Genomic DNA, 55,527 nt, shown 5'->3' on the forward strand with positions numbered 1-55,527 from the left:
TTTTAGTTTTAGTGATGTTTTCATTAATGGTTTTAGCCATAGCACCAAGTTCATCATTGCTTTTTACATCAATCATAGCTGAATCTTTAGTTTTATGATTGATAAAATCAAAGAAAGAGTTAAGGCCTCTTTGAATGGTTTGGAGTGGTGATAAATAATAAGAAATGATAAAGTAAATCAAGATGGTACTTAATATAATCATTACTACAACAGCTATTGTTTGAATTGAAGCTATTTTGAAAATAGGTTCATTGATCACATCGGCACTTTCTGTACTACAAACAAGATATGAAGAAATTTGAGCACAAATTCCTAGTCTTTCTTTACCTTTTAAACCGTATTCAAAAAAAGTATAATCTCCATTTTTTTTATATGCGCTTAATACAGGAGTGTGATCTATAGAAGGGTCAAGTAGTTGTTTGTTTTTAGCAACAAATACTTTTCCATTTTGATCAAACAAAAAGCTATTTCCAGGCATGACTTCAAAATCTTTTTGAAGAGTATCAATTGGAATATCAATTCCAATAACTCCTATAAAATTATTATTTTTGTAGACCGCTTTGGTGTAAGTTATAACATATTGATTGGTTGCTTTATCTACATAAGGAGAGGTGATGAATACATCGTTTGTTTTTTTAGCTTCTATAAACCAAGATCTTGTTCTGGTATCATAATTTATAGCTTTACCATAAATTTCAATATTTTTATTTTTTTGATCACTAATATTGTTACTTACAATATTTTCACCATTATCTAAACCTATAAAAACAGCTAAAACTCTAGAAGCTTTTCTATAAGATTTTAATGTTGAACCAATATTTTCAATTAAAGCCTCTTCAGAGCTTAAATTTTCATATGGGTGCTCTAAAATACTTTTTTCCAAATTTATAATTAAATTTGTATTAATACCTCTAAAAGCTTCTAAAGAAATTTTAGCAACTTGTAAAATATCGTTTTGTCTTTTTAGTTCATTAGAATATAGAAAATTTTTAGTAAAATAAAAACTTAATATACCTAAAATTACTAAGCATAGAATTGCAAATAAATTTGCCACCAAAGATAATTTGATTTTTAAACTACTAAACATTAATATCTCCACACATTTCAAATGTTTTATAAAATTTTATAATTTAAAATTAAATTTTTTTTTAATAATTTTTTACTTTTTATTATATGTTTTATACCTAAGTCTTTTGTATTATTTTTATCTATAGCTCTTGTATTTGGAGATTGCTAGTTTTTCAAGCTCATTAAGTTCTTTAGCTAAAAGATTGATTTTGCTTTGTGCGAGTTTGCTAAAATCATCAATTTTTGGATTTTGTTTTAGTTCATTGATTTTGATTAAAATTTGCTCTCTGCTTTCTTGAATAAGACGTTTAAATTTAGCAAATAAGGTATCAAATTTATTTTCTAATAAATCTTTTAATATATCTTTAACTGGACTATTTAATTCTAAGGAGGTTTTTTTAAGAATTTGGATTAATTCTTGTTCGATATCGATGAGCTGTTTTTCCTTGTCTTTTAGATCATGCTCTAAAGCACTATAAGCAAAGCTTGCTTTAAATTTTTCAATCGCCAAAGAAATACCATCTTGCACCCCATAAATCGCTCCTATGCACAAATCATAAGCAAAAACTTTTGATTCGTTGGCGAGTTCAAATGCTGCATTTAAAACAACTTGAGAAATTTTTAAAATTCTTTCTTTTTCAAAACTACCTTCACAGATCGCATTAAAAACTAAATTTTTTGCTATTTCACATGAGGTAAGTTCGATGTTCTCGCCTTTTTCCAAAGTAGTGATAAAAGCACTTTCAGCAGTTTCTTTTAAAAGTCCTAAAATTTCAATATCATAAAGCATGGCATCGTTAATGCTGATATTAAATTCATTTAAATTTAAATCTTTTAAGGTTTTTTCTAAATCAAAAAAGTTATCACAAATTTTATGCTTGATAGTGTTTTTTTGTTCTTCTATTTTTGCTTTTAGTTTACCATATTCGTTGATATAAGCAAAAAAACTTTTTTTATCTTTTCAACCCTAGCTTTGATAATACCTTGAATAATTTTTGGAAATATTTTCTTCATTAACAAGTTCTAGTTTTTCAAGTACTTTGGAAAAACTAGCAAATAATTCTTTATTAATGGTGTTTTCATAGCAAATTTTTTTATAGCTTAGGTTAAATACAAGTTCGCTGATTAAGCTTGGAATTTCATTTTTTTCGCAAGCAAGAAGAGAGTTTTCAAAAATAATGGCTAAATTTTTCATAGTTTTTCCTTTTTTATAGTACAAATTTGGCTTTGCTTTTTAATTGATTAAAAATATTTAATCGATCCTCTTTGCTATCCACATAAACACTTAAAAGATAACTTTTGTATATTCCTTGTTTGCTTGTGTTAGAAATTTGATATTTAAAATCTCTTTGATTTAAAATTTGATTAAAAATTTCTAGTGCATTTGTATTTGCTTCAAATACAACCTTATAATCCCAAAAAGTAGGATAATCAATAATAGGCTCTTTTTTAAGATCGCATATATTTACCACTTTTACCTCCTTCTTTGCTTTCTAAAACAATATCTGTAATTTGCATACTTTTGTCAATGGCTTTGATCATATCATAAATGGTTAAAAGTCCTACGCTAACTGCTGTTAAGCTTTCCATTTCAACACCGGTTTTGCCTTCGCATTTTACGGTGACAAAAAGTTTAAAAGAGCATTCTTTAGCGTTTTCCTCTATATGGGTTTGTATTTTTGAAATCATTAGCGGATGGCACATTGGAATGAGATTGGAGGTTTGTTTTGCGCCCATGATAGCTGCTGTAATGGCAGTTTGTAAAACAGGCCCTTTTTTTGCTTTATTTTCAATGATAGCATTAAATGCTTCTTGGCTCATGTAAATTTTACCACTAGCACAAGCCTCTCTCTGAGTGATATCTTTTTGGCTTACATCTACCATTTTGGGATGATTTTTTTCATCTAGATGTGTTAAATTCATATTTTTCCTTAATGTGTTTTTAGAAAATTATACCAAAATGTGTATTTTTATATTAAAATACTACTAAAAAATATTAAAGGATAAAAATGGCTTACGATGATGAAGAATTTGAAAATTATGAAGATGAGTTGTATGATGCTGATGATGACACCTATGCGAGTAATCAAAGATCATATAATTATGATGAAGATGATTATGAATATGAAGATGATTATGGCGATGATGATACTTATGAAATGGATTGATTTCTAAGTTTTATATAGATTTTAATAATACCCTACGCACATGCTTTCAGTGATTTTGATACGTTTTTCTAAGGGCGTAGGGCTAAAAAAATGACATTTTTCAATGTAGATATTACAGGTGTAGTCAAGTTTTAAAAAATCGTAAAAAGCTTTTAAATTTACAAACTTTACCCCGCAAACTTCTTTGATGTCTAAGATTTTATAAATTTGAGAATGGTTTTTTTCTACTAGATGTGAAGGTGCCAAAGTAGTAAAAGAGCAAAAAGCACTCGCAAGAACAAAACCGCTTAAATCTTCACACTCTTTAACAAAGTGCTGGTGTTTTTTAAGTATACTTTTTTTATGTAAAAAAACTACTCTTGTACCTTGATAGCGTGCAGCTTGAGCATTTTTCCAAAACTTATAAGCATTTTTAGAAATACCAGCAAGTTGATGTAATTGGACATTTAAAACATAATCATCTAAAAATTGATTAGGAGGTAAAATCGTATAAGTCATGCTTTTTCTTTTTATTGTTAAGTATTTTTAAAATTATACTAAAAATTGACTTTTGTTTATATTTTTAGCACGTATTTTTAATACAATTGTTTGAATTTATTATCTTAAGGAAAATTATGAAATTAAGTAGTATTGATCATGATGGCATTAAAAAACTTATGGATATTTTTTATGCAAAAATAAGAGTTCACAAAGATTTGGGTCCTATTTTTAATGATAAAATAGGTACAGATGATGAGAGTTGGAAAAAACATAAAGAAAAAATCGCAAGCTTTTGGGCGGGAATGTTTTTAGGCGATCCAAGTTATAGCGGATCTCCTTTGAGGGCTCATCATGAGTTGCCTCCATTTCCAAGAGAATTTTTTGATATTTGGCTTGAATTATTTGATGAAAGTTTACAAGAAGTTTTCGAAGATGAACCAAGGAGTATGATGATGGAAAGAGCTAGAATGATAGCTCAAAGATTTCAAATGATTATTTATGATCATCGTTTCGCTTAAGAGTTTTAACTCTTAGCGATAACTAAAGGTGTGTAGGTTTTCACTATGAGAATAATCATAGCTATATTTTCCATCTAGATAGATTACTAAACGGTAATACTCTTTATGTGATCCAAAAACAACTTTTTTAACTCTAGCGGTGTTTACTTGCAGTGTTTTGGTGTTAAAATTTTGTTTTTTAGCAAAATCGATAATGATTTTAGTAGGATCGCCAATGGATAAATTTCTTAGCATTTTATCTTCGGTTTTGATATTGATTTTGTTATTGTAAAAACTTAAAGAGATAAAGTTGTATATACTGCCACTAAATAGCGGTGTTTCTATATTGATAGTGGTGTTGTTTTCTTCGGTTTTGCTGTTTTTGGTTGCTTGCTTTTGTGGCACTGTCACAGAGACATCAAGAATGGGCGTTGCGTTAGGACTTTTGGTTTTTATAAAAGAGTAGGTATCGTGCCAATTAATACTTTTACCAATATCAAATGTTGTTTGTTCTTCTGAGCCATCAAGGTTGATATAATTTATAGTAATACTTTTTAAAATTCTCGCATCAGAATTAAAATTAAAATCTTGTCTTTGAAAGGGACTTAGTTTTATAAATTCAGGATCTTTTTGCTGCATATCGTTGTCGAAAGGATTGTCTTTTGCATTTAAGTATATACAGGAAAGTACAAACAATACCAAAAACTTAATTCTCATGCGAAGTTTCTCCTTTAAGTCTTAAAAGTTGTAAATATTCTTTTTGCGCTTGGGCATTTTTTGCTTTTAAGGTCATTATGTTTTTTTCTAAAATTTTTTGTTCTTCTTTTAGTGATAGTAAAACATCTAAAGAAGATTTTCCAAAAAACATATTTCCAAAATACATAGCAACAATAATCGCCACAAACGATAAGGCAATGGTTTTTATTAAATGGCGACGAGCTTCCTTTTTTTTGGAATGCTCATCGTATTCTTTTAGTAAATCACTCAGAGTTTATCTCCTAGGTATTCATCGTTGTCTAGTTCGATTTCTAATAAGCGATTGTATTTAGCTGTTCTTTCTCCTCTTGCTAAGGCGCCGGTTTTAATTTGTCCTGTATTGAGTGCTACTGCAAAGTCAGCTATAAAAGCATCTTCACTCTCACCACTTCTATGACTCATGATACATCTATAATTATTTCTATGGGCTAATCTTACTGTTCTCATGGTTTGGGTGATTGTTCCGATTTGGTTAGGTTTAATTAATACAGCATTTGCCATATTTTTCATGATACCTTCTCTTAAGATATCTTCGTTGGTTACAAATAAATCATCACCCACAAGCTGAACTTTGCTACCAAGTTTTTGAGTGAGTTTAATCCAACCTTCATAATCATCTTCAGCTAAGCCATCTTCTATGCTAAAAATAGGATATTTAGCGCATAATTCTTCATAACGAGCGATTAAGTCTTCGCTTGAGAAAACTTTACCTTCTAGGTGGTATTTACCATCTTTATACAGTTCGCTACTTGCTACATCTAGCGCTAGTTTGATTTTGTTTTCATAACCTGCTTTTTTGATACAAGTCATTAAAAGATCAAGTGGTTCGGTATTATTTGCTAAATTTGGAGCAAAACCACCCTCATCACCCAAAGCGGTAGAATGACCTAAACTAGCTAGCTCTTTTTTTAATACTGCATAAATTTCGCAAACTGATCTTAGTCCTTCTTTGAAAGATGAAAAACCAAAAGGCATAATCATAAATTCTTGAAAATCTACGCTATTGTTTGCATGAGCACCACCATTGATGATGTTGCACATTGGTACAGGCAATACACTTGCGTTTGCTCCACCTAAGTAACGGTATAAAGGCACACCTAAGGCGTTAGCAGCTGCACGTGCTGTTGCCATAGAAATTCCTAAGGTTGCATTTGCTCCTAGGTTGGAGTAGTTTTTTGTTCCATCAAGTTCTAAAAGAGTGTTATCTAGTTGGGTCTGATTAAATGCATCAAGTCCTATGATGTTTTCAGCTATTGTGCCATTGATGTTTTCAATCGCTTTTAAAACACCTTTTCCGCCAAATCTCTCATCGTTATCTCTTAACTCCAAGGCTTCTTTTTTTCCCGTACTTGCTCCACTTGGAACGATAGCACTACCCACGCTACCATCGCTTAACATGATTTCAGCTTTAATGGTAGGATTACCTCTACTATCTAAAACCTCAAAAGCTCTTAAATCTTCAATCATTAACATTACTCTTCTCCTTCCTCATCTTCTTTTGCACCTAAAATCATACTATCTATACCGATGGAATTTTGTATAGCTTGTGTGATTTCATCTGCAATAGCTGGGTTTTCTTTTAAAAAGGCTTTGGCATTTTCTCTACCTTGACCAAGTTTAGAAGCTTTGTAAGAAAACCATGCACCACTTTTATCAATGATGTCAAGTTTTACACCATAGTCTATTAACTCGCCTTCACGACTTACGCCCTCGCCAAACATCACATCAAATTCAGCTTGTTTAAAAGGTGGGGCGACTTTGTTTTTAGCTACTTTTACTTTAACACGGTTTCCAATAGGCTCATCATTTTGTTTTAAGGTAGCTGTTTTTCTTACATCTAAACGCACCGAAGCATAAAATTTTAATGCATTTCCACCGGTGGTTGTTTCAGGTGTACCATAACCCATCATACCTATTTTCATACGAATTTGGTTGATGAAAATTACAGTGGTGTTCATTTTGTGTACAATACCAGTGAGTTTTCTTAAAGCTTGACTCATTAATCTTGCTTGAAGTCCTACGTGTTGATCTCCCATATCGCCTTCGATTTCTGCTTTTGGAGTTAGTGCAGCAACGCTATCTACCACTATTAGATCAATAGCTCCACTTCTTGCTATGGTTTCAACGATTTCTAAAGCTTGTTCTCCAAAATCTGGCTGAGAGATGTAAAGATTTTCTGTATCAACACCTAAATTTTTTGCATATCTTACATCTAGCGCGTGTTCAGCATCGATAAATGCGCAAACTCCGCCTTTTTTTTGGCATTCTGCTATGATGTGCAAAGTAAGTGTTGTTTTGCCTGAACTTTCAGGCCCATAAATTTCTATAATTCTTCCTTTGGGTACTCCGCCTATACCTAGAGCTAAATCTAGCCCAACTGAACCTGTAGGAATAGAATCAATTTTTTCAACTTCTTTATCGCCAAGTCTTAAGATAGTACCTTTTCCAAAGGTTTTATCAAGACTTTTTAAGGCTGCATCAAGTGATTTTCTTTTATTATCATCCATGCTTATTAATCCTTTTATAATATGTTTAAAATTGTATCAAAAAGAAATTTAATATAAGTTTTTATTTTGAATTTTGCTAAAATACTTTTTTAAATTTTTAAGGAAAAAAATGAATAAAAAAATTAGCGTAGTACACTCTCCTGATGCTGATGATATTTTTATGTATATGGCGATTAAATTTGGTTGGGTGGGAAATGCCTATGAGTATGAAAATACAGCCTTAGATATACAAACTTTAAATGAGTTAGCATTGCAAAATATATACGATGTTAGTGCAATATCTTTTGCGCTTTATCCTTTGATAGCTAGTGAATATGCTTTATTGAAAACTGCTGTAAGTTTTGGCGAAGGTTATGGACCAAAACTCATTAAGAAAAAAGATAAAAGATTAAAGCCAAATTTTAAGGTTGCTTTAAGTGGTGCACACACTACTAATGCTTTGATTTTTCGTATAAAATACCCACAAGCTAGGATAATCTATAAGAATTTTTTAGAAATTGAAAAAGCAGTTTTAGAAGGTGAGGTAGATGCTGGAGTGCTGATACATGAAAGTATTTTAGAGTTTGATTCTAGCTTATGTGTAGAGGCTGAACTTTGGGATATTTGGCAAGAGCTAGCTAAAGATGATTTGCCTTTGCCTTTGGGTGGAATGGCACTTAGAAGATCTTTGCCGATAAGTGATGCTATAGCGGTTGAAAAAGATTTAATCAAAGCAGTAGAAGTAGCTGATCATAATAGAAAAATTTTAGTTTCTATGCTTTTAGAGCGTGATTTAATACGCGTAGATGCGCAAAAACTTGATGTATATTTAAATCTATATGCAAATAAAAACTCTATTAACATGAATGATAAGCAGTATAATGCTATAGATAAACTTTTTGAGCTTGGATTTAATCATGGATTTTATGAGAAAACGATAAAGAGCAAAGATTATCTTATGCCTAGCGAATATGAAGAATTTAGAAATTCTTGATAGAATTTCAATTTTTAAGGAGAAACAATGGAAAGTGCTTTGGTGGCTTTGGGTGTTCAAACTTTTAAAATTACTCTCATGCTTTCTTTACCTATGCTTTTAGCGGGTCTTATCGCAGGTCTTATTATAAGTATTTTTCAAGCTGTAACACAAATTAATGAAGCTACGCTTTCTTTTGTGCCAAAAATTTTACTTGTTGTTGTAGTGATAGTATTTTTGATGCCTTGGATGATAAGTTCTATGATTGATTTTACAACAAATATCTTAAATCAAATTCCAAGTTTTATTCGATGATTATTGACTTTGCTAAGTATTCTTCTGTGCGTATAGGCGAGAGCTTTGAAGTGCAAGTGCTTGAAGAGCTTTGTGAGTTTGATGGTTTTTTGATAGGTGGGGCTAATAATTTACTTGTTTCGCCAAGACCTAAAAAACTTGGAATTTTAGGGAAAAGTTTTGATTATATTACAATTTTAGAGCAAAATGAAAAAGGTATGTTTGTAGAGATAGGTTCTAGTGTGAAATCTTTTAAGATGTATCAATTTGCTAAAGAAAATAATCTAAAAGGCTTTGAATTTTTAAGAAATATCCCAGGTACTTTGGGTGGAATTTTAAAAATGAATGCGGGTTTAAAAGATGAGGACATTAGTAAAAACTTAATGAGCGTTTGTACTTTTAACCAAGAAATTTTAAAACAAGATATTGCTTTTGCTTATAGATTTAACCCTATTAAAGAAGTGATGTTTAGTGCAAAGTTTTTTTTAAAATATGGATTTGATATAAACAAAGATGAGCTTTTAAAGAATGCAAGAAAAAACCAACCCAAAGGTGCTAGCTTTGGGTCTATTTTTAAAAATCCCAAAAACGATCATGCAGGGAGATTGATAGAAGCAGTTGATCTTAAAGGTTTTAGTAAAAATGATGCGATGTTTAGCAATGAACATGCAAATTTTTTGATCAATAAAAAACATGCTAGCTTTGATGATGCGATGTTTTTAATAGAGCTAGCTAAAAAAAGAGTATCGGAAGAATTTGGTATTTTTTTAGAAGAAGAAGTGGTGATTATATAGTATTTTTAATATCTTCATAAAGAATTTTAGCTATTTCTTGGACTAACTCTTCGTAAGATTTGCTTTTATCGCTAGTGTTAAATCGAGTATCAATGGTAAGTAGTTTATGGTCTTTTAATTTATTGGTTTTTGTAAGAAAAACTTTATATTCTAAGTCAATTTTTACATCAAAATTAGAGAAAAATAAAAAATTATGTTGACTTGCTTGGACTTTTTTTAGATCTAGTAAAATCACAAAATCAGCTTTTTTAAAACGGTTAAATTCTAAAAAATCATCTGCATTGATAAAGTGTTTGTTTGCTTGTAAAATATTTTGACTATTGATATAAACTTGATTTTCTTTTTGGCTTAGTAAGGCAAGATGATTTTCTTTGTTAAATAAGGTATTTAAAGCATTTAAGGTGTCTTTTGCCATGGTTTTAGCATCAATTTTTAAATTTGAAAAATAAAAATTATATTCTTTTTCATAGCTTGGCACCAAAGCCAAAACATCAATCTGCGATAATTTATCGTAGTTGACATTTTGGTTTAGTTTGATGATGTTAAAATCATCGTTGTTTTGGAGTTTGATGATTTTTTTATTTGCAAAAGAATTGGCGTAAATGGTGCCAAAAAGACATAAAAATACTAAAAGTATTCTCATTAAAAACCTTGTAATTTAAAATCAGTTTTGGCAAAAGCTATAAAACTTGGAAGTTTAAAGTCAGGACGGTTATAGTCCAAAGCTTTTTTATCAAAATCATATAAAATACCACCATTTTGTTTGACTAAAAAATCTCCCGCGGCGATATCCCAAGCTTTTGGACCACCAAAACGTGGGTAAATTCCCGCTTTTGCTTCAAGCAAATACACAAATTTTAAAGCAGAAGAAACCTTAATACCTTCAAGTTGGTTTTGTATGAAAAAGTCTTCGTTATTGTCATGATTTTTAGAGTATAAAGCGATGTTTTTAACTTTTTCATATTGCTTTAATTCATGAGATAAAATAGTGTCATTTTTGTAAACTTTTGTGTGAGTGTGCGCATAATAGAATGCATTATTCTCCACATCGCCTATGAGTGAAAGCACGGGAGTATTTTTATGGATCAATGCGATTAAAACACAGTATTCCTTGTCTTTTTTAGCATAAGATTTGGTGCCATCAAGTGGATCTATTAGCCAAAAATATTCTAATTTTTTTCTTTCTTCATAAGAGAGTATATTTTCTTCAGAGCATATGGCTATATCACTTGATGCTAAAATTTCACTAATAGCTTCATTGGACTTGATATCAGCTAAGCCAACTGGAGATTCGTCTTCTTTAAGCCATAAGGTATTTTTGTCTTTGTATTCAAGTAATACTTTAGAAGCTTCTTTACCTGCCCTTAGAGCTAATTCTAAAAGTGTGTCTAAATTTTTCATAAAAAAAGTATAGCAGTTTAAGATAAATACTTAGTAGAATTATTTTCTACTAAGATTATTGATAAATTTAATCAAGCTAATAGCTAAAATCGCTTCAAGCAAGGCAGTAAGCACTAATCCTGAGTATATATCTTGTGTGATGATATTGGTTTGATAAGAAAGAGTGGCTATGGCAATAAGCAAGGTTAATGGCATTGAGTGGCTTAGGCCAAATAAAAAAGTATGTTTTAAGCCTAAATTTTTGAAAAAAACCATAGCGCAAAGTATTCTTAAGGCTATCATAAAAAGTGTAAGAGAAAAAGCAATAATTAAAACTTGCGTATTTAAAAGCATTTGAAGTTTAAAACTTGATCCTATATAAATGAAAAATATAGGGATTAAAAAGCCATAACCAAAACTAGAAAGCTTGTGCTCTAGATCTTTTTTGTGATCAAAAAAAGTAGCTATAAATGAACCTGCGATAAAAGCTCCCAGTGCAACTTCAAGTTTAAAATAAATCATGATCGCAACTATGGCTATAAAAATAGCCATGCAAAATCTTATATCCTTTTCGTTTTGATCTTGCCAAGGCATGAGTATGGTTTTAAGTTGTGGATACCACCAAAATAACACTTCTAGAAATTTAAAGCCAAAAATACAAAGAGCCAAAAAACCCACCAAGTACAATAAATTTTGAGTAAGCGAGAAAAGATCAGCTCCTTTTCCTAAAAACGCAGCTGCTATGGTAAGTAAAACTATGCTCACAACTTCAGCCAAAGTAGCTACCACCATAGATACATTAAGCCACTCACAATTTTTCCCAAAATCCCTATAAAGTGTTGAGAGTAATCCCACACTCATTACAGGTATGATAATGACAAAAATATAAGAAATATCCACGCTTTCAACCGCTAAAACACTAAAAGCATATAAAAGTATAATGTATATAAAAGCTTTATTAAGTAAGCTTCTTTCAGTGTTTAAAAAGGTTTTGAGGTTAATCTCCATGCCTGCTATAAACATAAGGTAATAAAACCCTGCATTGGCTAAAAGCTTAAAATTTTCACTCTCGCCAATAAAACCTAAAAACCCTATAAAAGAGCCAAGCATAATTTCAGTGGCCGAAAGTGGGAGTTTTAAAAAATTAGCAATATAAGGTGAGGTTAGCAAGCACCCTGCTACGACTAATAAAATTTTTAAATCCGTAGCAGCTTGAGCATCAATGACACCCGCTAGCAAAGCTAAACCCCATTTGTTTTAGTTTTTGTATATCTTTGCTTGGTTCTTCGCCTTTGGTTGTAAGATAATCTCCTACTACTATGGCACTAGCTCCTGCATCAAAAATTTCATACTGTCTTTCTTTTAACACTACCTCTCTACCACCTGCTACCATAATGTGGGCATTAGGTAGATCTTTTTTAGTGTCTTTGATGATGTTTAATGCTTCATCAGGATCAAGCAAGGCTTGTTTAAGTTTTAAATTTTCATTTGGTATAAAAAAATTAATAGGCGAAGAAAAAGGATCAAGTTCTTTTAAACTAGCTCGAAAACTTTTTCTATCAGCTTCACTTTCCCCAAGACCATAAATTCCACCACAGCAAAGCATTAAGCCAGCTTCTTTGGCATAAAGATTGGTTTGAAATCTTTGCTCCCAAGTATGTGTAGAGCAAATATTTGGGAAAAATTCTTTAGAAGTTTCTAAGTTATGGTTGTATGAAAAAATTCCTGCTTTTTTTAATTCTTTGAGTTGATCCAAATTGGCTATACCATTACAAGCTATAAGCAAAAGCCCTTCTACTTCTTTTTGTACTGCATGAGCCACTTTACACACATATTCAAGTTTTTCATCATCAAGCCCAGCACCAGCTGTAACTAAACAAAAACCTAAAGCCTCGTTTTTTTTAGCCATTTTAGCTTCTAAAACAATTTGATCTATATCTTTTCTTTTGTATTTGTTGATATTTGTTTTTACATGAGCACTTTGGGTGCAGTACTTGCAGTCCTCTCCGCACCCTCCACTTGCTATATTAGATATAGCACAAAGCATGATTTGCATTAAATTTCCTTTTTGATTTTACATTTTAAGCACTCTAAAAATGTGCCTTTTTTAAGTTCTTTAATGATCAAAGTTTCACCGCATTCACTGCATTTTTCTTCGCTTGGTTTGTATTTGCTTATATAATTACATTTTGGGTAAGCACTACAACCATAAAATTTACCGCGCTTAGAAAAACGCTCTACGATCTCGCCTTCTTGACAGCTTGGACATTTTACGCCTATGGTGTTGAGTTTTTTCTCGCTTTTTTCTTCATTTTGTGTTTCTTGTTTTAAATTTCTTGAATATTTACATTTTGGAAAATTTAAACAAGCTACAAATTCCCCATATCTTCCTTTTCTTATGGCGAGTTCTCCGCCGCAATCAGGACAAGTTTCATCTAGCTTGGTGACAGTTTTTTGGCTTTTGATGTTTTTCTTGCCCTCATCAATTTTTCTCATAAAAGGAAAATAAAACTCTCGTAAAACTTCTTGCCAATCCATCTTGCCTTCTGCGATGACATCAAGCGTATCTTCCATTTTGGAAGTAAAATCACTATCTACGATATCGCTAAAGTTTTGTTCTAAAACCTCTGTTACGACAAAGGCTATTTCATTAGGAATGATTTGCTTTTTATCTATACGCACATACTCTCTTGCGCTTAGCAAAGAGATGGTAGGAGCGTAAGTAGAAGGGCGCCCTATGCCAAGATTTTCTAGCTTTTTAACAAGCCCAGCTTCAGAGTATCTTGAAGGTGGTTCGGTAAAATGTGAGTTAAGTTCTATGTTTTGGATGTTTAGTGTATCTTCTAGTTTTAAATTAGGTAAGATTTTGTCTTTATCCATATCTCCATAAATTTTATAATGACCATCAAATAAAATTTTTCTACCACTTATTTTAAAACTTGCTTCGTTTGATTTTACATATACATTTTGAGTTTGAGAGATGGCGGGATTCATTTGCGAAGCTAAGAAACGGTTATAGATTAAAGTATATAATCTTGCTTCATCTTTTTCTAAAAACTCACTTGCAAGCTTTGGGGTAAAGCTAAGGTTGGTTGGTCTTATGGCTTCGTGGGCCTCTTGGGCACCTTTGCTTTTGGTGGTATAGATATTTGCTTTGCTTGGTAGGTATTCTTTACCAAAATCACTTTTAATGAGTTTTCTTACTTCTTCTAAGGCTTCTTTTGCGATATTTAAGCTATCAGTTCTCATGTAGGTGATCACACCCATGATACCTTGATGTGTTTTAACACCCTCATAAAGTTTTTGAGCGATCATCATGGTTTTTTTAGGGTTAAATCCTAGGCGATTGCTCGCGCTTTGCTGTAAGGTTGAGGTCATAAAAGGTGCTTGTGGGGCTATTTTTCTATCTTTGCTTTCTATGTCTTTGACTTTAAAATTTGCATTTTTACAAGCATTAAAGATTAATTTTGCTCTATCTTCATTAGTTAGACTTAGCTTTTCTATTTTTTGGTTTTGAAATTCAACTAGTTCTGCTTGTAAGTCTTTTTCAAAAACCATATCGATACTAAAGTATTTTAAAGGAACAAAAGCCTTAATCTCTCTTTCTCTATCGACGATGATTTTTAAAGCCGCACTTTGCACACGTCCTGCGCTTAGGCCTTTTTGAATTTTTTGATTGAGTAAGGGGCTAAGTTTGTAGCCTACGATACGATCAAGCAAGCGTCTAGTTTGCTGGGCGTTGACGCTGTTTATGTTTAAAGATCTTGGGTTTTTTAAAGCGTTTTCGATAGCACTTTTGGTGATTTCATGAAAAACTATGCGTGGCAAAGTGCTTTCATCCTTATTAATAGCTTTGGCTATATGATAAGCTATGGCTTCTCCCTCGCGGTCCTCATCGGTTGCAAGGTAGATGGTTTTAGCTTTTTTAGCTTTTTCTTTGAGTTCTTTTACTAAGCTTGAGTGGTCATTGGAAATTCTATATTCGGGTTTGAAGTTTTCATCTTCTATTTTTATACCAAAGCTAGTTTTAGGTAGATCTCTAATGTGCCCTTTGGAGGCGATGACTTCGTAGTCTTTACCTAAAAAATTACCTATGGTTTTAGCTTTGGCAGGTGATTCTACTATGATTAAATTTTTCATTATTTTCCTTATATAGGATTAAATTAGTAAAAGTTTATAAAAAAAAGTTAAATTTTTTGCTTAGAAGGGTTTTTAAAATAATTTTTAAAACTATAAATTTTTTAAAGATTTGCCGATTTAGTAAAAACAACTGCATGGAAGCGGTTGAATTTATTTAAAAGGATTTAAAATGGGATTTCGTATAAATACTAACGTAGCATCTTTAAATGCTCAAGCTAATGCTAACTTAAACTCAAGAGCATTAGAAAACTCTTTAGGTAGACTTAGCTCAGGTCTTAGAATCAACTCTGCAGCTGATGATGCTTCAGGGATGGCGATTGCTGATAGCTTAAGATCACAAGCAAACACACTAGGTCAAGCAATTAGCAATGGTAATGATGCTTTAGGTATTTTACAAACAGCTGATAAAGCTATGGATGAACAGCTTAAGATCTTAGATACCATCAAAGTAAAAGCAACACAAGCAGCTCAAGATGGTCAAACTACTAAAACAAGAAACATGCTTCAAGCTGACATCAACCGTTTGATGGAAGAGCTTGACAACATCGCAAATACTACTTCATTTAACGGTAAACAACTTTTAAGTGGTGGTTTTGTGAATCAAGAATTTCAAATCGGTGCTCAATCAAACCAAACCATTCAAACTAGTATCGGTGCAACCCAATCAAGTAAAATCGGTGTAACAAGATTTGAAACAGGTTCACAGTCTCATAGTAGTGGCGTAGCTCAACTTACCATTAAAAACTACAATGGTATTGATGATTTTAAATTCCAACCGGTAGTGATTTCTACTTCAGTAGGTACTGGTATGGGTGCTTTAGCTGAAGAGATCAACAGAGTATCTGACATCACAGGTGTAAGAGCAAATTTCTTGGTAGAAACAACGGGTGCAGGAACTATAAAAGCAGGTAAAACAGACTCTAACTTTAGTATCAATGGAGTAAAAATCGGTGAAGTTGAGTATAAAGATGGAGATGAAAATGGAGCTTTGATCTCAGCGATCAACTCAGTGAAAGATACAACCGGTGTAGAAGCTTCTAAAGATGCCAATGGTAGATTAGTGCTAAACTCAAGAGATGGTAGAGGGATTAAAATCGAAGGAAATATGGGAGTTGGTTCAGGTATCTTAAAAGATGATTATGAAAACTATGGTCGTTTGTCTTTAGTAAAAAATGATGGTAAAGACATTTTGATCTCAGGTTCTAATCTTTCTACTATAGGTATGGGTGCCACAGATATGATCTCTCAAGCTTCTGTATCACTAAGAGAATCAAAAGGAAACATCGACACCAATGTAGCTGATGCTATGGGCTTTAATGCTTATAAGGGTGGCGGTAAAATGATCGTAACATTTGCTAATATCAATGAATTTATGAGTGCAAATGGTATGAGTGGTGGCTCAGGGTTTTCTATAGGCAGTGGTAAGGATTATTCTCAAATTTATGAAAATAATCTAGCGTTTGTAACCGCTTTTTCTATCGCTTTTGGTATAAGTGCACCTAGTGATGGCTCTTCTCAATTTGTTAATTTTAAAGTTTCTATGAATATTGCAGCTAAAGATCAACAAGCCGGTGTTACCACGCTTAAAGGTGCGATGGCGGTGATGGATATCGCTGAAACAGCTATTACGAATTTAGACTCTATTAGAGCAGATTTGGGTGCGGTGCAAAATCAAATCACAGCTACACTTAATAACATCAGCGTAACCCAAGTAAACATCAAATCAGCTGAATCTAACATCAGAGATGTGGACTTTGCAGCAGAAAGTGCAAACTTTGCTAAACACAACATCCTAGCTCAAAGTGGATCTTATGCGATGAGTCAAGCTAATGCAATGCAACAAAATGTAATGAGATTATTGCAATAGTAAAGAAATCCAAAACACCTTGAAACTTTTCAAGGTGTTTGTGGTGTAAAAATATCCTTTTGTAAAAATATCCTTTTGTAAAAATATCCTTTTGTAAAAATATCCTTTTGTAAAAATATCCTTTTGTAAAAATATCCTTTTGTAAAAATATCCTTTTGTAAAAATATCCTTTTGTAAAAATATCCTTTTGTAAAAATTGGAACATTTATTGCTTTTGCTGTTGAAAGCAATATTTTGAAAGGATTTAAAATGGGTTTTAGAATAAACACCAACATAGGTGCAATGAATGCACACGCAAATTCAACAATCACAGCAAGAGAGTTGGATAAATCTTTAGGTAGACTGAGTTCAGGTCTTAGAATCAATTCTGCGGCTGATGATGCTTCAGGGATGGCGATTGCTGATAGCTTAAGATCACAAGCTGCGACTTTAGGCCAAGCGATTAACAATGGTAACGATGCGATAGGTATTTTACAAACAGCTGACAAAGCTATGGATGAGCAGCTTAAGATCTTAGATACCATCAAAGTAAAAGCAACACAAGCAGCACAAGATGGTCAAAGTGCTAAAACAAGAAACATGCTTCAAGCTGACATCAACCGTTTGATGGAAGAGCTAGATAACATCGCAAATACTACGGCATTTAATGGTAAACAACTCCTAAGTGGAAATTTTGTGAATCAAGAATTTCAAATTGGCGCACAATCAAACCAAACAGTAAAAGCAAGCATAGGCCCAACCCAATCAAGCAAAATCGGTGTAACAAGATTTGAAACAGGTTCACAGTCTCATTCTAGTGGTATAGCTCAACTTACCATTAAAAACTATAATGGTGTGGATGATTTTAAATTTCAACCGGTAGTGATTTCTACTTCAGTAGGTACGGGGCTTGGTGCTTTGGCTGAAGAGATCAACAGGGTAGCAGATGTAACCGGCGTAAGAGCAAATTTCTTAGTAGAAACAACGGGTGTAGGTCCTATCAAAGGTGGGGTCACAAGCGATAACTTTTCAATTAATGGTGTAACCATAGGCAGAATCGAGTATCAAGATAGTGATCAAAATGGAGCTTTAGTTGCAGCGATTAACTCAGTAAAAGATAGTACCGGAGTAGAGGCTTCAAGAGATGCTAATGGTAGATTAGTGCTAAACTCAAGAGATGGTAGAGGGATTAAAATAGAAGGAGATATGGGAGTTGGTTCAGGTATCTTAAAAGATGATTATGAGAACTATGGTCGTTTGTCTTTAGTAAAAAATGATGGTAAAGACATTTTGATCTCAGGTTCTAATCTTTCTACTATAGGTATGGGTGCCACAGATATGATCTCTCAAGCTTCTGTATCACTAAGAGAATCAAAAGGAAGAATCGACACCAATGTAGCTGATGCTATGGGCTTTAATGCTTATAAGGGTGGCGGTAAAATGATCGTAACATTTGCTAATATCAATGAATTTATGAGTGCAAATGGTATGAGTGGTGGCTCAGGGTTTTCTATAGGCAGTGGTAAGGATTATTCTCAAATTTATGAAAATAATCTAGCGTTTGTAACCGCTTTTTCTATCGCTTTTGGTATAAGTGCACCTAGTGATGGCTCTTCTCAATTTGTTAATTTTAAAGTTTCTATGAATATTGCGGGTAAAGATCAGACTCCTGGGGTTACTACGCTCAAAGGTGCGATGGCGGTGATGGATGTGGTAGAAACTGCAACGGCAAATCTAGATGCCATTAGAGCAGATATCGGTGCGGTGCAAAATCAAATCACAGCTACGCTTAATAACATCAGCGTAACCCAAGTAAACATCAAATCAGCTGAATCTACCATCAGAGATGTAGACTTTGCAGCAGAAAGTGCAAATTTCTCAAAATACAACATCCTAGCTCAAAGTGGATCTTATGCGATGAGTCAGGCTAATGCTGTGCAACAAAATGTTCTAAAACTCTTACAATAATCCTAAAAGCGGGTAAAAAGCCCGCTTAAATTAACTTTCTTTTTTCTAAAATATCTTGCAAAGGCATGATGGCTATTTTTAATGCTTTTTCTTGTACTAGGGTAAGTTCTGTGATATCTTCAAGCCATGCTTTGTGTGCTTCAAGCCATGCGACTAGTTTATTTTGTTTATCGTTTTCATTATGCATAGCATGAACGTAAATTTTAGAAAAAGTGCTTTCTAGATGAAACAATGAAGGACTAGTGACCTCTCTTAAGAAGGTATGTTTTTTGTTTTCAAGCTTTTCTTTTAATTTATCGATTTTTTCATTTAATTCATGAAGAGTGTAGCGAATTTTACTTTTATGGTGAAGTTCTTTATGGAGTTTTTTGCACTCTTTTAAAAAAGCTTGGCTAGTTTTGATATTTTGCTTGATTTGTTTATAAGCTTGCAACATAAGTTCTTCGCTATCTTTTCTTTTTGGTTTTTGTAGTTTTGAAAAAGGCTTTTTGAGATCTTCTTTGAGTAAATTTTCGCATAATTCTTTAAAAGGTTTTTCTATGGTACCTTCTATCCTTGCTCCACCTTCAGTGGCGTTATAAATTTTAACCTTATCTTGTTTGTAAAATAAATTTTCAAAAACTTGCTTGAATAAAACCCATATATTAGAGCTTTGCACATAGCCTTTTCCACCATAAGCAGGTATTTTAAATTTATCTTTATCTTTTTCATAATCTCCTTCATGATAAGCACTATGGATGAAACCTTCAGTGTGTGAGTCGCCTTTTTCGTTATAGGCTAAATCTTGACCGATTAAAATGATATTTTTATGTCCTAATAAAAGTGCTAGCTCATAGTTTAAATGTGCTACACTCATACCACCACCAACATAGCCATAATCATGCAAACCCAAAGAGTATGCAAAAGGTAAGGATCTAGAAACTAAGATATACTTGCGTTTGTTTTTTTCCAAAAATTCAATACTATCTTTATATACCAAAGAAGCTAAAATGAAAGTAATGTCTTTGTCAAAATCTCCAAAATCATTATCAAAACATTTAGATACCACATCATCTCTTTCTAGCATACAAACATAATCAGGCTTGATCCCTTCTTTTGCTAAGATAGGATAAGCACTATCAGCGCAAAATATAGTTGCTTTTTTGCTGTATTTTTTAAGCAGAGGAAGTTGTTTTTTTAAAGAAGGTCCGGTGGCTACTAAGATGGCATTTTGACTTTTATTGCTTCTTTTTTGTTTAAGCTCTTTAAAACTTGGATGAGTTAGCATTTTAGGTAGGTTTAATACAAATTGTTCAATGCCTTGCATTGCATCAATAGGATCATTTCCTTTTCTCAAGGCGATATTTTTTATAGCCTTAAAATTTAAATCGCTGATATGCCTAATTTCTTCTTTATGGTCTTCGTAAAAATGTGAATGAATATGCAAGTCATAGGTTTTTACAAAAAGATCTAAAAAACTACAAAGGTTATCAGCTCTTGCGTAGTTTAGTTCTATAGTGTGGATTAAAATTAATCTTCCTTCTGAAAGCTCTTTGGAAAAATCAACCATATTTAAAACTAAAAACACAAGTTCCAAATCTCTTTCGTATACAATAACCCTTTTATGAGTTTTGTTGGCAAGTAAGCTTTTGTAAAAAATTCCATTACCCAAACCGTAGAAAAACAAATAAGGATAACGAACATAGTTTTTATTAAACAAATCTAGTTTTTCTTTGAGCTCATTTAAAGGATTGATATAAATATTTTTTTGATTTTTATAGCAGATATTGCAATTTAAAGGATCTTTGTCAAATACATAAAAATAATCTTTTACTTCTTTGATTTTGCTTAGCTTACGTTTTAAATTTTGATACTCTTCTCCTTTTAAAGCTCTGATATTTTTTCTGTAAATTTTTGTTTTCATCTTTTTCAATCCTTGATAACATTTATAATTTTATATCGCCTATTTGCAATTTTTTTTCATACAATATAACGATCATTTTTCAAGCACCGGGTGTTAAATTTTCTTTTATAGTTTTGTTATATTCTTCTAGGTATAGTATAACTTCTTGGAAAAAGTCAATTTGTTGCACTAAAAATAAATTAGCATTTTTATCTTTTTCAACCTTGTATTTTAAAACTTCACATTCATTTTGAAAACACCTAGCTTGCAAAATATCTGAAAAAAAATCACTTTTGGGTAGTTTTATTCTTAGTTTTTCTAGTTTTTCTAAATTTTTTTCTTGGGCAGCTTTTTTGCATTCGTTGATATAAATTTCGCTTTGTTTTGTAAGTTTACTAAGTCTTTCTTTGCAGTGTTTGATTTTTTTCTGCGGATTTTTGGGTTTTGTTAGGATGTTGTTTTTAATAATTTTTTCTTTTAGTAGTGTTTCGCATAGTTCTTTAAAAGGTCTTTCTATAGCCCCTTCTATCCTTGCTCCGCCTTCAGTGGCGTTGTAGGTTTTGATTTTTAAGATGTCTCTTGCTAGGGCGATGTCTTTTTCAAAGCTTTTTAAAAATAAATACCAAGTAAGTTGTGTTTTTACCTCGCCCTTTCCTCCATAAGCAGGGATCATTTTATAAACAACTTCCTTGTCGCCTTGATCACCATAGATGTGTTCTTTAGGATGAGACTTGCCATCATCACTATAAGCTAAATCTTGCCCAATCAAAATAATATTTTCAAATCTTAAAGCTCCAGCTAACTCATAAGCCATATTGGCAACACTCATACCATTGCCTAAAAAGCCATATTCATTTAAATTAAGCTTGCTTTCAAAAAACAATGGTCTTAAAACAAGCGTATAGTTTCTGTTGTTTTTTTCTAGATATTTGATTGTATTAGGATGGGTTAAAGAAGCAACAATAAATAGAATATTTTGATCAAAATCTTCAAAATTGTTGTTGAAAAATTCACTTGTTAGGTCTTCTCTTTCTAATGAAAAAACATAATCAGGCTTAATGCCAGCATTGGCCAATATAGGATAAGAGCTATCGGCACTAAAAATTACGACATTATCTTGGTATTGTTTTAGTAATGGAAGTTGTTTTGTTAAAGATGGTCCGGTTGAAACAATGATGACATTTTTTGCTTTTGCCTTTTTTTCTTTTATAAGATTTTTAAATGGTATATTAGAGATGATTTTTTCTAGATTGATTACATTGTGTTTTATACCTAAGAGCGCATCTTTTGGATCGTTTCCGCGTGCTAGCATGAGTGTTTTAACGGTGTTGAGTAAAATTTGCATGATTTTTTGAGCATTTGCTAAATAAAAGTGGGTATAAAATTCATTATAAAAATTAAAATTAAAAATTTTCAAAGTATGTTTGATATTTGGATAATTAAAAAGAATATTCAATTGTGCTGTGTTGATATGAGGAGGATAAAATAAAATCAGTTTTTCTTTTTTGATAAAGTGACTAAAATCATATAAATAAAATGCAAGATGTAAAATTTCTAATTCATCTTCGAAAATCACAATATGTTTGAGGTATTTGTTTTCTAAAAGTTTAAAGAAAAAACTTCCACTACCAAAACCATAGAAGAATAGCACAGGGTAAAACTCAAACTTATCAAAATCAAACAGGTGGTTTTCATCTAAGAAAATTTGATTTTGTTGATCAAAAATTTTGCCGTCTATAAGCTTAAAACGAGTAGTTTGGGAAATTTTTCTAAGTTCATATGCTAAAATTTGATCCACTTCAAACAAAGCTTGAGTGTTTTTTAAAAATAATTCTTTATTCATTAGATACCTAGTTTTTGTTTTATTATAGCAAAAGTATATTTTAAGAAGATAAAACATACTTGTTTAATAATTAGTATAACTTTAATTTTTAAAATGCTTTTGTTCTAATGCTTGTCCAAATTCTATATCGCAATTGGCTTTTTTACCAAGTATGATAGGCAAAAACTTAGGATGTAAACCTAGACTCGGTCTTACGCTTTTTACATTTTCTAGTGTAAAAATTTCACCTTTTTTGATATCTTTGCTAGCATATAAGCTTCTTGCAAAATGACGGTTTTTTAAGGTTTTTTCATCCATGGCTAAACTAACATCGCCTAGTGCTTGTTCGCTTTTTCTCACCATGTCACACATTTGTTTAAATGCTTCAAAATCAAGACTAAATTTCGCATCGGCACTATTTAAGGTTTTATCTAGTATAAAGTGTTTTTCTATCACTCTTGCTCCAAGGGCTACGGCTAAAGTAGGTGCTAAAAAACCCTCGCTATGATCGCTTAGGCCTACTGTGGTTTTAAATTTTTCTTGTAAAGTTTTTATGGCATTTAAATTTAGATCGCATATTTGAGAAGGATAAGCTGAAGTGCATTTAAGCAAGATTAGATCAGGATTGTTTTCTTCTTGAAAAATTTTAGCGATCATTTCAAGTTCTTCTTCATAAGCAATACCAGTAGAAACCAAAGTCGGTTTTTTTTCTTTTGCAACAAATCGCACAAAGTCATAATCATTGACTTCAAAAGATGCGATTTTATAAGCAGGTGGGTTAAATTGTCTTAAAAATTCTACATCTTGTTTAGAAAAAGGACTAGAAAAGCAGATTAAACCTTCATTTTTAGCGCATTCAAAAAGTTTTTCATGCCATTGGTAGGGAGTTTTGGCTTCTTCATATAATTCATATAGTTTTCTTCCATGCCATAAACCACCTTCGATGGTGAAATCTTTTTTATTGGAATTTAGTGTTAAGCTATCTGGTGTATAGGTTTGTATTTTTATAGCATCAGCACCCGCTTTTTTAGCCGCTTGTATGGTTTTTAAAGCTATATCAAGACTGCTTGCGTGATTAGCTGAAAGTTCTGCGATGATGAAAACTCGTTGGTTTAGATCAAAATTTCCTATAAACATTCTAAAGCCCTTTTTGTCTAAATAAAATTATGATATTGTATATTTTAATTATTAATTATGGTTAAAGGTTTATTTAGTAAAATAAATTTATTACAAGTCTTTTTAAGGAAAAGCTATGACTAAAACACTTGAGTATTCAATTCACCATTTTTGTGAGCATATTTTAAAATTAAAAATTTCACCAACAAGCATTATTCGCGGTGAGCTTTATGGAGCTTCTATACCTTTGTATTTTAAAGAAGAGGAATATAGCTTTTATTTGTTTTTTCAGAAAAAAGCTTTAAATGAGATCGCACATTTTTTGCTACATGAAGAATTAAAAGAAGATGATTTGGCAGATTTATTAAAAGAAGTAGCAAATCAAATCGTAGGTTATGCGAAAAAATTACTCAATGACACGAATGGAAAAGATGAGTATCGTTTGGGTGTTCCTGAGTATTTAGGGCGTATTGATGGTTTTTCAAAAATTAAGTTAAAAGAAAAATTTACTTATGAGATGAAAAACGCTCGTTTTAGAATAGGTTACAAAAAACTATGATAGATGATCGCTTAGGTTTATTGCAATCTTATGAAGATATTTTAGATATCAGCGTGGATTTTGTGAGTGAGCTTGGTACAACCAATATGAGCGTAAAAGAACTTTTAAAACTAGAAGTAGGTTCTGTGATAGATCTTGAAAAGCCAGCAGGTGAGAGCGTGGAGCTTTACCTTAATAAAAGGATATTTGGAAAAGGCGAGGTAATGGTGTATGAGAAAAACCTTGCTATAAGGATCAATGAAATTTTAGATTCAAAATCAGTATTGCAGTATTTCAAAAAAGAATTGCAATGAAAATATTTTGGATTTTGCTGCTAGCATTGCCACTTTTTGGGGCAAAAATTCTTAATTATAATATCTACCCAAGAGAAGATAGGGTAGATATCACTTTTTCTTTTGACACGCCTTATAAAGAAGGGGTAAGCCAGAAAAAGAAAAATGATATTGTTATTTTTACTTTAGATGCTAAAACTGTAAAAGAAGAAGATAAGGTATTAAATTCAAATATCATCAAAAAAATCAAGATCTTTTCAGAAGGAGAAAAGACTTTCATTGCTTTGAGCGTTGGTGATAAAATAGAAATTAGCGCTGATAGCATAGGAGAATACGGCTTAAGATTGCGTGCGCAAAAAGAAGGTGCAAATTTAACGAGCAAAAAAACCGCAGAGGAAAAAACCAAGGAAATGAATATGCAAGAGTATGATTTTACAAATTATATTTTAGTGTTGAGTGTTTTGATTCTTTTGCTTGTAGGGCTTTGGTTTTTGAAAATGTATTTAAGACAAAAGCACCCACTAGATCGAAATTTTAATTTAATTTTTCAACGCCCACTAGATAGACATAATCAATTAGTTGTATTTGAATACGGATTAAAACGTTATACGATGATTATTGGTAATTCAAATATAGTTTTAGAGACAAGTCAAGCTACAATGAAAAGTGAAGAAGTGACTAAAACTCCACCAAAGTCAAAAGAGAGAGATTTTGACTCTTATTTTGAAGAAAACAAGCAAAGACTGCAAAATTTACTTTCAAAGCAAAACAGTATTTAGCTTTTTTGATTAAAAGCTAAAATGATCAGTTTTGGCTTTGAGATTTTTTTGATTTCTTCTTTTGAAAAATAAATTTTTCTTTTATTGGAATAAATATATAAAGTATGATTTTTTAATACAAATTCTAAATTTTCATCGCTATCTTTGGCAAGCTTGTTGGCTAAAGCTAGAATGAAATTAAGCCATGTTAGTATATGGTGATTAGGCAGTAACGCTTTAATATGTTCTATACCAAATGGGTTGATTTTTTTGCCATTGGCTTTTAAAAGTGTCCAGATGAGTAAAATTTCTTGATGTGAAAAGCCAAAATGCAAACCGTTTAATGCCATATATGCACTGTGTTCATTAGCAAAATAAAAATTAATCCTTTCGCCTATATGGGTTAGTTTTGCTGCATTTATGAGGTCTTTTTTATAAGAAGCTTCAATTTTATGAAGCGGTGAAAAAACTTCAAAGAGCTTATTTGCAAAATATGCACTTTTATCAGTGTAGTCTATGCCAAAACGATCTTGTAAAGATTTTAGACTTGGGTTGAAGTTGGGTGGAAATTTTGCATTAAATTTTGAAAAATCGGTGGTGTCGTTTTTTATCTTGGCGTATTTTTGAAAAAGATTTGATAAAAACACCCCTTCTCTTACACCTACTGCAGATGTGATGATGTTTTTAGCTTTGAGGTTTTTTGCTAAAGCTAGAAAGATCACACAACCTTCTTTAATAGTATCAAAGCGATCTTTTTTGATGTTAAAATCGATCAAATTTTTTGCATTTTGAATTTTTTCTATATGACTTTTTTCTTTTTCAAAACTGTAGCTAAAATTATGGATCATTTTTAAAGGATAAGAGTTTTTCTTCATGATAGAATTTGATAATGCTCTTAAACTCCCTCCTATGGCGATGATATTATCATTTTGAAAGTGTTTTGGTACTTGTGTAAGAGCTTCTTGTATGAATTGATCTAAAGCATTTAATCTTTTGGTATCGTAAAAAATTTCTTTCAATCTTACTGTGCCAAGATCAAGTGAAATACAGTCTACAATTTTCCCTTCTTTAATTAAACAAAGTTCAGTGGAGCCACCACCAATATCAATAGTGGTGGCATTTTGGACATTAGATAATAAATTAAGCGCAGCAAGACCACCTAAGAAAGACTCGGTTTTTCCGTTGATACATTTGATATTTAAGCCTACATTTTTTGCAATTTTATTGATAAAATCCTTCGCATTAGGCGCATCTCTTAATGCAGAAGTCCCTACAGCGATGATTTTTCTGCATTTTTCTTTTAAGGCTTTTTCTTTGAAGTAGGCTAAAGCTTTTTCAGCCTTAAGCATAGCTTCTTCTTGAAGAATTTTGTTATTATTGTACGCATTTTCTCCAAGTCTTACTTTCTTTTTGTGCTCACTACAAATAAAAAATCCATATCTTGAGGTTCTTTCAAAAATCACCATACGAACGGAATTGGAGCCAAGGTCAATTACTGCGGTTTTTTTAGCCATTAAATATCTTTGTTTTTGTGTTTTAAACGAAGTTCATCAATGCTTTCTACATTGTCAGGATCAGGTATGATACAATCTACCGGACAAGCTACAATGCAAGCAGGTTCTGAAAATTCATTTACACATTCAGTGCAAAGATCAGGATCGATAACATAAATTGGATCGTTATCATAAATTGCTTCATCTGGACATTCTTCCCTGCATGCATCACAGGATATACATTCTCTAGTGATTAAAAGTGACATATTTTTCCTTTTTATGAGTAATATAGTAAAACTTATACTATATAAAAACTTATAGCTAATTTAAACAGAGGAAAATAGGTATAATTTTTAGAATGAATTCATCATTCTAAAAATTTATCAGTTGTTTTTTTTAGGAAAGCAAAAACGATAGCCTCTACGGCGTACGGTTTCTATAGTTGAGATATTAAGAGGTTTATCCATTTTTTGTCTAATTTGATTAATCGCAACTTCTATTACATTCGGAGTGACAAGCTCAGGTTCTTCCCAAATGGCATCTAAAAGTTGTTCTTTTGATACGATTTGATCTGAATGTCTAGCTAGGTGAGTTAAAACCTCAAAAGGTTTTCCTTTTAATTCTATGTCTTTTCCTTGATAAGTGATTTTTTCTTCATCTGGATCGATCACTAAATCATCAATTTTAATCACATTTGTACCGCCAAATCTAAGTCTAGCTTCAATTCTTGCCATTAAAATTTCAAAGTCCAAAGGTTTTTTAATATAATCATCTGCTCCTGCTTTTAGAGCTTTTATTTCATTTTCTTTATCTGCTTTTGCGCACATTGTAACGATTGCAGTTCTTGGAGATTTTTGTTTGATTGCGTTGATTAAATCACCCGCATCGCTATTACCAATAGTCCAATTTGATAATACTAAATCATAATGTCTAATACCTATAAAATACTCAGCGTCTTTAAAATTTTCTGAAGTATCACTTTGATAACCAAATTCGTTTAAAGTGTTAGATAGTGTTTTGTTCAGTGATGCTTCATCTTCTACAACTAAAATACGCATTTTATTCCTTTGAAGAAAGTTTTACTAAAAAAAGTATAACACAAATTAAGCAAATATTCAAAATTCTTTAAAAAAATTTTAATATTTTTTACTTAGACTTGCCCCAACCCTAGCATTTTTGATGATATCAGGTTTGTAGCAAGTGATGTGGATAAACTGCAATTTTTTATGACGTTTTTTTGTGTCTTTGCATATGTATTTTAAAGATTTTTCTATAGTTTTAAACTTTTTTTTCTTATAAATTTTTTCAATCCTAGCGCATAATTTTGCATAATCTAGAAATTTTTTGCTTTTGGCTTCTAATTCTATCAAAACACTTTGTTCTTGAATTCTTTCAAAATCCAAAAGCCCTATAATACATTTAAATTCCAAACTAACTTTTATATGACTTTGCATTCTTGCTTCCCAATTAGTCTTAAGATGTTTGGTATGTGTTTATACACCACGATAAAAGCAATGATGAAAATCGGCGCATGGGTGTTAATAACCGGCATGTCATAGTGAAATACAAAAGAAGTTGTGATTAAAACAACTAAAGCACCTAGTGAAGCAAGGCTTGAAATTTTAAATACCTTACCTATGATAAACCAAGCTAATACCGCACATAAAATTTCTAGTGGTAAAAAGACAGCTAAAACTCCAGCGCCAGTAGCTACTCCTTTTCCACCTTCAAATTTTAAATAAGGTGAAAAGCAATGACCAAATACAGCTAAAACAGCCATAGTCCATAAAATGTTAGCATCATAACCCATTGATTGCGCTATTAAAATAGGAATAATCCCTTTAAGTGCATCTAAAACAACAGTGCTTATAGCAAGTTGTTTGGCTAGTTTAGGGTTATTTTCTTTTACCACTCTTAAGACATTAGTCGCACCTATGCTTTTGCTACCTGAATTTTTGATATTAGTTTTGGCAAAAATTTGAGCTAGCAAAAGTCCAAAAGGTATAGCTCCTATAAGATAAGCTAAAAGATAAATGATTAAATTTTCCATATATTCATACCTTAAAATTTATAAAACATTTTCTTGAAATAATAATAAAAAAACGCTGAAATAATTATTTAAGATATATTTTATCTTATAATAATTTTTATTTATAAATATAATTTTTTTATTTTGTTTAAAGAAAATTATAGATATATTTTTAATAAGTTTATTTTTATGTAGACTTCATTTTATCTTAATTGGGAGTGGATAATGAAAAGAGTTTCATTGTGGGCTGTGTCGTTGTTGGTTGCTTCGAGTGTTTTTGCTAATGATAGGGCTTTGCTTGATGAAGCAAAAGCTGCTGGTTTGGTGCCTTTGCCAAAAGATCAAGCAGCCGTTGAAAAACTTTTAAAACAAATGGGCGTAAAAGTTAGTAAATTTTCTAAGGAAAAAGTTAATCTTGGTAAGAAATTGTATTTTGAACCAAGACTTTCGAAAAGTGGTTTGATTTCTTGTAACACCTGTCATAATTTAGGCATGGGAGGTGCTGATGGGATAGCTGCTGCTGTAGGACATAAATGGACTGCTAATCCTCATCATTTAAATTCGCCAACAGTTTATAACTCGGTTTTAAATTCAACTCAATTTTGGGATGGTAGAGCAGGTAGCTTGGCTGATCAAGCAAAAGGACCGATTGAAGCAGAACCCGAGATGGCAACACCGGCAAAATTAGCAGTGGAAAAAATTTCTTCTATGCCAGAATATGTCAAAGAATTTAAAAAAATATATGGCAGTAATGGCGTAACTTTTGACAATATTGCAGATGCTATTGCGACATTTGAAAGAACGCTTTTAACACCATCTAAATTTGATAAATTCTTAGAAGGTGATACAAAAGCATTAAGCAAAAAAGAAAAAGAAGGTTTGAAAACTTTCATTGATAAAGGTTGTACGGCTTGTCATACAGGGGTAAATTTGGGTGGTAGCATGCAGGCTTTCCAAGTGGCAGCTAAATATAAATTTGCAAATGTAGGGGATTTTAAAGGCGATGCAAATGGTTTGGTTAAAACTCCAACTTTAAGAAATATTGCCGAAACTGCTCCATACTTCCACAATGGTGCGATTTGGTCTTTACAAGAAGCAATTAAAGAAATGGGTAGTGTGCAACTTGGTATAGAAATTTCTGATAAAGAAGCAGCTTCTATAGAAACCTTTTTGCATGCTTTAACAGGAAAAAAACCTAATATTACCTATCCACAGCTTCCAAAGGCTACTGAAAAAACTCCAAAACCACAGCTTTGAGTTGTATCTTAAGGCGCTTTTTGCGTCTTAAGCTTACTTTATATAAAATCAAGATATAATTACCGCTTTTAACCATTAAAGCTTTCTAAATTTATGTGTATACATAATGCTTTATGGTGCTACCAAATACATTTTAAGAAAGGATAGCTGTATGTATGCTATTATAAAACACAGCGGAAAACAATACAGAGTAAGCCAAGGTGATGAGCTTAAACTAGATCGTTTTGAAGCTGAAGCAAAATCAAGCGTAGAAGTAAGCGAAGTTCTTGCTGTATGCGATAAAGAATTAAAGGTAGGTGCGCCGTTTGTTGCGGGTGCAAAAGTTGTTTTAGAAGTGATTGCTCATGGAAAAGACAAAAAAGTTGTGATTTATAAAAAAAGACGCAGAAAAGACTCAAAATTAAAACGCGGTTTTAGAAGACAATTTACTCGCGTTAGAGTAGTAGATATTAAAGCTTAAGGAGTAAAGAATGGCACACAAGAAAGGTCAAGGTTCAACTCAGAATAATCGTGATTCTATAGGTCGTCGTCTAGGTGTTAAAAAATTTGGTGGAGAATTTGTTCGCGCTGGTAACATCATCATTCGCCAAAGAGGAACAGCAACTCATGCAGGTAATAACGTAGGCATGGGAAAAGATCATACAATTTTTGCTTTAATTGATGGTTTTGTAAAATTTGAAAGAAAAGATAAAAATAGAAAAAAAGTTTCTGTTTATCCTGCATAATTTTAAGGCTACTTTGTAGCCTTTTTCTTCTTTTTAGTCTTAATATATTAAAAAAAATATAATATCATTTTAAAAATTTATACTTTGGTGATTGTATGTTTATAGATAATGTAAAATTAGTTTTAAGTTCGGGTAATGGTGGTAAAGGTGCTGTAAGTTTTCGCCGTGAAAAACATGTTCCACTTGGTGGACCTGATGGTGGCGATGGTGGAAATGGTGGCGATGTGTATTTTGTATGCGACAATAATACTCATACTCTAGCACACTTTAAAGGTAAAAAAGAACTTAAAGCGCAAAATGGTCAGCCAGGTCTAGGTCGTAATAAAAACGGCAAAAGAGGAGAGAGTTTAGAGCTAATCGTTCCTCAAGGTACTCAAGTAATTGATGCGCAAAGTGGGGAAATTTTACTTGATATGCTTGTAGAAGGCCAAAAAGAACTCTTTTTAAAAGGCGGTAAAGGCGGTCTTGGTAATACTCACTTTAAAAACTCTACTAATCAACGCCCAGATTATGCCCAACCTGGTGTAGCAGGAAAAACCTTAAGTGTACGCTTAGAATTAAAACTCATAGCAGATGTTGGGCTTGTAGGCTTTCCAAATGTAGGAAAATCCACTCTTATAAGCGTAGTATCTAATGCAAGACCCGAAATAGCTAATTATGAATTTACTACACTAACTCCAAAACTTGGCATGGTTGAAGTAGATGATTATAATTCTTTTGTGATGGCAGATATCCCAGGCATTATAGAAGGTGCAAGTGACGGTAGAGGTTTGGGGCTTGAGTTTTTAAGACACATAGAAAGAACTTCTTTTTTGCTTTTTGTGCTTGATCCATTAAGAGAAATGAGTTTAAAAGAGCAGTTTTGTGTTTTAAGAAAAGAATTAGAAAAATTTTCAAATAAGCTTTATGCAAGAAATTTTGGTGTCATGCTCTCAAAAAGTGATAGCGTAAATTTAGGTGAAGAATTTGCACAAAAAATGGAGGATGATTATAATGAACTAAAGGCTTATTTACAAAGTCAAAATAACCCGCAAAGTTTTTTTGTCAAAGTATCAAGCCTTGAAAAAACCGGACTTAAAGAGCTTAAATTTATGCTTTTAGACGAAGTAAAAAAAATCAGAAATCAAAATAATCTTTGATGAGTGAAAATTTAACTATAGATTTTATCCAAGAATATATCAAATCTAATTTTAAAGACTTGATATATAAATTTACCTATAAAGAGCATAGCTTTTTTTATAATCCTGATAAGGTTTTAAAAAACGGAGTTTATTTTTGTACTATTAAAGAAAATGATGGCATAAATGATAAAGCTTCAAATTTAAATAGAGAGGGTGTATTTCGTCTAAGTTGCTCTCTTTGTGATCAAGATTATCAAAATCTTTTTGGTCAAAAACCTAAAAAAGCTTTAAAGGGTGAGGTCGTTGGTTTAAATTATGATTTTTCTATGCTTGATCTTATCATGCCTCACCCAATTTATGCTTATATGGGATATATTTGCATCAACAACCCTTCTAGAAAAAATTTTGAAATTTTTAAAGATTATCTTGAGCTTTCATATCAAAAAGCTATAAAAACTTATCAAAAAAGGATAATGGCATTATGAAAAATATCATTTTTATGGGAACTCCCTCTTATGCAACTTGTATTTTAAAAGAGCTTGTTGATAAAGGATTTAATATCCAAGCTTTATTTACTCAACCTGATAAACCTGTAGGAAGAAAGCAAATTTTAACTCCAAGTGATACTAAAAAATTTATTTTAGAAAATAATCTTGATATAAAAATTTATACTCCAAAAAGCTTAAAAGATGAAAATGTTATACAAGATATTAAAAGTTTAAAACCAGATTTTATAGTTGTTGCTGCTTATGGGAAAATTTTACCAAAAGAAATTTTAGATATCGCTCCTTGTATTAATCTACATGCTTCTTTACTTCCTAAATATCGTGGAGCTTCGCCGATACAAAGCGCTATTTTAAATGGAGATAAAATAAGCGGGGTTTGCACGATGCTTATGGAAGAAGGGCTTGATAGTGGTGCTATTTTAGAAAGTAAAGAATGTGATATAGAAGGTAAAAATTCAGCCGAGATTTTTATTATGCTTTCAAATTTAGCAGCCAAACTTTGTATAAGTACTTTGGAAAATTATTCTCAAATTACCCCTGTGGCTCAAGATGAAAGTTTGGTTACGCATTGTAAAAAAATCAAAAAAGAACATGGATTGATTGTTTTAGATAATGCAAATGAAATCTATCAAAAATTTCTAGCTTTTACCCCTTGGCCTGGAATTTTTTTAGAAAATGGTTTGAAATTTTTAGATATTGAATTGGTTGATAGTGAAAAAACTCAAAAATCAGGTGTAATTTTGCAAGTAGAAAAGGAAGGCTTTTTGCTTACATGTGAAACAGGTATTTTGAGGATTAAAACTTTACAAGAGAGTGGAAAAAAAGCCTTAGATGCCAAGACTTATTTAAATGGAAAAAGGTTAAAACTTGGAGATAGTTTATTTTGATGAGCTTGAATCAACTCAAATTTATTTAAGTGATAAAATTCGTAATGGTGAAATCGCAAATAATACTGCTATTTGTGCTTTTGTTCAAAGTGCTGGTATAGGTAGTAGAGATAATACATGGCAGAGTAAGCAAGGTAATTTACATGTGTCTTTTTGTGTAAAAACTCAAGAACTAGCACAAGATCTTCCTTTGGCTTCTGCAAGCATATATTTTGCGTTCTTGATGAAAGAAGTACTGCAAAAGCATGATTCAAAAGTGTGGATTAAATGGCCTAATGATTTTTACATAGAAGATAAAAAAATAGGTGGCTTAATGAGTTCTAAAATCAATGAATTTTTAGTAGTGGGAATGGGAATTAACCTCAAATATGCTCCATTTAATGCTGAAATTTTAGATATAGAAATAGACATTAAAGATCTTTTAAATGAATACTTTTTTTATGTGAATGAGAAGACTTTATGGAAGAATATTTTTAGCAAGTATATGTTAGAATTTGAAAAATCAAGAAATTTTTTTATACATAATGAAGGCAAAATTTTATCACTAAAAGATGCCTTGTTGTATAAAGATGGTTCTATATTGTTAGATAATAAAAGGATATATAGTTTAAGATGAGTGAGATAATAACTATTGCAAATCAAAAAGGTGGAGTAGGTAAGACCACAACTGCCATTAACTTGGCAGCTTCTTTGGCAGTAGCTGAAAAAAAAGTGCTTTTGATAGACATCGATCCACAAGCAAATGCTACAACAGGACTTGGTTTTAATAGAAGTAACTATGAATACAATATTTACCATGTGTTTATAGGTAGAAAAAAACTTTCAGAAATTATTTTAAAAACCGAACTTCCACAGTTATATTTAGCACCTTCTAATATTTCTTTGGTGGGTATCGAGCAAGAAGTGGTAAAAGAAAGTGGTGAATATAGAACAATTTTAAGAGAAAAAATTAAAGAAATTGCTAAAGATTATGATTTTATCATCATTGATTCACCGCCTGCGCTTGGAAGTATTACAGTAAATGCTTTTGCAGCAAGCGATAGTGTTATCATTCCTATTCAGTGTGAGTTTTATGCACTTGAAGGCGTTGCGATGGTTTTAAACACTATTAAATTTGTGAAAAAAACTATTAATCCAAAGCTAAAAATCAAAGGCTTTTTACCGACTATGTATAGCTCTCAAAACAATCTTTCCAAAGATACAGTGGAAGATTTAAAACAGAATTTTAAGCAAAAGCTATTTAGAACAGGTGACAATGAAGATGATTTTATAATCATACCAAGAAATGTAAAACTTGCTGAAAGCCCAAGCTATGGAAAGCCTATTATACTTTATGATATAAAATCACCAGGTTCTTTGGCTTATCAAAATTTAGCACACTCTATATTAGGATAAATTATGGCAAAAAAAAGTGCATTAGGAAGAGGTTTAAGTAGTATTTTAGCTGATATTGATGAGGTTTATGAAAAAGAATTGGGTTCAAATGAAGGAAAGATAGAAGAGATTGATATCGAATTAATTAGCCCAAACCCTTATCAGCCAAGAAAAAATTTTGATGAACAAGCTTTAGAAGAACTAGCAGGTTCGATTAAAGAATATGGCTTAATTCAACCTGTGGTGGTTTTTAAAAAAGATGAGTTTGAATATATTTTAATAGCAGGTGAAAGAAGATTTAGAGCATGTAAGCTTTTGGATAAAGAGCAAATTAAGGCTGTAGTTTTAAATGTTGATGATATAAAATTACGCGAACTTGCACTCATAGAAAACATTCAAAGAGAAAATCTAAACCCTATAGAATTAGCACATTCTTACAAGGAACTACTAGAAATTCACGATATTACCCAAGAAAAACTAGCTGATCTTATCCATAAATCAAGACCGCAAATTGCAAACACATTAAGACTTTTAAATTTAAACGAACAAACGCAAAATTTTCTTATAGAGGGTAAAATTTCCCAAGGTCATGCAAAAGTTTTAGTAGGGCTTGAAAAAGATGAAGAAAAAATGATTGTTGATACGATCATAGGGCAAAAACTTAATGTAAGAGAAACAGAAAAATTAATTAAAAACTTTAAAAATACTAACCATTTAGAAAAAAATACAAATTTAAACAAACAGTATCAATCCATGGAAAACCTAAAAGATAAAATTCACTCACTAGGTTTTAGAGTAAATGCAAAAGATTTGAAGCTAACGATTACTTTTTCGAACGAAGAAGAGGTAAAGGAATTCCTAAAAACATTTAATTAAATATGTTTTTAGGTATATTTTGATATAATTTCGCGTTTTATTTAGATTTATTTAGGAGTATTAATGTTTAATGATGTACATTTTTCCATCATGATAGCCACTGGTGTCATTTTTTTGCTTATGATAGCAATTTTAAATTCTATACTCTATAAACCTTTACTTAAATTTATGGATTCTAGGGATTTAACTATTAAAAATGACGAAGAAAAGATGAAGAAAAACTCTGATGATGTTTCGAATGTAGAAAGTGAATTGGAAAAAATTCATATTCAAACAAGAGATGAAATCAATCAAATCAAGGCAAAAGCTATAGAAGAAGCTAAATTAAAACAAGAAAAAGAAATATCAGCAAAGAAAAAAGAATTAGAAGATCAAATGCTTGTTTTTCTTAAAAGCCTAAAGGAAAAAGAAAAAGAATTAAAAGAAGAAATGCGTTCTAAAATACCAGAATTTAAACAAAGCTTTAAAAATAGCTTGAGTAAAATTTAAGGAAATTTAATGTTAGGAAAAATTGCAATTTTATCAGTGCTTCCTTTTTATGCTTTAGCAGCAGGTAATGGAAGTGGCGAGTATGACATCGTTCCAAGAGCGGTTAATTTTGTTTTATTTGCTGCAATTTTATATTATTTTATTGCAACACCTTTAAAGAATTTTTACCATGGAAGGATTGCAAAAATTGCTTCTAAGATGAATGAAATTCAGGAAAAATTGATCGCAAGTAAAAATCAAAAACTAGAAATGATGAAAAAGCTTGATCATGCTAAACAAGAAGCAAGTAATGCTATAATACTTGCAAAAAAAGAAGCAGAAATCATTACAAACAAGATAGAAGAAGAAACAAAATTAGAAATCAGTGTTTTAGAAAAAGCATACGAAGAACACAAAGACTATGAGATGAGAAAAATGGAAAAAGAAGTAGTAAAAGCTGTTTTAGATGAAATCTTTGAAGATCAGAATTTACAACTTCAGCAAAAAGAAATTTTAAATATCATGATGAAGAAGGTGTCTTGATGGAAAGTGTAATCGCAAAAACATATGCAAAAGCTATATTAGAAAGAAATGATTTTGAAGATTTTTTTTCAAAATTATTACAGTTAAGTTCAGCTTTTTCATCTACCAAATTTGTAGATATTTTAAACTCTTATGAACTTAAACAAGAAAAAAAATTAGAATTTATACTTTCTTTATTGGATAACCCAAGTGAAGCCTTTAAAAATTTTATGGCTTTAATTGTGAATAACAGTAGAGAAATGTTAATTCCAGAGATCACTAAAGAATTAAGTGAGCAAAAAGCATTAAAAGAAAACACATTCTTAGGGCAAGTTTATTCAAAAGAAAAATTAAGCGAAGAAGAGATTAGAAATTTAGAAGAAAAACTTAGCCATAAATTTAATGCAAAAATTAGATTAGATAGTAAAGTAAGTGATAACGATAGTGTGAAAATTAGCTTAGATGGACTTGGATATGAAATTTCATTTTCAATGCAAAGCTTAAAAGCTAAAATGAATGAATATATATTAAAAGCAATTTAAGGAGATTTGATGAAATTTAAAGCAGATGAAATTAGTTCTATTATAAAAGAGAGAATTGAAAAATTTGACTTTAATCTTGAAATAGAAGAAACCGGTAAAATTATTTCAGTTGCTGATGGTGTTGCTAAGGTATATGGCCTTAAAAATGCTATGGCTGGAGAAATGGTTGAATTTGAAAATGGCGAAAAAGGTATGGTACTTAACCTTGAAGAATCAAGCGTAGGTATTGTTATCTTAGGTAAAGGACTTGGGCTTAAAGAAGGAAGTTCAGTTAAGAGACTAAAAAAACTTTTAAAAGTCCCAGTGGGCGATGCATTGATAGGTCGTGTTGTAAATGCTTTAGGTGAGCCAATTGATGCTAAAGGTGTAATTGAAGCAAGCGAATACCGCTTTGTAGAAGAAAAAGCAAAAGGTATTATGGCTAGAAAAAGCGTTCATGAGCCATTACATACAGGTATTAAAGCGATTGACGCTTTGGTTCCAATCGGTAGAGGCCAAAGAGAGTTGATTATCGGTGATAGACAAACCGGTAAAACTACTGTAGCTATTGACACTATCATTAGCCAAAAAGGTAAAGATGTTATTTGTATATATGTTGCGATAGGTCAAAAGCAAAGTACAGTAGCTCAAGTGGTTAAAAAACTAGAAGAATATGGTGCTATGGATTATAGTATAGTAGTAAATGCAGGTGCTTCAGATCCTGCTGCATTGCAATACCTTGCTCCATATACTGGTGTAACTATGGGTGAATATTTTAGAGATAACTCTAGACACGCATTGATCGTTTATGATGATTTAAGTAAACATGCGGTTGCATATCGTGAAATGTCTTTGATTTTACGTCGTCCTCCAGGCCGTGAAGCATATCCTGGTGATGTATTTTATCTACATTCAAGATTGCTTGAAAGAGCAAGTAAGCTAAGCGATGAACTTGGCGCAGGAAGTTTGACTGCATTGCCAATTATCGAAACTCAAGCAGGTGATGTATCAGCATACATTCCAACTAATGTTATTTCGATTACAGATGGGCAAATTTTCTTGGAAACAGATTTGTTTAACTCAGGTATTCGTCCTGCAATTAACGTTGGTTTATCAGTATCTCGTGTTGGTGGTGCTGCACAAATCAAAGCAACAAAACAAGTTTCAGGTACACTAAGACTTGATCTAGCTCAATATAGAGAGTTGCAAGCTTTTGCACAATTTGCAAGTGATTTGGATGAAGCTAGTAGAAAACAACTTGAGCGTGGACAAAGAATGGTTGAAGTGTTAAAACAGCCTCCTTATTCTCCACTTTCAGCAGAAAATCAAGTTGTAATGATTTATGCAGGAACAAAAGGTTATTTAGATGATATCGCTGTTTCAAAAATCGGAGAATTTGAAGCAGCTTTATATCCATTTATTGAGGCTAAATACCCAGAAATTTTTGAGCAAATTAGAACGAAAAAAGCTTTAGATAAAGACTTAGAAGAAAAACTAGCTAAAGCATTGAGTGAGTTTAAAGCAAACCATATATAAGGTTTTTAAATGTCTAATTTAAAAGAAATAAAAAGAAAAATTAAAAGCGTACATAACACGCAAAAAACAACCAACGCAATGAAGCTTGTCTCTACTGCTAAATTAAGAAAAGCAGAAGAGGCGGCTAAAAAGTCAAAAGTTTATGCTCAAAAAATTGATGAAGTTTTATCTGAAATTGCTTTTAAGATGAATCAATATGAAGGGCTTGATGACAAACTTCCATTTTTTAGAAAAAAAGAAAATATCGAAAAAATGGACATTGTTTTCATTACTGCAGATAAAGGTTTGTGCGGTGGTTTCAACATTAAAACTATAAAAACAGTAAATGAAATGCTTGAAGAATGTAAAGCAAAAAAAATCAAGGTAAGATTGAGAGCGATTGGTAAAACGGGTATAGAGTATTTTAATTTTCAAAATATTGAAATTTTAGAAAAATATCTTGACACAAGCTCAAGTCCAGATTATGAAAAAGCTTGTGCGATCATTCATAGTGCTGTTGATGATTTTATGAATGAAGTTACAGATAAAGTGGTAATTGTACATAATGGCTATAAAAATATGATTTCTCAAGAAATACGTATTAATGAATTATTGCCAGTGCAAGCCATAGCAAGTAAAGAAGAACAAAATTCTCAGTCTTTAATGGATTTAGAGCCTGAAGATGGAGAAATTTTACATGACTTATTAAAAACTTATTTTGAATATAATATGTATTTTTCTTTGGTTGATTCTTTGGCGGCTGAACATAGTGCAAGAATGCAAGCTATGGACAATGCAACTAATAATGCAAAAGCAAGAGTTAAGCAACTTAACTTAGCTTACAATAAAGCAAGACAAGAGTCTATTACCACCGAGTTGATAGAAATTATCAGCGGTGTTGAGTCAATGAAATAAATTTAGGAGTGATGATGCAAGGTTTTATTTCTCAAGTTTTAGGACCAGTGGTTGATGTTGAATTTAAAGACTATCTTCCACAAATTAATGAAGCAATTATTGTTAATTATGAATTAGAAGGAAAAGAGTGTAAATTAGTACTTGAAGTTGCTGCACATTTAGGCGACAACAAGGTAAGAACTATTGCTATGGATATGACTGATGGTCTTGTTAGAGGTTTATCAGCTGTCGCAACTGGAAATCCAATCAGTGTACCGGTTGGTGAAAAAGTACTTGGAAGAATTTTCAATGTTACAGGTGATTTGATTGATGAGGGTGAAGAAGTTAATTTTGATAAACATTGGTCAATCCATAGAGATCCACCTCCATTTGAGGAACAAAGCACTAAAAGTGAAATTTTTGAAACAGGGATTAAAGTTGTAGACTTACTTGCTCCTTATGCAAAAGGTGGTAAAGTAGGGCTTTTTGGTGGTGCTGGTGTTGGTAAAACCGTAATTATTATGGAATTAATTCACAATGTTGCTTTTAAACATAGTGGTTATTCGGTATTTGCGGGTGTTGGTGAAAGAACTCGTGAAGGTAATGACCTTTATAATGAAATGAAAGAAAGTAACGTTTTAGATAAAGTTGCACTGTGCTATGGACAAATGAATGAGCCACCAGGGGCAAGAAATCGTATTGCTTTAACAGGTCTTACTATGGCTGAATATTTTAGAGATGAAATGGGTCTTGATGTGTTGATGTTTATCGACAATATCTTTAGATTTTCTCAATCAGGTTCTGAAATGTCAGCGCTTTTAGGAAGAATTCCTTCAGCAGTTGGATACCAACCAACTCTAGCTAGTGAAATGGGTAAATTCCAAGAGAGAATTACTTCAACTAAAAAAGGATCTATTACTTCAGTTCAAGCAGTTTATGTTCCAGCAGATGACTTAACTGACCCTGCGCCTGCAACTGTTTTTGCGCACTTAGATGCAACTACGGTTTTAAATAGATCGATTGCTGAAAAAGGTATTTATCCAGCTGTTGATCCATTGGATTCAACTTCAAGAATGCTTGATCCACAAATCATTGGCGAAGAGCACTATAAAGTAGCTCGTGGGGTACAATCAGTACTTCAAAAATATAAAGATTTGCAAGATATTATTGCTATTTTAGGTATGGATGAGTTGAGTGAAGAGGATAAGTTGATTGTTGAAAGAGCAAGAAAAATTGAAAAATTCCTATCTCAACCATTCTTCGTTGCTGAAGTTTTCACAGGTAGCCCTGGAAAATATATCAGTTTAGAAGACACAATAGCAGGATTTAAAGGTATTTTAGAAGGAAAATACGATCACTTGCCAGAGAATGCTTTCTACATGGTAGGTGGAATTGATGAAGTGATTGAAAAAGCAGAAAAACTTAAGGCTTAATAATGGATAACTTGATTCATATAGAGGTGGTAACACCTCTTGGTATGATTTACAATGATAGTGTAAAATCTGTAGTACTTCCTGGAAGTGAAGGTGAGTTTGGTGTGTTAAAAGGCCATGCTTCTTTGATATCTTCTTTAAAATCAGGAATTATCGATATAGAAAAAGCAGATTCAACTCATGAGTTAGTTGCTATTGATTCAGGCCATGTAAAAGTATCTGAAACTAAAGTTAGTGTTTTGGCTAAAGGTGCTGTTTGGGTTGGTGGAAATAGCGATAGCGAAATAGCAAAAAAATTAGAAGAAGCAAAAGATTTGATTAAATCTATGAGTAGCGATAGTGTAGCTTTGGCTTCTACTTTTGCTAAAATGGACAATAATGTAAGGCAAAAATAGTGGATTTTCAAGCAATTTTTCATTTTTTTGAAAATACAAGCTTAATCACTTATATTGTATTAGCTTGGCTTTCGGTGTATTTTATAGTTAGTTTTAGTATTTTATTTTCAAGAATGTCACTTATTAACAAGTGGATGCAAGATGAAAGTCAAGCTCTAGAAGCTTTAATGAGAGGCGAAAGAGACTTGAGTCAAAGTGCATCGATTTTAAAAAAATGTATTGAGATCGATGAAACTAAGATGAATATTTATAAAAATTCTGTAGAAAAAAAAGCAACAATAGGCTTAACTTGGCTTAGTATTATCGCTTCTACTTCACCTTTTATAGGGCTTTTTGGTACTGTTATTTCTATTCTTGAAACTTTTGGTGGTTTAGAAATGCAAAATTCTCTAAGTATTATTGCTCCTAAAATCAGCGAAGCTTTGGTAGCTACGGGTTGTGGGATTTTGGTTGCAATTCCAGCTTATAGTTTTCATTTGATTATTAAAAGAAAAGCATATGAGTTGATTAATATCTTAGATAGTGAGATTAAAGTATTAGTAAGTTCTTCAAAGGCTTAGTAATGTTTTTAGATGAAAAACCTGAATTAAACATTACGCCTTTGGTGGATATTATGCTAGTTTTGCTAGCTATTTTGATGGTTACTGCGCCTAGTATTACTTATGAAGAAAAGGTGCAGCTTCCACAAGGATCACAAAAAGCTTCTAGTGCTCCAAATATTAAAAGCTTGATTATAACAATTAATGCAAAAAGAGAAATTTTTATAGGAAAAGATAAATTTGATTTTGTAAGCTTTGCAGACAATATGAATGCCTTGAAAGTTCAGTATAATACACAAGAAACTGTCTTTATAAGAGCAGATAAAAATCTAAAATACGACGATGTAATGAGTGTTTTAAGAACAATGAAGCATCTTGGTTTCCAAAAAGTTGCTTTACAAACTGAGTAGAATATGGAAGAAAATTCGATACGCAATCTTAAAGCACTTGTTTATTCGATTTTAATTTATTTTATCGTTATTTTTTTAGTTTTTTTTAAACTGATAGAGTACAAAACAAAAGCTATTGAATTTACAGATGATCCTAATAGTTTTGTGAATATAGAACTTGGTGATAGTGTTAATACCAATCAAGTCAATATTACACAAGAAATACAAAAAGAAAATTTACAAAGCCTATTTGAAGAAAATCTTTTACAAAAATATACTACAAATAAAAATGTAAATACTCAAGATATAGACCAAAAAGCAAGTGTGTTTAATGATTTGTTTGGAAAAATAGAAGACTATCAAGAAGAAAAAACCACAAAAGTACAATCTTCAATGCCATCAAAAAAACCAATTTTTACTCAAAGAGAAAAGATTAATGATTTTTCTCAACAACTTAATGAAAATCTACAGTTAAATCAAGAGTTGGGGCAATCTCTTATGGAGCAAAAAATAGGAGTATATGATCAGTTTTTGGGCGCGGTGAGAAAATACCTTGAAGATCGATGGAGAATTTATAATCCTAGTGGAAATTTGAGTATCGAAGTAGAATTTGTTATAGATAATCACGGTCAATTTTATTTACTAAGTTCTACAAGTGCTTATAGTGATAATTTTGATAAAAAAGCAAAAGAATTTTTACAAAATTTAGAAGGAAAATACATAACTTTACCTCCAAATGGTAAAATAAGAAAAATCAAAATGCAACTTAGCGATGTAATTGAGTTTAAAACGGAGAAATGATGAAAAGGATATTAGTTTTTTTATTTTTTTGTTCAGTGTTGTTTGGGCAAGATGCAACTATTTCAGTTGTAAATAAAGGCATGCAACTGCCAACAATTTTTATCAAAGATCAATCTAAGCTTAGTGATTTAGATCTTAAGAAAAGTTTTTACAATATGCTAATTAACGACATCAAGGTGAGTTCTAATTTTGAATTAAGCCAAGATGAGGCGAAAAGCGATTATGTTTTTTCTTATGTTTTGAATAAAAATGGCAAACTTTTAGATATTGATGTTGAAGTCTTAGCTGCTAATGAAACTAAGACAAGATTTTATGAACAAATTCTTTCTGTAGAAGAATACCCATTTTTAGCACATAGAAGTGTTGCTCAAATGAATAGAAAACTCGGTTTTTCACTTGTAGATTGGATGGATCATAAAATTCTAATCGCAAGAACCCAAGGTAGCAAACATAGTGATATTTTACTAGCTGATTATACTTTAACTTATCAAAAAGTGTTGATTTCAAAAGGTTTAAATTTATTTCCAAAATGGGCAAATAAAGAACAAAGCGCATTTTATTTTACAGCTTATGAAGATGAAATACCAACTCTTTATAAGTATAATATGAAAAATAAAAATATTACAAAAATAATTGCTAGCAAAGGCATGATGGTCGCTTCTGATGTGAGTGATGATGGTAAAAAAATACTTTTAACTATGGCCCCAAAAGATCAACCAGACGTTTATTTGTATGATATAGATACAAAAAACCTTACGCAAATTACAAGTTATATTGGTATAGATGTAAATGGAAATTTTGTTGATGATGATAAAAAAATTGTTTTTGTATCAGACCGTTTGGGCTATCCAAATATCTTTATGCAAAATTTAGATACCAATCTAACAGAGCAGGTTGTTTTCCATGGTAAAAATAATTCATCTGTTTCTACATATAATCATTATATGGTATATTCAAGTAGAGAGGTAAATCAAAGGGGTGTTTTTAATCTGTATTTAATGTCAACTCAAAGTGACTATATCAGACAACTTACAGCTAATGGAAAAAATCTTTTTCCAAGATTTTCTAGCGATGGTCAAAGCATCGTATTTATAAAGTACTTGGGGTCGCAAAGTGCTTTAGGTGTTATAAGAATCAATGCAAACAAAGCATTTCATTATGGTTTAAAAATAGGAAAAATTCAATCAATTGATTGGTAAAATATCAAAATAACATTTTTTTTGTTATAATTAAGCATAATTTTTAAATAAAAAAAGGGGAAAGTAATGAAAAAAATCATTTTTGCTTCAATTGCTGCATTTGCTGTTATTGTAAGTGGATGTGCTACAAAAAATACTAGCGTAAGCAGTTCAAGTAGTGTAGATGGATCAAAAGGAAGCGGAAGCTCAGATCAATTTGAAAATGTTTCATCTTTAAATTCTATTCAAAATGTTTATTTTGATTTTGATAAATTTAACATCAGAAAAGATATGCAAGGTGTAATTGCTGATAATGCTGCAATCTTTAACAAAGAAGCGGCAAACGCTGCTATCGTAGTTGAAGGTAATTGTGATGAGTGGGGAACAGATGAGTATAACCAAGCTTTAGGCTTAAAAAGAGCTAAAGCGGTTAAAGAATCTCTAGTAGCTCAAGGTGTTAGCGCTGATAGAATTAGCGTGAAAAGCTATGGAGAAACTAATCCTGTATGTACTGAAAGAACAAAATCTTGTGATGCACAAAATCGTCGTGCTGAATTTAAAATTACAAAATAAGTTTAAATTGATATGAAAATAAAACTATTATCAGTAGCTCTTTTGGGGGCTACTTTTTTACATGCTGAAATTTCAGCATTTGATGCAGGAAAAGTAGACACAAAAACACCTTATGGTTTAACTCAAAATGAAAAACTACAATATGAAAACCAAGAGCGCTTAAAAGCTTTAAATGAATATTATACTAACTTAACTAGTAAAATTAACACTGCTGTGGAAAATATAGAAGGTTTGCAAAGTGTAACCGAGGGTTTGAATGCTCAGTATTCAAAAGCAAATACAAAATTACTTTCTTTGGAAGACAATTACCAAAATTTTGAGGCAAATATAACTCAAGAAATCCAAAATTTAAGAGCTTATGTAGAGGAAAATAGAAAAATTCAAGAAAAAAATCATCAAGAGATACAAAAAGTTTTAGCTGAAATCACAGCTTCAATTAACAAAATAAATGATGATTATATTTCTAAAGATGATATGAATCAAAGTATAACTTTTTTTCAGTCTGAAATAGAACGATTGCAAAAACAGATCAACAATACACCTTCTCCAGTTGTTCCTATTGTAAAAGATAACAACCAAACGCAAGAAATCATCGAAGATGTTAATGAAACTCAAGAAGTAGTGGTTGTAAAAAAAGATGACAGTTGGAAAAATTTAGATTCTAGCGAGATATTAAAACAAGCAATTAATGAAACAAATAAAAATCAATTTGAAGATGCAAAAGAGAAATTTGAGCATTTAATTAGCATTCATTATAAACCTGCTAGATCTACATTTTGGCTTGGAGAAATAAGATACAAACAACAAGATTATGCAGGCGCACTAGGCTTTTATAAAAAAAGTTCTGCAATAAGTACCAAGGGTGATTATGTGCCAAAATTACTTTATCATACTGCTATTAGTTTAGATAAAGTAGGTGATCCTAAAAGTGCGAATAAATTTTATAAAGCCTTAAAGACAGCATATCCTGATAGCCCTGAAGCGAAAGTTTCGCCAGATAGAAAATAAAAAAGGAGAATAAAATGGCTATAGAAAAAAATAGTGTAGTTTCAATGTTTTATGAGTTAAAAGATGCAAATACCAAAGAAGTTTTAGAATCAAATGTTTATGCAGAACCGATTTCTTTTATTTTAGGTAAGGGGCAAATTTTAGAAGGGTTGGAAGCTGAAATTCAAAAATTAGATGCACCTTGTAATGTTGATATTGAAATTAAAAAAGAAAATGCTTTGGGTGAATACGATGCAAACGCTTTACAAACTTTACCAAAAGAACAATTTGCAGGAATTGACTTGCAAGTTGGTATGGAGCTATTTGGTGAAGGTGAAGATGGAAATACTGTAAGAGTTATCGTAAGAGAAATCACTGAAAATGAAGTGACTATCGACTACAATCATGCTTACGCGGGAAAAGATTTGTTATTTTCATTAAATATTGTAGATGTAAGAGCAGCGACTGAAGATGAAATCTTAACAGGTATAGTTGCTGGTAGTAGAAGTTGTGGATGTGGTGGTGGAGGACATCATCATGATCATCACGGTCACGGTGGTGGCGGTTGTTGTGGTGGCCACGGTCACGGTGGTGGCTGCTGCGGTGGTCATTAATGAATACTGCATTTATTTTTCCAGGCCAAGGCTCTCAAAGCGTTGGCATGGGTCTTAGTTTTTACGAAAATTCATCTAAAGCAAAAGAACTACTTGAGCGTGCAAGCGAATACTGCAAGATAGATTTTAAACATTTGCTTTTTGAAGAGAATGAAAATTTAAATAAAAGTGAATTTACACAAATGGCTATTGTATTAAATTCGCTTATGGCTTATGAAGCATTAAAAGAGCAAACAGATCTTTGTCCAAAATATAGCCTAGGACATTCTTTGGGTGAATTTAGTGCTTTGGCAACTCAAGGGGCATTTGATTTTTTAGATGTAATCATGCTTGTAAATAAACGTGGTCAGTTTATGCAAGAAGATTGTTCTAAAATTGAAGCAGGTATGATGGTGGTTTTGGGTTTAGAAGATCAAGTGGTGGAAGAACTTTGCCAAAAAGCATTAAACGATGGTAAAAATATTTTTGCCGCCAATTACAACTGCGATGGACAAATAGTTGTTGCAGGTTTAAAACCAGATCTAGCTTCTTATGAAAATGAATTTAAAAATGCTGGAGCAAAACGAGCCATGTTGTTAAATATGAGCGTGGCAAGCCATTGTCCGCTATTAAAAAATGCTTCCATGAGGCTTTCAAGAGAACTAGAGCTTGTCTTAAAAGATGAGTTTAAAAGTGTAGTTTCGAATGTGAATGCTAAAGTATATAATGATAAAAGTCAAGCTTTGACACTTTTAAGCGATCAGCTTGTTAAGCCTGTTCTTTATAAGCAAAGTATTAAAGCTATTGATGATGAAGTAGATTTTTATATTGAATTTGGCGCGAGTGTGTTAAAAGGTTTAAATAAAAAAATCACTACAAAAGAAACTTATGCATTAAGTAAAATAGAAGATATCGAAGAAATTTTAAAGGTTGTTAAATGAAGATAGCTATTTTAGGTGCTATGCCTGAGGAAATAACTCCTTTGCTGGAAACACTAAAAGAATATCAAACTGTAGAATATGCAAACAACACTTATTATCTTGCAAAGTATAATGAGCATGAGTTGGTTATAGCTTATTCTAAAATCGGAAAAGTTAATTCAACTCTTAGTGCGACTATTATGATTGAAAAATTTAAAGCAGAACTTTTACTTTTCACAGGTGTAGCAGGTGCTTTTAATCCTAGTTTGGAAATAGGTGACTTGATTTATGCTACAAAATTAGCACAGTATGATTTAGATATTACCGCTTTTGGACATCCACTTGGATATGTTCCAGGAAATGAAATTTTTATTCCAACTGATGAAAAGTTAAACCATCTTGCCTTAGATGTTGCCAAAGAGCTTGGTATAAAAATTCAACCTGGTGTAATTGCTACGGGTGATGAGTTTATTTGTGATGAAAATAAAAAAGCAAAAATTAGAGAAATTTTTAACGCAGATGCTTGCGAAATGGAAGGAGCAAGTGTGGCTTTAGTGTGTGATGCTTTAAAGATCCCATGCTTGATTTTAAGATCAATGAGTGATAAAGCAGGCGAGAAAGCTGAATTTGATTTTGATGAATTTGTGGAAAAATCAGCAAAAATTTCAGCTAATTTTGTATTGAAAATTTGTGAGAAACTATGATTAACCTCAGTAAAAAGCTCATCAGGGAAGTGGCAAAGGCCAATGCTAAATTTTCTTTGATCAATGACAATGACAAGGTTTTGTTGGGCTTAAGTGGTGGAAAAGATTCACTTGCTTTGGCGCACCTTCTTAAACGTATGCAAGCACATGCGCCTTTTAAATTTGAGCTTAAAGCTGTGACTTTGAGCTATGGAATGGGCGAAGATTATACTAAACTTCATAATCATTGTAAAGAACATGGTATTGATCATGAAGTGATTGACTCTAATATTTATGAAATATCAGGCGATACTATTAGAAAAAATTCGAGTTTTTGCAGTTATTTTTCAAGAATGAGACGCGGTGCTTTGTATACCTATGCTTTGGAAAATGGTTTTAATAAGCTAGCTATAGGTCATCATTTAGATGATGCTGTAGAAAGCTTTTTTATGAATTTTATTTACAATGGTGCTCTTAGAAGTTTAGCGCCAAAATATAAAAGCAAAAGAGGCGTAGAAGTTATTCGCCCTTTGATTTTTGTAAGAGAAAGACAATTAAGAGAAAATGCTATTGCTAATGAGCTTGAAGTCATTGGTAATGAATTTTGCCCTGGTATGAAATTAAGTGAAAAAAATGTTAAATTTCCACATGCTAGAGAAGAGGCGAAGCAACTTTTAGCTAATTTAGAAAAAGACAATCCAAAATTATTTACAAGTCTAAAAACCGCGTTTGAAAATATTCATACAAATAGTTTTTTCATGGTTAAGGACAATGACTAAGCTCTTGGTGGTTGTTGACTATCAAAATGATTTTATCGATGGTAGCTTGGGTTTTGAAGAAGCTACCAAGATAAAAGAAAACATTCTCAAGCTTTTAAAAAATCATCAAGATGATGTGGTTTTTACTTTTGATACTCATGATGAAAATTATTTAAAAACCCAAGAGGGCAAAAATATCCCTATTTGCCACTGTATTAAAGATGGTTTTGGCTGGAAAATGCCAAGCGAATTTGATATATATTTAAAAAATGCAAAAAAAATTTTTCATAAAAACACCTTTGGTAGTTTAGAATTTGCGAATTTTTTAAAAGAAAACCATTACAATATTATAGAATTTTGTGGTTTAGTTTCGCATATTTGCGTTTTTAGTAATATTATTTTAGCATTAAGTGCTACACCTAATTCTAAACTTATCTTACACAAAAATGCCACAGCAAGCTTTAGTAAAGAATTAGAGCAAAGTGCTTATGATATTTTAAAAGCTTATGGTATAGAACTTCTTTAATGCAAGGGTATATTTTACATACTCAAAGTGTAAAAGATGAAGATTTGATTGTTTATCTTTTAAGTCCAAAAAAAGTCATCAAAAGTTATAGATTTTATGGAATGAGACATTCAAATATCTTAAGTGGCTACAAGATAGATTTTGAACTTGAAGAAAGTACAAGATTTTTACCACGGCTAAAAGATGTCTTGCATGTGGGTTTTTCTTGGACTTTAGATAGAGAAAAAATGTTCTTTTGGCAAGAGTTTATAAGGCTTTTTTATTGGCATTTAAAAGAAGTGGAAACTGTTGATAGTTTTTATTTTGAACTTTTAGAAGAATGTGCTAGACGTTTTGAAAAACAAGATTGCAAGCGGGTTATTGTAGATGCTTATTTAAAACTTTTAAGCTTTGAAGGACGTTTGCATCAAATTTTCACTTGTTTTGTTTGCGATGAGAGTATACAAGAAGATGTTGTCTTAGTAAGAGCTTTTTTGCCAGCTCATAGAAAATGCGCTTTTGGTTATGAATTTAAAGCTAAGGATTTGTCTTATTTTTATAACAATTTTAATTCATCGCATTTTAGCGATGAATATATTGATAATTTATATAAAATCATCAAAGAGGGTTTTTAAGCGTGATATCATACATCATAATCGCTTCTTGTCGAAGTCGTGAGATGATGTTAATGCTATCAATATGGGTGTTTTTAATAATAGCTTCCTTGCTATTTTTTATATCTTCAAGTAAATTCCCAAGTTGTTGTTGAGAGCTTTGCAAGCAAGTGCTAATACACTTTGGCTTGCTTTGATCTAAAATTTGATCAAAATTCAAGCTTTGGTTATTAAGCTTTGAAGCTTGCGCTGCTAGGTTGTTTGCGCTTGTTCTAATGCCACCTAATGCTTTGTAAATCCCTTTCGAATTGATATGAGCTGCCATGAACCTTCCTTGTTTTATGGTATCTCTTCATCATATTGCTTGGTCATTTACAAGCAAAAATCATTCCTTATTGAAAAAATCTTGAATATATTCTCTCATGGTATCAGCATCATTGATACGGTTTACTTGATCTCTAAAATTAGATGCATCTTCATAGCCTTTAGAGTATTCATGTAGATGTTTTCTAAAAATACTAACACCTTGATCTTTATAGTGTTTTAGCATTTCTTCAAAGTGCGTAAAGATGATTTTATTTTTCATGGTTTTATCGATTTTTCTACCATGTTTGATCTCATAAAATATCCACGGCTTTCCTACGCTTGCGCGACCTATCATTAAGGCATCGCATTGGGTGATTTTAAACACATCATTGGCATTTGCTTCACTGATATCACCATTTGCAACTAAAGGAATTTTGATATTTTCTTTAGCCATGGCTATTGCTTCATAATCAGCATTACCACTATACATTTGTTTTCTAGTGCGACCATGCATGCTGATAAAATCTACTCCTGCATTTTCGCATGCTTTTGCGATAGCAATGGGATCTTTTTTGTCAAAACCCAATCTCACTTTAACACTAGTTAGCTTTTTGTTACTGGTTTTTTTTATGAGTTCTAAAATCCTTTGTAGTTTATCAAGATCTTGCAGTAGAGCACTACCTGCGCATTGTTTAATGACTTTATTAACAGGGCAACCACAGTTAAAATCAATTCCATCAATAAAATCAAAACGGTTTAAAATTTCTACAGCCTTTTGGATCACGCCCTCATCAGAACCTGCTATTTGGACAATGTAAGGATTTTCAAGTTCTGCTCTTTCTAGCATTTTAAGGGTTTTTGTACTTTCATATACTAAAGCATTAGAACTAATCATCTCACTAATGGTCACATCAGCACCAAATTGTTTGACTAAATTTCTTAAAGGCAGATCAGAAAACCCTGCCATAGGTGCTAAAAATAAAGGTTTTTTGCTAAAATCAATCATTGTATTAGTCTATCAAGTTCAAATTTTTTGTTATGCTCTCTTAAAAAGAGGGCAAGCCTAAAGTCTTTGTGTTCGTTTTGATCATTTCCTAATTCATTAAGCAATTCATCATACATACCAAATTCAGCTAAAGTGTATAAATAAGCTCTTAAGGCTTGGTTTTGGTGATCTTTTAGTTTTTTAAATAAAGCAATCAAAAACTGTGGTTCTAATTTTGGACATAGAATTTTCACACTTTGTAAGTAGCCACTCTCATCTAGCGGATTCATTGTAAGCAAAACTTCTATCTCGGCTTGATTTAAATCTAATTTTTCTTCTTTAAATCGATGTAAAAGTAACAAGATATCATCTTGGCTTTTTTGAACTTTTAATGTCTTGATTTGACTATAAGGACTGTTTTTTAATACTTCATTATATGCAAGTTGTTCTAAATCATCATTTATTTTTTCTTTGTTTTTGATAAAAGCAAAAGCATATTCACTGTCTTTTATGAAATGGTTCTTTTCGTTTAAAATAAAAATTTCATTATGTGTGTCTAGTTTGTATTTTTTTAAGTCGACAAATTCTTTTTGTTCTAATTGTTCAAAAATATCAACAATACTGTCTATTTTAGGGTTTTGAATTTTCTCTTTGCAATAAAGTGCATAGGTGTTTTTTGCTATGTCTTGAAATTCTTGTGTCTTAAATTTAATCTTGCTAGTTTTTTTTAAAAAAATATCAACTATATAGTTTTCATAGTTTTTACTGTCTTTGATTAGATTTTTATACTGTAAATGTTTTAAAAAACCATAAAAACTCATATGTAATAAAGCTAAAATCATTAAAACAAAGGTAGGTAAAATTACCCATATGCTAACTGGTAGGCGTAATTCAAAAGTAGAAACTACAAAAGTATAATCACCCAAATTTAGATTATAAACTAAGGCCGCAACAATTAAAAGATAAACTAAGCTTGCAAAGAAAAATAATTTTATTTTCATAGCTCTTTCCTTTTTTCTAGGTTTTCACGGCAATTTATACAATATTTTGCATGAGGTTTTATTTTCAGCCTTTCAGGGTGGATATTTTCCTCGCAATATTCACAAATTCCGTAAGTATTGTCATCTATTTTGCTTAATGAATGTTTAATTTCATCTAATTCAGCTTTTAAATTTTCATTGATTTTAAAATCAATATGTGAGCTATTGTCGATTTGTTGTAGATCAACTTCATCTCTAGGTTCACTATCTTGTAGATTGTGTATATTGTCTATGTTACCTTGAAGTTGGTTTAAAATTTCTTTTTGTCTTTGGATTAAAATATTTTTAAATTCTTCAAGATTTAATTCTTGCATAAATGCTCCTATTTGTGGTATGGGTGATTTGTGTTGATACAAAAGGCACGATAAATTTGCTCCAAAAGCATGGTTTTGGCAAATTTGTGCACTAGTGTCATTTTACTAAGGGCTATGCTAGTGTGCATTTGTGCGATAAATTCTCTTTCAAAGCCATAAGCACCGCCAATAAAAAAAGAAATTTCATTTTTATCTTGTAATAACTTTGCAAATTCTATACTGGTGAGATTTTTACCTTTTTCATCTAATGCTATGCAAAAGCCTTTTTTGTGTGGATTTAAAGCGTTGGTATAAGACTTTTTAGCTTCTAAGGCATTAGTATTTTGAGCTAGAGCTATTTTGTTGTTAAAGATACAAACGTCGTTAAAATTACAAAATTTTTTGATGAGTTTAGTGTAGTTTTCATTGATTTTACTAAACTCATCGTTGTTATTTTTTTGAATGCTTAAAACATTAACTTGCATTTTTAATTTTTAGAAAAAAATCTTAAAAAGTCTGCGATAAATTTTTTATGTTCGTTTCTTTCTACAATGGCATCAATCAAGCCATGTTCAAGTAAAAATTCGGCTTTCTGGAAGCCTTCAGGTAAATCTGCACCTATGGTTTGTTTGATTACTCTAGCTCCTGCAAAGCCAACTAAAGCACCAGGTTCAGCCATGATGATATCACCAAGCCAAGCAAATGATGCACTAACCCCACCCATTGTCGGGTCGGTTAAAACTGAAATATAAGGTAATTTTGCTTCAGCAAGTAGTTTTAATGCTGCGCTTGTTTTACTCATTTGCATTAAAGAGTAGGTGCTTTCTTGCATTCTAGCACCACCACTTGCGCTAACAATTACAACAGGAGTTTTTTTCTCAATAGCTCTTTCAATAGCTCTAAGAATTTTTTCTCCTTCAACTGAGCCTAAGCTCCCGCCCATAAAAGCAAAGTCAAAAACAACTAGTTGGGTTTTTATCCCATCTATGCAGCATTCCCCGCTTATTACAGCGCTTTTTCTTCCTGTTTTTTCTTCATTTTCTGCTAATCTTTTTTTATATGATTTACTATCAACAAATTTGAGAGGATCTACCGCATGTAAGTCTTTATCCATTTCTACAAAAGTACCCTCATCACTTAGCAGTTCAATACGTTTAGCAGGACTTAATCTCATATGAAAATTACATTTAGGGCAAACATTATAACAAGTTTCTATCTCTTTATAATACATCAACGCATGGCATGAGTTGCATTTTACCCAGTGGTTTGGAGCCTCACTTGGAGCAGCTTGCTTGCGTCTTATGCTAGAAAAAATATCTAAAAAATTCATTATCTCTACCTAAAATAAAATTTCAAAATTATAGCAAGATTTTATCACTTTTAAAATCTTGCACCCAACATAAATTCAAATTTACTCAAATCATCTTTTGAGTTGGTGTTAAATGGTTTCGCAAAAACTAAATTTAAAGCACCTAGTGGAGTAAGCCATTCAAAACCAATACCTGTGCTCCATCTTTGAATTTGACTTAAAGAGCTTTGTCCGATTGCACCATAGTCAAAAAACACACTTCCCCTTAGCTTGATTCTATCAAAGATTGGAAAACTAAGTTCTACGGAGTTTGCAAAGGCTACTGTACCGCCTGTCTCATCACCCCAATCGTTTTTAGGGCTAACACTTCTTCTATCAAAACCCCTAATGGTGCCTATGCCCCCAAGATATAGTTTTTCATTGATTGGTAAATAGCCTTGATCCCATACCTTGTAAAAACTTGCTTTATAGCGATAGATCAAATCCCAGCCTATGAAGTCTTCTAAACCTTGATAATAGTTAAATTTGGTAACAGAGCTTATAAACTCTTGATCTCCGCCTAAACCTGCATATTCAAGTGAGGTTGAGGCGATAAAACCCGATCTTGGTAAATAGTAATCATCGGTATTGTTAAATACAATCGAAGGTGTAACGGAGCTTTTGTAGCTTTTTCCAAGCTTGTAACCTTGCGCAATCAAACGATCACTTAGATGATAAATATCACTTTGTTCAAGATTGTAAGTTAAACCTATGCTAGTATATCTACCCAGTGTTTTTCCTACGCTTACATCAAAACCATAGTTTCTTTCATCATAACTATCCCATTCTAAACGATCTGAATATAATGAGCCGCCTAAAGAATAATCGCTATCATTTACTCTAGGATTTTTTAAAGATACTCTACCAGAAAGAGTATCATCACCTTTATCAATACTTACACTTCCTTTCATACCAGATCCTAAAATATTGGCATCTGATAAAGAAGCGCTAAGCAAAATTCCATCACTAGTGCCATAACCAATACCGCCTGAAATAGCTCCAGTTGATGCTTCTTTTACTTCCACTACTAAATCAATATGAGTATCATCTACTCTTTGCTCTTTGATTTCGACATTTTCAAAATACGCTGTTCTTCTTAAGGCATTTCTTGAATCTGTTAAGTCGGTTCTATTGTAAAGATTTCCTTCTGTGAGATACAATTCTCTACGAATTACCCTATCAACTGTTTTAGTGTTACCAGAAATGATAACATTTCTTATGTATACTTTTTCATTAGGTATTACTTTAAAGATGATGGTAGCTTGGTGATTTTCTTTGTCTTTTTGTATATCAGGTATGACTTGTACAAAGGCATAGCCTAAGTCCGCAGTTTTAGTTTCGATGGTTTTGATATCTTCTCTTAATTTTTCTATGTTGACAATTTTTCCAATGCTAAGTTTAAGATCTTTTGCTAAAGCATCGTTTTCTTCATCGCTAAAGATGGGATTAAAAATTTTAATATCTTTTACTTTATAAACTTCACCTTCATTAATAAAATAAGTCAAATCAGCTTGATAAGTGTCGGTATAAGTGTTTAAAAAAGCAGGAGATACGCTTACATCTAAATAACCTTCTTTTAAATATACATCAGAAATTCTTGAGCTGTCATTTGCAAGATCAAAAATTTTAAGCTTGCCATCATTAAAACCCCACATCCAACCCAAAGCCTCTCTTTGCTTATTAGCTATAGCAGGTTCTACATCAGAGTAGCTTAGGTTTTTAGCACCACTTAGATGTACT

At 31.7% G+C, this 55,527-nt stretch carries 66 protein-coding genes and 1 pseudogene (1 of these 67 only partly in view); 38 read left to right on the plus strand and 29 right to left on the minus strand.

Annotated features, from left to right (window positions below):
• The 4 genes and pseudogenes from CKA54_RS04040 to moaC form a co-directional block, all read right to left on the minus strand.
• On the minus strand, window positions 1–1,087 hold a 1,087-nt coding region (locus CKA54_RS04040), incomplete at its 3' end, for a cache domain-containing protein (RefSeq protein WP_216361590.1).
• Window positions 1,088–1,198: 111 nt separating this feature from the next.
• A pseudogene (locus CKA54_RS07860) lies at window positions 1,199–2,263 on the minus strand (hypothetical protein).
• A 13-nt stretch (window positions 2,264–2,276) separates the two neighbouring features.
• Entirely contained in the window at window positions 2,277–2,540 is a 264-nt protein-coding gene (locus CKA54_RS04050; RefSeq protein ID WP_120760197.1) for a DUF493 family protein, read from the minus strand.
• Window positions 2,518–2,991, minus strand: coding sequence for a cyclic pyranopterin monophosphate synthase MoaC (gene moaC, locus CKA54_RS04055; RefSeq protein ID WP_120760198.1), 474 nt, complete (start codon window positions 2,989–2,991; stop codon window positions 2,518–2,520). Before moaC ends, CKA54_RS04050 begins: the two co-directional genes overlap by 23 nt.
• An 86-nt stretch (window positions 2,992–3,077) precedes the next feature.
• On the opposite strand from moaC, the gene CKA54_RS04060 reads away from it, so the two are divergent.
• Window positions 3,078–3,236 (plus strand): highly acidic protein, encoded by a 159-nt coding sequence (locus tag CKA54_RS04060; protein WP_120760200.1) that lies wholly within the window; start codon window positions 3,078–3,080, stop codon window positions 3,234–3,236.
• A gap of 21 nt (window positions 3,237–3,257) precedes the next feature.
• Here the strand turns inward: CKA54_RS04060 and CKA54_RS04065 are convergent, their stop codons facing one another.
• Complete coding sequence (locus CKA54_RS04065) at window positions 3,258–3,734, minus strand: cysteine permease (protein WP_120760202.1); 477 nt, start codon at window positions 3,732–3,734, stop codon at window positions 3,258–3,260.
• A gap of 116 nt (window positions 3,735–3,850) precedes the next feature.
• Between CKA54_RS04065 and CKA54_RS04070 the strand changes: the two genes are divergently transcribed.
• The gene (locus CKA54_RS04070) at window positions 3,851–4,234 is read left to right on the plus strand and encodes a group III truncated hemoglobin (RefSeq protein ID WP_120760203.1); all 384 of its coding nucleotides are present in this window, start codon (window positions 3,851–3,853) and stop codon (window positions 4,232–4,234) included.
• Window positions 4,235–4,246: 12 nt separating this feature from the next.
• On the opposite strand, the gene CKA54_RS04075 is transcribed toward CKA54_RS04070, so the two are convergent.
• The 4 genes from CKA54_RS04075 to recA all read right to left on the minus strand — a co-directional run bounded on the left by CKA54_RS04075 (window position 4,247) and on the right by recA (window position 7,476).
• On the minus strand, window positions 4,247–4,930 hold the full coding sequence (locus tag CKA54_RS04075) for an AMIN domain-containing protein (RefSeq protein ID WP_120760205.1): 684 nt from the start codon (window positions 4,928–4,930) through the stop codon (window positions 4,247–4,249).
• Window positions 4,920–5,096, minus strand: coding sequence for a hypothetical protein (locus tag CKA54_RS07770; protein ID WP_253254854.1), 177 nt, complete (start codon window positions 5,094–5,096; stop codon window positions 4,920–4,922). Before CKA54_RS07770 ends, CKA54_RS04075 begins: the two co-directional genes overlap by 11 nt.
• Before the next feature lie 101 nt (window positions 5,097–5,197).
• The gene (gene eno, locus CKA54_RS04085; protein WP_120760209.1) at window positions 5,198–6,442 is read right to left on the minus strand and encodes a phosphopyruvate hydratase; all 1,245 of its coding nucleotides are present in this window, start codon (window positions 6,440–6,442) and stop codon (window positions 5,198–5,200) included.
• The gene (gene recA, locus CKA54_RS04090; protein WP_039662499.1) at window positions 6,442–7,476 is read right to left on the minus strand and encodes a recombinase RecA; all 1,035 of its coding nucleotides are present in this window, start codon (window positions 7,474–7,476) and stop codon (window positions 6,442–6,444) included. Before recA ends, eno begins: the two co-directional genes overlap by 1 nt.
• A 109-nt stretch (window positions 7,477–7,585) precedes the next feature.
• Between recA and CKA54_RS04095 the strand changes: the two genes are divergently transcribed.
• From CKA54_RS04095 to CKA54_RS04105, 3 genes are read left to right on the plus strand one after another with little or no spacing between them, the layout of a single operon-like run.
• Window positions 7,586–8,449 carry a menaquinone biosynthesis family protein gene (locus CKA54_RS04095; RefSeq protein ID WP_120760211.1) on the plus strand — a complete coding sequence of 288 codons (864 nt, stop codon included), beginning with the start codon at window positions 7,586–7,588 and terminating at the stop codon, window positions 8,447–8,449.
• A 27-nt stretch (window positions 8,450–8,476) separates the two neighbouring features.
• On the plus strand, window positions 8,477–8,743 hold the full coding sequence (gene fliQ, locus CKA54_RS04100) for a flagellar biosynthesis protein FliQ (protein ID WP_120760213.1): 267 nt from the start codon (window positions 8,477–8,479) through the stop codon (window positions 8,741–8,743).
• Window positions 8,740–9,516: a UDP-N-acetylmuramate dehydrogenase gene (locus CKA54_RS04105; RefSeq protein ID WP_120760214.1), complete on the plus strand. Its 777-nt coding sequence runs from the start codon at window positions 8,740–8,742 to the stop codon at window positions 9,514–9,516. The genes fliQ and CKA54_RS04105 overlap by 4 nt, the downstream gene beginning before the upstream one ends.
• Here CKA54_RS04105 and CKA54_RS04110 read toward each other — a convergent pair.
• From CKA54_RS04110 to topA, 5 genes are read right to left on the minus strand one after another with little or no spacing between them, the layout of a single operon-like run.
• Window positions 9,509–10,159, minus strand: a complete 651-nt coding sequence (locus tag CKA54_RS04110) for a hypothetical protein (protein WP_120760216.1) — start codon at window positions 10,157–10,159, stop codon at window positions 9,509–9,511. The genes CKA54_RS04105 and CKA54_RS04110 overlap by 8 nt on opposite strands.
• A complete protein-coding gene (locus CKA54_RS04115; RefSeq protein ID WP_120760218.1) occupies window positions 10,159–10,917 on the minus strand; it encodes a 3'(2'),5'-bisphosphate nucleotidase CysQ in 759 nt (252 codons plus the stop codon). The genes CKA54_RS04110 and CKA54_RS04115 overlap by 1 nt, the downstream gene beginning before the upstream one ends.
• Window positions 10,918–10,956: 39 nt before the next feature.
• Window positions 10,957–12,135, minus strand: a complete 1,179-nt coding sequence (locus CKA54_RS04120; protein WP_120760219.1) for a cation:proton antiporter — start codon at window positions 12,133–12,135, stop codon at window positions 10,957–10,959.
• Entirely contained in the window at window positions 12,116–12,952 is an 837-nt protein-coding gene (locus CKA54_RS04125) for a biotin synthase (RefSeq protein WP_120760221.1), read from the minus strand. Before CKA54_RS04125 ends, CKA54_RS04120 begins: the two co-directional genes overlap by 20 nt.
• Complete coding sequence (topA, locus tag CKA54_RS04130) at window positions 12,952–15,039, minus strand: type I DNA topoisomerase (RefSeq protein ID WP_120760223.1); 2,088 nt, start codon at window positions 15,037–15,039, stop codon at window positions 12,952–12,954. The genes CKA54_RS04125 and topA overlap by 1 nt, the downstream gene beginning before the upstream one ends.
• Window positions 15,040–15,205: 166 nt before the next feature.
• On the opposite strand from topA, the gene CKA54_RS04135 reads away from it, so the two are divergent.
• A complete protein-coding gene (locus tag CKA54_RS04135) occupies window positions 15,206–16,903 on the plus strand; it encodes a flagellin A (protein ID WP_120760224.1) in 1,698 nt (565 codons plus the stop codon).
• 249 nt (window positions 16,904–17,152) lie between these two features.
• Window positions 17,153–18,850 carry a flagellin A gene (locus tag CKA54_RS04145; protein WP_120760228.1) on the plus strand — a complete coding sequence of 566 codons (1,698 nt, stop codon included), beginning with the start codon at window positions 17,153–17,155 and terminating at the stop codon, window positions 18,848–18,850.
• A gap of 25 nt (window positions 18,851–18,875) precedes the next feature.
• Here the strand turns inward: CKA54_RS04145 and CKA54_RS04150 are convergent, their stop codons facing one another.
• From CKA54_RS04150 to pseI, 3 genes are all read right to left on the minus strand, one after another.
• Entirely contained in the window at window positions 18,876–20,753 is a 1,878-nt protein-coding gene (locus CKA54_RS04150; protein WP_120760230.1) for a motility associated factor glycosyltransferase family protein, read from the minus strand.
• 79 nt (window positions 20,754–20,832) lie between these two features.
• Window positions 20,833–22,575 (minus strand): motility associated factor glycosyltransferase family protein, encoded by a 1,743-nt coding sequence (locus tag CKA54_RS04155; RefSeq protein WP_120760232.1) that lies wholly within the window; start codon window positions 22,573–22,575, stop codon window positions 20,833–20,835.
• An 81-nt stretch (window positions 22,576–22,656) separates the two neighbouring features.
• Window positions 22,657–23,691, minus strand: coding sequence for a pseudaminic acid synthase (pseI, locus tag CKA54_RS04160; RefSeq protein ID WP_120760233.1), 1,035 nt, complete (start codon window positions 23,689–23,691; stop codon window positions 22,657–22,659).
• Between the two features lie 115 nt (window positions 23,692–23,806).
• On the opposite strand from pseI, the gene CKA54_RS04165 reads away from it, so the two are divergent.
• Genes CKA54_RS04165 through CKA54_RS04175 form a run of 3 tightly spaced genes read left to right on the plus strand, consistent with a single transcriptional unit; the run spans window position 23,807 to window position 25,280 of the window.
• Window positions 23,807–24,229, plus strand: a complete 423-nt coding sequence (locus CKA54_RS04165; protein WP_120760235.1) for a chemotaxis protein CheX — start codon at window positions 23,807–23,809, stop codon at window positions 24,227–24,229.
• On the plus strand, window positions 24,226–24,522 hold the full coding sequence (gene fliN / locus CKA54_RS04170) for a flagellar motor switch protein FliN (protein WP_120760236.1): 297 nt from the start codon (window positions 24,226–24,228) through the stop codon (window positions 24,520–24,522). Before CKA54_RS04165 ends, fliN begins: the two co-directional genes overlap by 4 nt.
• Complete coding sequence (locus tag CKA54_RS04175; RefSeq protein ID WP_120760238.1) at window positions 24,519–25,280, plus strand: hypothetical protein; 762 nt, start codon at window positions 24,519–24,521, stop codon at window positions 25,278–25,280. The genes fliN and CKA54_RS04175 overlap by 4 nt, the downstream gene beginning before the upstream one ends.
• On the opposite strand, the gene CKA54_RS04180 is transcribed toward CKA54_RS04175, so the two are convergent.
• From CKA54_RS04180 to plsY, 5 genes are all read right to left on the minus strand, one after another.
• Window positions 25,277–26,773: a Ppx/GppA phosphatase family protein gene (locus CKA54_RS04180; RefSeq protein WP_120760240.1), complete on the minus strand. Its 1,497-nt coding sequence runs from the start codon at window positions 26,771–26,773 to the stop codon at window positions 25,277–25,279. The genes CKA54_RS04175 and CKA54_RS04180 overlap by 4 nt on opposite strands.
• Window positions 26,773–27,018, minus strand: coding sequence for a YfhL family 4Fe-4S dicluster ferredoxin (locus CKA54_RS04185; RefSeq protein WP_012660922.1), 246 nt, complete (start codon window positions 27,016–27,018; stop codon window positions 26,773–26,775). The genes CKA54_RS04180 and CKA54_RS04185 overlap by 1 nt, the downstream gene beginning before the upstream one ends.
• A gap of 117 nt (window positions 27,019–27,135) precedes the next feature.
• Window positions 27,136–27,810 carry a homeostatic response regulator transcription factor HsrA gene (hsrA, locus tag CKA54_RS04190; RefSeq protein ID WP_120760242.1) on the minus strand — a complete coding sequence of 225 codons (675 nt, stop codon included), beginning with the start codon at window positions 27,808–27,810 and terminating at the stop codon, window positions 27,136–27,138.
• A gap of 78 nt (window positions 27,811–27,888) precedes the next feature.
• A complete protein-coding gene (locus tag CKA54_RS04195; RefSeq protein WP_120760243.1) occupies window positions 27,889–28,206 on the minus strand; it encodes a dihydroneopterin aldolase in 318 nt (105 codons plus the stop codon).
• Window positions 28,191–28,802 carry a glycerol-3-phosphate 1-O-acyltransferase PlsY gene (plsY, locus tag CKA54_RS04200; protein WP_120760245.1) on the minus strand — a complete coding sequence of 204 codons (612 nt, stop codon included), beginning with the start codon at window positions 28,800–28,802 and terminating at the stop codon, window positions 28,191–28,193. The genes CKA54_RS04195 and plsY overlap by 16 nt, the downstream gene beginning before the upstream one ends.
• 204 nt (window positions 28,803–29,006) lie before the next feature.
• On the opposite strand from plsY, the gene CKA54_RS04205 reads away from it, so the two are divergent.
• From CKA54_RS04205 to recO, 28 genes are all read left to right on the plus strand, one after another.
• Window positions 29,007–30,038, plus strand: coding sequence for a cytochrome-c peroxidase (locus CKA54_RS04205; protein ID WP_120760247.1), 1,032 nt, complete (start codon window positions 29,007–29,009; stop codon window positions 30,036–30,038).
• 151 nt (window positions 30,039–30,189) lie between these two features.
• Window positions 30,190–30,498 carry a 50S ribosomal protein L21 gene (gene rplU / locus CKA54_RS04210; RefSeq protein WP_039617324.1) on the plus strand — a complete coding sequence of 103 codons (309 nt, stop codon included), beginning with the start codon at window positions 30,190–30,192 and terminating at the stop codon, window positions 30,496–30,498.
• Between the two features lie 10 nt (window positions 30,499–30,508).
• Entirely contained in the window at window positions 30,509–30,763 is a 255-nt protein-coding gene (gene rpmA / locus CKA54_RS04215; protein WP_002862355.1) for a 50S ribosomal protein L27, read from the plus strand.
• Window positions 30,764–30,858: 95 nt separating this feature from the next.
• On the plus strand, window positions 30,859–31,902 hold the full coding sequence (gene obgE, locus CKA54_RS04220; protein ID WP_120760249.1) for a GTPase ObgE: 1,044 nt from the start codon (window positions 30,859–30,861) through the stop codon (window positions 31,900–31,902).
• The gene (locus CKA54_RS04225; protein ID WP_120760251.1) at window positions 31,902–32,369 is read left to right on the plus strand and encodes a DUF6194 family protein; all 468 of its coding nucleotides are present in this window, start codon (window positions 31,902–31,904) and stop codon (window positions 32,367–32,369) included. Before obgE ends, CKA54_RS04225 begins: the two co-directional genes overlap by 1 nt.
• The gene (gene fmt, locus CKA54_RS04230) at window positions 32,366–33,277 is read left to right on the plus strand and encodes a methionyl-tRNA formyltransferase (protein ID WP_120760253.1); all 912 of its coding nucleotides are present in this window, start codon (window positions 32,366–32,368) and stop codon (window positions 33,275–33,277) included. The genes CKA54_RS04225 and fmt overlap by 4 nt, the downstream gene beginning before the upstream one ends.
• Window positions 33,258–33,893 (plus strand): biotin--[acetyl-CoA-carboxylase] ligase, encoded by a 636-nt coding sequence (locus tag CKA54_RS04235; protein ID WP_120760255.1) that lies wholly within the window; start codon window positions 33,258–33,260, stop codon window positions 33,891–33,893. The genes fmt and CKA54_RS04235 overlap by 20 nt, the downstream gene beginning before the upstream one ends.
• The gene (locus tag CKA54_RS04240) at window positions 33,890–34,672 is read left to right on the plus strand and encodes a ParA family protein (RefSeq protein WP_120760257.1); all 783 of its coding nucleotides are present in this window, start codon (window positions 33,890–33,892) and stop codon (window positions 34,670–34,672) included. Before CKA54_RS04235 ends, CKA54_RS04240 begins: the two co-directional genes overlap by 4 nt.
• A gap of 3 nt (window positions 34,673–34,675) precedes the next feature.
• Window positions 34,676–35,527 carry a ParB/RepB/Spo0J family partition protein gene (locus tag CKA54_RS04245; protein WP_120760259.1) on the plus strand — a complete coding sequence of 284 codons (852 nt, stop codon included), beginning with the start codon at window positions 34,676–34,678 and terminating at the stop codon, window positions 35,525–35,527.
• A gap of 63 nt (window positions 35,528–35,590) precedes the next feature.
• On the plus strand, window positions 35,591–36,016 hold the full coding sequence (locus tag CKA54_RS04250; RefSeq protein ID WP_120760261.1) for a FoF1 ATP synthase subunit B': 426 nt from the start codon (window positions 35,591–35,593) through the stop codon (window positions 36,014–36,016).
• Between the two features lie 9 nt (window positions 36,017–36,025).
• Complete coding sequence (locus tag CKA54_RS04255; RefSeq protein WP_120760262.1) at window positions 36,026–36,538, plus strand: F0F1 ATP synthase subunit B; 513 nt, start codon at window positions 36,026–36,028, stop codon at window positions 36,536–36,538.
• Window positions 36,538–37,059: a F0F1 ATP synthase subunit delta gene (locus CKA54_RS04260; RefSeq protein WP_120760264.1), complete on the plus strand. Its 522-nt coding sequence runs from the start codon at window positions 36,538–36,540 to the stop codon at window positions 37,057–37,059. The genes CKA54_RS04255 and CKA54_RS04260 overlap by 1 nt, the downstream gene beginning before the upstream one ends.
• A 9-nt stretch (window positions 37,060–37,068) precedes the next feature.
• A complete protein-coding gene (atpA, locus tag CKA54_RS04265; protein WP_039617356.1) occupies window positions 37,069–38,574 on the plus strand; it encodes a F0F1 ATP synthase subunit alpha in 1,506 nt (501 codons plus the stop codon).
• A 9-nt stretch (window positions 38,575–38,583) separates the two neighbouring features.
• Complete coding sequence (gene atpG, locus CKA54_RS04270; RefSeq protein WP_120760266.1) at window positions 38,584–39,468, plus strand: ATP synthase F1 subunit gamma; 885 nt, start codon at window positions 38,584–38,586, stop codon at window positions 39,466–39,468.
• A 14-nt stretch (window positions 39,469–39,482) separates the two neighbouring features.
• Complete coding sequence (gene atpD / locus CKA54_RS04275; protein ID WP_120760268.1) at window positions 39,483–40,880, plus strand: F0F1 ATP synthase subunit beta; 1,398 nt, start codon at window positions 39,483–39,485, stop codon at window positions 40,878–40,880.
• Window positions 40,881–40,882: 2 nt separating this feature from the next.
• Window positions 40,883–41,275 carry an ATP synthase F1 subunit epsilon gene (gene atpC, locus CKA54_RS04280; protein WP_120760270.1) on the plus strand — a complete coding sequence of 131 codons (393 nt, stop codon included), beginning with the start codon at window positions 40,883–40,885 and terminating at the stop codon, window positions 41,273–41,275.
• On the plus strand, window positions 41,275–41,835 hold the full coding sequence (locus tag CKA54_RS04285; protein WP_120760272.1) for a MotA/TolQ/ExbB proton channel family protein: 561 nt from the start codon (window positions 41,275–41,277) through the stop codon (window positions 41,833–41,835). Before atpC ends, CKA54_RS04285 begins: the two co-directional genes overlap by 1 nt.
• A gap of 2 nt (window positions 41,836–41,837) precedes the next feature.
• Window positions 41,838–42,224, plus strand: coding sequence for a Tol-Pal system subunit TolR (locus CKA54_RS04290; RefSeq protein WP_043019333.1), 387 nt, complete (start codon window positions 41,838–41,840; stop codon window positions 42,222–42,224).
• Between the two features lie 3 nt (window positions 42,225–42,227).
• Entirely contained in the window at window positions 42,228–43,004 is a 777-nt protein-coding gene (locus CKA54_RS04295; protein ID WP_120760274.1) for a TonB C-terminal domain-containing protein, read from the plus strand.
• A complete protein-coding gene (gene tolB, locus CKA54_RS04300; protein ID WP_172586669.1) occupies window positions 43,001–44,203 on the plus strand; it encodes a Tol-Pal system protein TolB in 1,203 nt (400 codons plus the stop codon). Before CKA54_RS04295 ends, tolB begins: the two co-directional genes overlap by 4 nt.
• Before the next feature lie 66 nt (window positions 44,204–44,269).
• Complete coding sequence (gene pal, locus CKA54_RS04305; RefSeq protein WP_120760278.1) at window positions 44,270–44,755, plus strand: peptidoglycan-associated lipoprotein Pal; 486 nt, start codon at window positions 44,270–44,272, stop codon at window positions 44,753–44,755.
• 12 nt (window positions 44,756–44,767) lie between these two features.
• Window positions 44,768–45,763, plus strand: coding sequence for a tol-pal system YbgF family protein (locus tag CKA54_RS04310; protein ID WP_120760279.1), 996 nt, complete (start codon window positions 44,768–44,770; stop codon window positions 45,761–45,763).
• Between the two features lie 14 nt (window positions 45,764–45,777).
• Window positions 45,778–46,356, plus strand: a complete 579-nt coding sequence (locus CKA54_RS04315; RefSeq protein WP_120760281.1) for a peptidylprolyl isomerase — start codon at window positions 45,778–45,780, stop codon at window positions 46,354–46,356.
• A gap of 47 nt (window positions 46,357–46,403) precedes the next feature.
• Window positions 46,404–47,276 carry an ACP S-malonyltransferase gene (locus tag CKA54_RS04320; RefSeq protein WP_332088667.1) on the plus strand — a complete coding sequence of 291 codons (873 nt, stop codon included), beginning with the start codon at window positions 46,404–46,406 and terminating at the stop codon, window positions 47,274–47,276.
• Entirely contained in the window at window positions 47,273–47,959 is a 687-nt protein-coding gene (locus tag CKA54_RS04325; RefSeq protein WP_120760284.1) for a 5'-methylthioadenosine/adenosylhomocysteine nucleosidase, read from the plus strand. Before CKA54_RS04320 ends, CKA54_RS04325 begins: the two co-directional genes overlap by 4 nt.
• Window positions 47,956–48,717, plus strand: coding sequence for an ATP-binding protein (locus CKA54_RS04330; protein WP_120760286.1), 762 nt, complete (start codon window positions 47,956–47,958; stop codon window positions 48,715–48,717). Before CKA54_RS04325 ends, CKA54_RS04330 begins: the two co-directional genes overlap by 4 nt.
• On the plus strand, window positions 48,710–49,222 hold the full coding sequence (locus tag CKA54_RS04335; protein WP_120760288.1) for a cysteine hydrolase family protein: 513 nt from the start codon (window positions 48,710–48,712) through the stop codon (window positions 49,220–49,222). Before CKA54_RS04330 ends, CKA54_RS04335 begins: the two co-directional genes overlap by 8 nt.
• A complete protein-coding gene (recO, locus tag CKA54_RS04340; protein WP_120760290.1) occupies window positions 49,222–49,836 on the plus strand; it encodes a recombination protein RecO in 615 nt (204 codons plus the stop codon). Before CKA54_RS04335 ends, recO begins: the two co-directional genes overlap by 1 nt.
• On the opposite strand, the gene CKA54_RS04345 is transcribed toward recO, so the two are convergent.
• The 7 genes in view from CKA54_RS04345 to bamA are tightly spaced (at most 60 nt apart) and all read right to left on the minus strand, a layout consistent with a single transcriptional unit that may run on beyond the window.
• Window positions 49,820–50,140 carry a hypothetical protein gene (locus tag CKA54_RS04345; RefSeq protein WP_120760291.1) on the minus strand — a complete coding sequence of 107 codons (321 nt, stop codon included), beginning with the start codon at window positions 50,138–50,140 and terminating at the stop codon, window positions 49,820–49,822. The genes recO and CKA54_RS04345 overlap by 17 nt on opposite strands.
• A gap of 60 nt (window positions 50,141–50,200) precedes the next feature.
• The gene (locus CKA54_RS04350; protein ID WP_120760293.1) at window positions 50,201–51,127 is read right to left on the minus strand and encodes a tRNA-dihydrouridine synthase; all 927 of its coding nucleotides are present in this window, start codon (window positions 51,125–51,127) and stop codon (window positions 50,201–50,203) included.
• Window positions 51,124–52,107, minus strand: coding sequence for a hypothetical protein (locus tag CKA54_RS04355; RefSeq protein ID WP_120760295.1), 984 nt, complete (start codon window positions 52,105–52,107; stop codon window positions 51,124–51,126). Before CKA54_RS04355 ends, CKA54_RS04350 begins: the two co-directional genes overlap by 4 nt.
• On the minus strand, window positions 52,104–52,460 hold the full coding sequence (gene dksA, locus CKA54_RS04360) for an RNA polymerase-binding protein DksA (protein WP_120760296.1): 357 nt from the start codon (window positions 52,458–52,460) through the stop codon (window positions 52,104–52,106). Before dksA ends, CKA54_RS04355 begins: the two co-directional genes overlap by 4 nt.
• A gap of 8 nt (window positions 52,461–52,468) precedes the next feature.
• Window positions 52,469–52,924 (minus strand): 23S rRNA (pseudouridine(1915)-N(3))-methyltransferase RlmH, encoded by a 456-nt coding sequence (locus CKA54_RS04365; protein WP_120760298.1) that lies wholly within the window; start codon window positions 52,922–52,924, stop codon window positions 52,469–52,471.
• A gap of 2 nt (window positions 52,925–52,926) precedes the next feature.
• Complete coding sequence (gene accD / locus CKA54_RS04370) at window positions 52,927–53,769, minus strand: acetyl-CoA carboxylase, carboxyltransferase subunit beta (protein WP_120760300.1); 843 nt, start codon at window positions 53,767–53,769, stop codon at window positions 52,927–52,929.
• 50 nt (window positions 53,770–53,819) lie between these two features.
• A protein-coding gene (bamA, locus tag CKA54_RS04375; protein WP_120760302.1) for an outer membrane protein assembly factor BamA crosses the window boundary here: on the minus strand, window positions 53,820–55,527 show its 3' portion. 509 nt of this gene lie beyond the right edge of the window; the window shows 1,708 of its 2,217 coding nt (coding positions 510–2,217); its start codon lies off the right edge, out of view; the stop codon is at window positions 53,820–53,822.

It is taken from the genome of Campylobacter sp. P255, from assembly GCF_003627915.1.
Taxonomy (GTDB): Bacteria; Campylobacterota; Campylobacteria; order Campylobacterales; family Campylobacteraceae; genus Campylobacter_D.

What these genes read in the sequence shown, in the direction of transcription:
- atpA (WP_039617356.1), top strand. Translation starts at nt 37,069, where the DNA reads ATGAAATTTAAAGCAGATGAAATTAGTTCTATTATAAAAGAGAGAATT.
- rpmA (WP_002862355.1), top strand. Translation starts at nt 30,509, where the DNA reads ATGGCACACAAGAAAGGTCAAGGTTCAACTCAGAATAATCGTGATTCT.
- atpD (WP_120760268.1), top strand. Translation starts at nt 39,483, where the DNA reads ATGCAAGGTTTTATTTCTCAAGTTTTAGGACCAGTGGTTGATGTTGAA.
- CKA54_RS04225 (WP_120760251.1), top strand. Translation starts at nt 31,902, where the DNA reads ATGAGTGAAAATTTAACTATAGATTTTATCCAAGAATATATCAAATCT.
- pseI (WP_120760233.1), bottom strand. Translation starts at nt 23,691, where the DNA reads ATGTTTATAGGAAATTTTGATCTAAACCAACGAGTTTTCATCATCGCA.
- CKA54_RS04065 (WP_120760202.1), bottom strand. Translation starts at nt 3,734, where the DNA reads ATGACTTATACGATTTTACCTCCTAATCAATTTTTAGATGATTATGTT.
- CKA54_RS04110 (WP_120760216.1), bottom strand. Translation starts at nt 10,159, where the DNA reads ATGAGAATACTTTTAGTATTTTTATGTCTTTTTGGCACCATTTACGCC.
- eno (WP_120760209.1), bottom strand. Translation starts at nt 6,442, where the DNA reads ATGTTAATGATTGAAGATTTAAGAGCTTTTGAGGTTTTAGATAGTAGA.
- CKA54_RS04260 (WP_120760264.1), top strand. Translation starts at nt 36,538, where the DNA reads ATGGAAAGTGTAATCGCAAAAACATATGCAAAAGCTATATTAGAAAGA.
- moaC (WP_120760198.1), bottom strand. Translation starts at nt 2,991, where the DNA reads ATGAATTTAACACATCTAGATGAAAAAAATCATCCCAAAATGGTAGAT.
- CKA54_RS04295 (WP_120760274.1), top strand. Translation starts at nt 42,228, where the DNA reads ATGGAAGAAAATTCGATACGCAATCTTAAAGCACTTGTTTATTCGATT.
- atpC (WP_120760270.1), top strand. Translation starts at nt 40,883, where the DNA reads ATGGATAACTTGATTCATATAGAGGTGGTAACACCTCTTGGTATGATT.
- rplU (WP_039617324.1), top strand. Translation starts at nt 30,190, where the DNA reads ATGTATGCTATTATAAAACACAGCGGAAAACAATACAGAGTAAGCCAA.
- pal (WP_120760278.1), top strand. Translation starts at nt 44,270, where the DNA reads ATGAAAAAAATCATTTTTGCTTCAATTGCTGCATTTGCTGTTATTGTA.
- recA (WP_039662499.1), bottom strand. Translation starts at nt 7,476, where the DNA reads ATGGATGATAATAAAAGAAAATCACTTGATGCAGCCTTAAAAAGTCTT.
- CKA54_RS04185 (WP_012660922.1), bottom strand. Translation starts at nt 27,018, where the DNA reads ATGTCACTTTTAATCACTAGAGAATGTATATCCTGTGATGCATGCAGG.
- fliQ (WP_120760213.1), top strand. Translation starts at nt 8,477, where the DNA reads ATGGAAAGTGCTTTGGTGGCTTTGGGTGTTCAAACTTTTAAAATTACT.
- CKA54_RS04365 (WP_120760298.1), bottom strand. Translation starts at nt 52,924, where the DNA reads ATGCAAGTTAATGTTTTAAGCATTCAAAAAAATAACAACGATGAGTTT.
- CKA54_RS04145 (WP_120760228.1), top strand. Translation starts at nt 17,153, where the DNA reads ATGGGTTTTAGAATAAACACCAACATAGGTGCAATGAATGCACACGCA.
- CKA54_RS04290 (WP_043019333.1), top strand. Translation starts at nt 41,838, where the DNA reads ATGTTTTTAGATGAAAAACCTGAATTAAACATTACGCCTTTGGTGGAT.
- CKA54_RS04060 (WP_120760200.1), top strand. Translation starts at nt 3,078, where the DNA reads ATGGCTTACGATGATGAAGAATTTGAAAATTATGAAGATGAGTTGTAT.
- CKA54_RS04195 (WP_120760243.1), bottom strand. Translation starts at nt 28,206, where the DNA reads ATGCAAAGTCATATAAAAGTTAGTTTGGAATTTAAATGTATTATAGGG.
- CKA54_RS04320 (WP_332088667.1), top strand. Translation starts at nt 46,404, where the DNA reads ATGGGTCTTAGTTTTTACGAAAATTCATCTAAAGCAAAAGAACTACTT.
- CKA54_RS04310 (WP_120760279.1), top strand. Translation starts at nt 44,768, where the DNA reads ATGAAAATAAAACTATTATCAGTAGCTCTTTTGGGGGCTACTTTTTTA.
- CKA54_RS04325 (WP_120760284.1), top strand. Translation starts at nt 47,273, where the DNA reads ATGAAGATAGCTATTTTAGGTGCTATGCCTGAGGAAATAACTCCTTTG.
- CKA54_RS04355 (WP_120760295.1), bottom strand. Translation starts at nt 52,107, where the DNA reads ATGAAAATAAAATTATTTTTCTTTGCAAGCTTAGTTTATCTTTTAATT.
- tolB (WP_172586669.1), top strand. Translation starts at nt 43,001, where the DNA reads ATGATGAAAAGGATATTAGTTTTTTTATTTTTTTGTTCAGTGTTGTTT.
- CKA54_RS04075 (WP_120760205.1), bottom strand. Translation starts at nt 4,930, where the DNA reads ATGAGAATTAAGTTTTTGGTATTGTTTGTACTTTCCTGTATATACTTA.
- CKA54_RS04115 (WP_120760218.1), bottom strand. Translation starts at nt 10,917, where the DNA reads ATGAAAAATTTAGACACACTTTTAGAATTAGCTCTAAGGGCAGGTAAA.
- CKA54_RS04150 (WP_120760230.1), bottom strand. Translation starts at nt 20,753, where the DNA reads ATGAAAACAAAAATTTACAGAAAAAATATCAGAGCTTTAAAAGGAGAA.
- CKA54_RS04165 (WP_120760235.1), top strand. Translation starts at nt 23,807, where the DNA reads ATGACTAAAACACTTGAGTATTCAATTCACCATTTTTGTGAGCATATT.
- CKA54_RS04105 (WP_120760214.1), top strand. Translation starts at nt 8,740, where the DNA reads ATGATTATTGACTTTGCTAAGTATTCTTCTGTGCGTATAGGCGAGAGC.
- CKA54_RS04255 (WP_120760262.1), top strand. Translation starts at nt 36,026, where the DNA reads ATGTTAGGAAAAATTGCAATTTTATCAGTGCTTCCTTTTTATGCTTTA.
- atpG (WP_120760266.1), top strand. Translation starts at nt 38,584, where the DNA reads ATGTCTAATTTAAAAGAAATAAAAAGAAAAATTAAAAGCGTACATAAC.
- CKA54_RS04175 (WP_120760238.1), top strand. Translation starts at nt 24,519, where the DNA reads ATGAAAATATTTTGGATTTTGCTGCTAGCATTGCCACTTTTTGGGGCA.
- CKA54_RS04315 (WP_120760281.1), top strand. Translation starts at nt 45,778, where the DNA reads ATGGCTATAGAAAAAAATAGTGTAGTTTCAATGTTTTATGAGTTAAAA.
- accD (WP_120760300.1), bottom strand. Translation starts at nt 53,769, where the DNA reads ATGAATTTTTTAGATATTTTTTCTAGCATAAGACGCAAGCAAGCTGCT.
- recO (WP_120760290.1), top strand. Translation starts at nt 49,222, where the DNA reads ATGCAAGGGTATATTTTACATACTCAAAGTGTAAAAGATGAAGATTTG.
- CKA54_RS04240 (WP_120760257.1), top strand. Translation starts at nt 33,890, where the DNA reads ATGAGTGAGATAATAACTATTGCAAATCAAAAAGGTGGAGTAGGTAAG.
- CKA54_RS04330 (WP_120760286.1), top strand. Translation starts at nt 47,956, where the DNA reads ATGATTAACCTCAGTAAAAAGCTCATCAGGGAAGTGGCAAAGGCCAAT.
- CKA54_RS04155 (WP_120760232.1), bottom strand. Translation starts at nt 22,575, where the DNA reads ATGAATAAAGAATTATTTTTAAAAAACACTCAAGCTTTGTTTGAAGTG.
- CKA54_RS04345 (WP_120760291.1), bottom strand. Translation starts at nt 50,140, where the DNA reads ATGGCAGCTCATATCAATTCGAAAGGGATTTACAAAGCATTAGGTGGC.
- fliN (WP_120760236.1), top strand. Translation starts at nt 24,226, where the DNA reads ATGATAGATGATCGCTTAGGTTTATTGCAATCTTATGAAGATATTTTA.
- hsrA (WP_120760242.1), bottom strand. Translation starts at nt 27,810, where the DNA reads ATGCGTATTTTAGTTGTAGAAGATGAAGCATCACTGAACAAAACACTA.
- CKA54_RS04245 (WP_120760259.1), top strand. Translation starts at nt 34,676, where the DNA reads ATGGCAAAAAAAAGTGCATTAGGAAGAGGTTTAAGTAGTATTTTAGCT.
- obgE (WP_120760249.1), top strand. Translation starts at nt 30,859, where the DNA reads ATGTTTATAGATAATGTAAAATTAGTTTTAAGTTCGGGTAATGGTGGT.
- plsY (WP_120760245.1), bottom strand. Translation starts at nt 28,802, where the DNA reads ATGGAAAATTTAATCATTTATCTTTTAGCTTATCTTATAGGAGCTATA.
- CKA54_RS04095 (WP_120760211.1), top strand. Translation starts at nt 7,586, where the DNA reads ATGAATAAAAAAATTAGCGTAGTACACTCTCCTGATGCTGATGATATT.
- fmt (WP_120760253.1), top strand. Translation starts at nt 32,366, where the DNA reads ATGAAAAATATCATTTTTATGGGAACTCCCTCTTATGCAACTTGTATT.
- CKA54_RS04135 (WP_120760224.1), top strand. Translation starts at nt 15,206, where the DNA reads ATGGGATTTCGTATAAATACTAACGTAGCATCTTTAAATGCTCAAGCT.
- CKA54_RS04205 (WP_120760247.1), top strand. Translation starts at nt 29,007, where the DNA reads ATGAAAAGAGTTTCATTGTGGGCTGTGTCGTTGTTGGTTGCTTCGAGT.
- CKA54_RS04350 (WP_120760293.1), bottom strand. Translation starts at nt 51,127, where the DNA reads ATGATTGATTTTAGCAAAAAACCTTTATTTTTAGCACCTATGGCAGGG.
- CKA54_RS04180 (WP_120760240.1), bottom strand. Translation starts at nt 26,773, where the DNA reads ATGGCTAAAAAAACCGCAGTAATTGACCTTGGCTCCAATTCCGTTCGT.
- dksA (WP_120760296.1), bottom strand. Translation starts at nt 52,460, where the DNA reads ATGCAAGAATTAAATCTTGAAGAATTTAAAAATATTTTAATCCAAAGA.
- CKA54_RS07770 (WP_253254854.1), bottom strand. Translation starts at nt 5,096, where the DNA reads ATGTATTTTGGAAATATGTTTTTTGGAAAATCTTCTTTAGATGTTTTA.
- CKA54_RS04070 (WP_120760203.1), top strand. Translation starts at nt 3,851, where the DNA reads ATGAAATTAAGTAGTATTGATCATGATGGCATTAAAAAACTTATGGAT.
- CKA54_RS04335 (WP_120760288.1), top strand. Translation starts at nt 48,710, where the DNA reads ATGACTAAGCTCTTGGTGGTTGTTGACTATCAAAATGATTTTATCGAT.
- CKA54_RS04250 (WP_120760261.1), top strand. Translation starts at nt 35,591, where the DNA reads ATGTTTAATGATGTACATTTTTCCATCATGATAGCCACTGGTGTCATT.
- CKA54_RS04125 (WP_120760221.1), bottom strand. Translation starts at nt 12,952, where the DNA reads ATGCAAATCATGCTTTGTGCTATATCTAATATAGCAAGTGGAGGGTGC.